Origin of the sequence: uncultured Microbacterium sp. (genome assembly GCF_945952435.1) — a bacterium.
Taxonomy (GTDB): Bacteria; Actinomycetota; Actinomycetes; order Actinomycetales; family Microbacteriaceae; genus Microbacterium.
Genome location: NZ_CAMFHZ010000005.1, coordinates 109,893 through 162,363, shown reverse-complemented (window position 1 = coordinate 162,363; position 52,471 = coordinate 109,893). Strand labels below are relative to the sequence as shown.

Below are 52,471 nucleotides of genomic sequence, written 5' to 3'. Positions count from 1 at the left end.
CGCCTATCCGGCCATCGACGCGCTCAGCCAGCTACCCGCTCATCTGCGAAGAGCCAGCAATCTCGCGCTCGTCGCGGCCGCGGGGTTCGGACTCGTCGCCGTGCTCGGCGGCGGGCGGAGACTGCGCATCGCGGTCGCGGTCACGGCGCTCGCGGGATTCGTCGTCCTCGTGACACCCCAGCCGAGTGTGATCCGGGCCGCGGCGATGGCCGGGGTGGCCATGTCGGCGATCCTGATCGGCAGACCGCGCGCCGGGTTGTCGGTGCTGCTCCTCGCGATCACCGTGCTTCTGCTCGGGGATCCGCGTCTGTCCGCTGCTCCAGGATTCGCGCTGTCCGCCGCGGCGACCGCGGGCCTCATCGTGCTCGCTCCGCCCCTGGCGCGGGGGCTCGCGCGATGGCTGCCCTCGCCGGTCGCCGTGGCCGTCTCGGTTCCGCTCGCGGCGCAGCTCGCGTGCGGGCCGATCCTCGCGCTGTTCGCCGCTCAGCAGTCGGTGGTCGGCGTCCTCGCCAACCTGATCGCCCAGCCCGCGGCGCCGCTCGCGACGATCCTGGGCCTGCTGGCGTGCCTCGCGATGCCGGTGCCTGCGCTGGCCGACCTTCTGGCGGCGACGGCATGGCTCCCCTCCGCCTGGATCGCACAAACTGCGCGGGTGACCGCGGCGTTCCCCGGCGCGACGATCGCCGCACCGGCGGGATTCGTCACGGCGGCAATCGTGGCCTTACTGAGCACGGTCGTGTACCTGGTGATCGTGCCGGGGCGGGGTGTACGTCCGGCGATGCGGATGGTGCTCGGCGGCGTGCTCGCGGCGGGTCTGGGCACGGCGGTCGGCTGGGCCGTACTGACCGGGCCGATCGCGGTTGCGGGGCGCCCGCAGGAGTGGAGCGTCGCGCTGTGCGACGTCGGGCAGGGCGACGCGATCGTGGTGCGCAGCGCGGGACGCAGCATGCTCATCGACACGGGGCCGGATCCGGGGCTGCTCCGGGGCTGCCTGAGCTCGTTGCACATCGACCGTCTCGACGTGCTCGTGCTCACCCACTTCGACCACGACCACGCCGGCTCTTCGGACGAGCTCGTCGGGCGGTCCGAGATCGTGCTGCACGGGCCGATCGACACGCCGCGCCATGAACAGCAGCTCGCACGCCTGCGTCGGGGTGGCGCGCGGATCGTCGCGGCGAGTGCGGGGATGACGGGCGATCTCGGAGACGCGCAGTGGCGAGTGCTCTGGCCGCGGCGCGACGAGAAGGTGTTCCCTGCGGGGAACGATGTCGGCATCGTGCTCGAGATCGCCGGCGGCGGTGTTCCCCGGAGCGTCTTCCTCGCCGACCTCTCCGCAACATCGCAGGGCATGCTCCGCCGCAGCGCGCATCCGCACGACGTGGCGGTGGTGAAGGTCGCCCATCACGGCAGCGCCGATCAGGATCCGCAACTCTATGCCGATCTTGCTCCGGCCCTCTCGCTCATCTCCGTCGGGAAGGACAACGACTACGGTCATCCGCGGCGGCAGACGCTCGACATGCTGCAGGCGTTGCATGCGCCGATCCTGCGCACGGACCAGCGCGGCCTCGTCCTCGTGTCCGTGCACGGCGGCGAGCTGCGGATCTGGACCGAACGCCCGGCAGGGGCCGTCGCCCCGGCCTCTGCGCCACCCCGCGGATCCCCATCGCCGAAGTCCCCGACCGCGCCCCGCCCGCGTTCGCGCGGTTCGTCGCGCGGCAGGAAGGTCCGCGGCCGCCGGTACCCTGGAAGCATGCCCGCATCGCGCTCCTCGTCCGCCCGTCGCGGAGCGAAGGCGACGAACATCCCGCAGGTCTCCTGGCGGGAACCCCGGCCCGCTCCGATCGTGCTCGTCTCGGGCCCGGAGGAGATCTGCGCCGAGCGTGCGATCGCCGGCGTGCGCGCCTACCTCCGGGCGGAGGACCCGGCCGTCGAGGTCAGCGATCTCCGGGCCGACGACTACGAAGCGGGCACCCTGCTGGCCCTGGCTTCGCCGTCGCTCTTCGGCGAGCCGCGGCTGCTGCGAGTCTCGGGGGTCGAGCGATGCACCGACGCCTTCCTCGCCGAGGCCGTCGCGTATCTTGACCACCCCCAGGAGGGCGCGACCGTCGTGCTGCGGCACACCGGCGCGAGCGTCCGCGGAAAGAAGCTCCTCGACGCGATCCGGGCCGGAACCGGAGGCGGGATCGAGATCGCCTGCCCCGCGATCAAGCGCGACGACGAGAAGGCCGACTTCGCCGCGGGGGAGTTCCGTGCGGCGAACCGGCGCATCCAGCCCCAGGCGTTGCGTGCTCTCGTCTCCGCGTTCTCGGACGACGTCACCGAGCTCGCCGCTGCGTGCCAGCAGTTGATCACCGATGTCGAGGGCGACGTGACGACCGAGATCGTCGAGCGGTACTACGGCGGGCGCGTCGAGGTGTCCGCCTTCGTGGTCGCCGACACGGCGATCGCAGGCCGGCTCGGGGATGCGCTCCTCGCCCTACGCCACGCCCTCGATTCCGGAGCGGACCCGGTGCCGATGGTCGCGGCCTTCGCGATGAAGCTGCGGTCGATGGCCAGGGTCGCCGGCAGCAGAGAGTCGAACTCCGTCCTCGCGGCGCGCCTCGGCATGAAGGACTGGCAGGTCGATCGCGCCCGGCGCGATCTCAGCGGGTGGAACGAGCGGTCGCTCGGCCTGGCCATCCAGGCGACGGCGCGCGCCGATGCCGATGTCAAGGGCGCCGCGCGCGACCCGATCTTCGCGCTCGAGCGGATGATCACCGTGATCGCGACCCGCGCCCCCTACGGCGGCTGATTCCCCGATCACAACCCGCTCCGCCTCGGACCTCGGCCCCCGCCCCGTGACGCGAAGGCCGTGCGGGAGACGCGAAACCCCGCCGCTCCGGAACGGAGGGCGGGGTTTCGTGCGACGAAACGGGCGCTCAGAGAGCGGCGACCTGCTTCGCGATGGCCGACTTGCGGTTCGCGGCCTGGTTCGAGTGGATGACGCCCTTGCTGACGGCCTTGTCGAGCTTCTTGGTGGCCGTCTTCAGCGCGGTCTCGGCCGCAGCCTTGTCGCCGGAGGCGATCGCCTTGCGGGTGTTGCGGACGGCGGTGCGCAGCTCGCTCTTGACGGCCTTGTTGCGCTCGCGGGCCTTCTCGTTGGTCTTGTTGCGCTTGATCTGCGACTTGATGTTCGCCACGGGTGGAAACCTTCGTTCGAGTGATGGATGGGTGTGCCGCGGGCGAGAGAGGGCGCCGTACGGCGGTCGTGAGGGAAGAACCCACACGCAAGCCAATCACCGATCTTATCAGGTGCGGGAGCGATCCCCGAACCGGAGCGCGCGGCCCGTGCGGCGCGTCGTGCGCCGACGGACCAGGGCACGTGGTGCATGCTGTGCTCGGAGCCGGAGGCGTCGATCGCACCCCGGAGATCGTCACTCGGCTCGTCGCTCCGCGGGCGGCGCCCGTCGTGACGGCTTCCCCGCGGGGACATCGGGCACGCATCGAGGAGGAACGTGCATGACGGAGATCGCGCGGCGGGTCGGCCCGCTCTGGATGACCCTGTTCACGCTCGCGTGGCTGGCGATCTGGACCGTCCAGCTCACACCGGTGCAGTTGCTGCTGCCGCTGCAGCTCGACACGAACGATCAGGGTAAGGACTGGATCGCCGGCGTCGTCTGGGCGGGAGTGGTGCTGTCCGCGGGCGGGCTCGTCGGGATCGTCGCGGCTCCGCTCGCCGGGCGCTGGTCGGATCGCACGCGTTCGCGCGCGGGACGTCGTCGTCCCTGGGCGATCGGCGGGTCGGTGCTGTCCGCCGTCGGGCTCGCGCTCACCGGCCTCGTCCACGGACCGCTCGCCGTCGGTGGCGCGTGGATCGTCGTCTCGGTGGGAGTCTCGGTAGCCTCCGCCGCGCTGACGGCGACGATCGCGGATCAGCTCGTCACTCGCCAGCGCGGCGCCGCCTCGGCCGCGGCCAGCAGCGCGCAGGCGCTCGGGATCGTGGTCGGCGTCGGCGCGGTCGTGCTGATCGGCCTCGACATCCTCTCCTCCTACCTGGTGCTGGCGGCGTTCATCCTCGTGATCGGCGTCGGCACGGCGCTGCTCCTGCCAGACCCGTCCTCTCTCGATCTCGTGATCGAGCGGCGCCCTGCGGACGCGCGGCGCTCGTCCTGGCGCGATCGGGACTTCCTCTGGCTTCTTGTCAGCCGGCTCGTCGTGAACATCGGCAACGCCTTCGGCACCGCGCTCCTGCTCTTCTTCCTCCTCTACGGCGTGCGAGTGCCGTCGGTCGAGTCGGAGGGCGACCTGCTCATCCTCATCGTCGTCTACACGGTGTTCGTCGTCATCGCGTCGATCGTCGCCGGGGTCCTGTCCGACCGGCCGAGCGCGGATCCGCTGCGACGGCGTCGTGCATTGACCGCCGCGTCCGCGCTCGTTCAGGCGCTCTCGGGGATCGTGATCCTGATCAGTCCGAGCCTGGTCATGAGCGCGGTCGCCGCCGCGATCATGGGCGTCGGCTACGGTGGGTACATGGCGGTGAGCCTCGCGTTCGCGACCGACCTGCTCAAGGATCCGGACGACCACGCGCGCGATCTCGGCCTCGTCAACGTCTCCGCGCAGCTGGGACAGCTTCTCGGGCCGCTGCTGGGAGCGGGTCTGGTGGCTCTCGTCGGCGGATTCTGGCTGCTGTTCGGAGCCGCCGCGCTGCTCTCGGTGGGCGGCGCCGTGATGACCTTCGCCGTCAGGACGACGTCTCCAGCGTCGCGAGAGCCAGCTCCAGCACCGCGTTGAAGACACGCGGTCGCATCGCCGTGACCAGGTGGCTCGTCCGCGGCACCACGAGGAACTCCGCGCGCGGCGCGAGACGGCGGAACAGCGTCTCGTGGGTGCGCAGCTGGTCGAACTGACCGTTCACGAACCACAGGGGTATCCGGATCCGACGCACGGCCGCCGGGAGATCGAGCGCGGCGAGGGAGCGCAGCGCGGCATCCTGTGCAGCCATCGCGAACCCTCCCGCACCGAAATCCTCGCGCGTCTCGCTCGGCAGGGTGGCCTCCAGCACCTGCCTGCTCAGCCACAGTCCGCGATCGGGCATCGCGTTGAGGGCGCCCGCGAGCACCCGGTAGGCGGCGAGCCCTGCGCCGCGGGGGAGTGCGGTGCACGAGGCTCCGATGAACCCGGCGACCGGGGGTGCCGGATCCCTCCCGACGTAGGCCGTGCTCAGCAGGCCGCCCATCGAGTGCCCGACGAGCAGCACCGGCCCCTCGAACGCGCGCACGGCGCCGTCGATCGTGCGCAGCGCCTCGGCGAGCGTGAAAGGCTCGTCCATGCGGGTGCCGTGTCCCGGCAGATCCACCGCGGTCGCAGGAGTGCCCCGCTCGGCGAGGTAGTCGAGCTGGGACCGCCACATCGTCGCCGACGTGCGGATGCCGTGCACGAACACCACGGAGACGGTCATCCTCCGAGTCTAGGAAACGCCGTCGCCGGCACGCAGAAGCGGGGCCGGTGGCGAACCACCGGCCCCGCTTGCGAACGGTCGTGCTGCCTACTTCTCCCAGCCGACGTTCTCCACGGGCTGCACTCCGAACCCGTCCAGGCCCACGTAGGGCTCGGGGGTCAGGTTGGACAGGCCCTTCTTAGCGGTGACGATCCAGGGACCGTTGTAGAGCGGGATGACGCCCCAGGTCTCCTTGATGATCTCCGGCTCGAGCTTCATCGCAGCCTTGGTCCACGCTTCGGCCGTGGTCTGGGACTCGACATCGCTCTTGATCTTCTCGTCGATCGCCTTCGTGCTCGTGCCCGAGAGGTTCAGCGAGCTGTCGGAGCAGTAGAGCTGGCAGAAGTACGCCGGGCCGAACGGGTCGCCATCGGTGAACTGGAGCGAGAACGCGTCCCAGTTCTTCGTGGTGAAGTCGGTCGAGAAGTCGGCCGACGGGCGCTGCTCGATCTTGACGTCGATGCCGATCGCCTTCTCCTGCTGCTGCAGGGCCTTCAGCATCGCGATCGAGGTCGGCGAGTCGTTGTGGTTGGGGAAGACCACCGACAGCTTCACGCCGTCCTTCTCGCGGACACCATCGCTGCCGGCCTTCCAGCCGGCGTCGTCGAGGAGCTTCTTTGCGGCGCTGGCGTCGAACTTCAGACCCGCGGTCTTGAACGAATCCTCGTAGCCGTCCTGGAAACCGTAGAGGTTCAAGGATCCGGCCGGCTCCTCCGAGTAGCCCAGCCCGTTCCAGATGACCTTCTTCAGCTCGTCGATGTTGGCACCCATGAAGAACGCCTCACGCACCTTGATGTCCTTGAACTGCGGCTTCGCCGAGTCAACGATGAGGACGGTCTTCGACGTGCGCTGTGCACGGTACGTCACGACGTCCTTCATGCCGGCGACCTGGGCGAGAGCGTCCTTGTTGGGCGTCTCCGCCGCGTCGATCTCGCCGTTCTTGAAAGCGTTGATCCGAGCGGTCGAGTCGAGGCCGGTGAAGGTCACCTTGTCGAGCATCGGCTTGTCGCCCCACCACTTCTCGTTGGGCTCGAGCGTCGCCGTCTGACCCTTGGAGTCGTACTTGGTGAGCTTGTACGGGCCGGCGCCCCACTCCGGGTGAGCGTTCTCCACGTAGGCGGTGTTGAACAGGTCGGCAGAGTTGACCTTGGGGTTCAGGATGTTCGAGAACACGGCCTCGGGCCACGCGAACTTGCCGTCGAACGTCACGATGACGTCCTTGTCGGTGTCGCCCTTGGTGACCGACTTGATGTTCTTGTAGTTGTCGGTGGAGCTGACCTTGTACGCCTCGTCGGTGCCGTTGTTCGCCTTCCACGTGGTCTCGAACGCGGTCCAATCGATCGGGGTCCCGTCGTTCCAGACGGCCTTCTCATTGATCTTCCCGGTGATGACGGTGTTCCCGTCCTTCTCGCCGATGTCCCACTTGTCGAGATACGCGGGGTTCGGCGTGACCTTGCCGTCGGGGGAGATGAGCATGACCTGCGGCGTGTACCAGCTCGCGAGACGCGTCGTATCCGCGGAGCCGTCCGCCTGGAACGGGTTCATCTGCGGTGTGATCTCGTTGATCGCGAAATGCACCTCCCCGCCCTGCTTGAGGTTCTCACGGGGCTGCGGGTTGTAGTCCGCGGTCTTGGTCTCGGCCGGCTTGTCGCTCGCGCCGTTCGCGCCGCCGCTCGCCGAACACCCGCTGATGGCGAGTGCCAGCGCGCCGCTGAGGGCGACGACGCCCCACAGCTTGTGCTGCTTCTTCATGGTTCTCCTTCTATTGCCTTGCGGCTCTTTGGGGACAGGGACAGTTAACCCGCGTGAACCCGATCTGCCGAGTCGCGCTGTCGACCGTTACTCATTCGATGTCAACGGAAGTGACAGGCGTTCCTATGGTCGGCAGGACCAGTAAGCACAGGGGCTTCGGTCTCGCAGCGCACCTTCTGCTCTTCCGGGAGCATCTGGTACAGCGGGCATCGGGTCGTGAACGCGCACCCGTCCCGGCGGTCGGCGGGGCTCGGCAGATCACCCTGGAGCACGATGCGTTCGCGGGTGCGTTCCACGTCCGGATCCGGCACCGGGATCGCGGAGAGCAGCGCCTGCGTGTAGGGGTGCTGGGGGTCGTCGAAGATGCCGTCAACGTCGCCGTACTCGACGAACTCGCCCAGATACATCACGCCGACGCGATCGGCGATGTGTCGCACCACGGACAGGTCGTGCGCGACGAAGAGGTAGGAGAGTCCGAGCTTCACCTTGAGCTCGTCGAGCAGATTGATCACCCCCGCCTGGATCGATACGTCCAGGGCCGAGACCGGTTCATCCAACACGACGATCTTCGGATTGGTCGCCAGGGCACGGGCGATGCCGATGCGCTGGCGCTGTCCGCCGGAGAACGCTCCGGGGAAGCGGCTCGCGTGCGCCGGGTCCAGACCGACCAGGTCCATGAGCTCGTCGACGCGAGCGTCGGCCTCCGCGCGGGGCGCGCCGATCGCGCGCAAGGGCTCGGCGATGACGTCCGCGACCGTCAGCCGTGGGTCGAGTGCGCCCATCGGATCCTGGAACACGATCTGCAGATCACGGCGCACTTCGCGTTCCTCACGACCTCCGTGCAGGTCGGAGACCTTCGTGCCGGCGATCGTGATCTCTCCGTCGGTCTGCGTGACCAGATCCATGATCTGCAGCAGCGTCGTCGTCTTGCCGCAGCCCGATTCGCCGACGATGGCGAGCGTTTCGCCCTCACGAATGTCGAAGGTGAGGCCCTTGACGGCATGCACCTCTCCGATCTTCCGCTTGAAGAAGGCGCCTCGCGTCAGCGGGAAGGTCTTGCGCATGTTGACGACGTCGAGAGTGACGGGGCGCCGCTCTCGCGGGATGCGGTCGAGTGCGCTCGTCGGCAGCTTCGGCACAGGGTAGACGGGCTCGCCACCGATCATGCCGTCGACGATCTCGTCCGCACGAACGCACGCAACGAGGTGCTCGCCGCCGCCGGTCGCGATCGATCGCAGGGGTGGCTCGCCGGCACGGCAGGCCGCGGTGGCGATGGGACAGCGCGCCACGAACGGGCATTCGTCGGGCAGGTTCACGAGCAGCGGCGGGTTGCCCTTGATCGGCACGAGCGGCGTCTTCTCCGCCTTGTCGACGCGCGGGATCGCGCCGAGCAGCCCGATGGAGTACGGCATCCGGGTCTCGTGGAACAGCTCGCGCACCGGCGCCTGCTCGACAGGCTTCCCGGCATACATGACCAGCACGTCGTCCGCTGTCTTGGCGACCACCCCCATGTCGTGGGTGATCATGATGACGGCGGCGCCGGTCTCTCGCTGAGCGGTAGCGATGAGCTCCAGGATCTGGGCCTGGATGGTCACGTCGAGGGCCGTTGTGGGCTCGTCAGCGATGATCAGCTTGGGGTTGTTGGCCATGGCGATGGCGATCACGACGCGCTGGCGCATCCCGCCGGAGAACTCGTGCGGGAAGGACTTCAGCCGCCGCTCAGGGCTGGGGATCCCGACGAGCCGCAGAAGCTCGATGGCACGCGTGGTGGCCTCGGCGTTCGACAGGCTCCGATGCGCGGTGATCGCCTCGATGAGCTGATCCCCGATCGTGAACACCGGAGTCAGCGAGGTGAGCGGGTCCTGGAAGATCATCGCGATCCCGTTGCCGCGCAATGCCGAGAGCTGTTTGTCGGACTTGCCGACCAGCTCCTGCCCGTCGAACATGATCGATCCGGTGACCTTGGCGTTGTCGTCCAGGAGTCCCATGATCGCGAGCGACGTCACGGACTTGCCGGACCCGGACTCGCCGACGATGCCGAGCGTGCGCCCGGGATCGAGGTCGAAGGAGACGCCGCGGACGGCGTCGACTCGACCCGCCTCGGAGGCGAAGCTGACGTGAAGGTCACGGACGGAGAGAAGAGGAGCGGTCATGCGCGGCCTCCCGCCGCCGAGGTGGGATCGAGAGCATCGCGGAGGCCGTCGGCGATGAGCGCCATCGACACGGTGAGCATGGTGAGCGCCGCGGCGGGGAAGTAGAAGGTCCAGGGCGCGCTGGACACGGAGTTCGCGCCGATCCCGATGAGGGACCCGAGCGAGACGTCGGGGATCTTCACACCGAATCCGATGAAGGACAGCCCGGTCTCCGAGATCACCGCACCGACGACGCCGAGGGTGAAGCTGATCACGAGCAGCGAGCCGATGTTCGGCAGCAGGTGCCGCAGCACGATCTTCATACCGGGCACGCCCATGTACCGTGCCGCGTGCACGTACTCGCGTTCGCGGAGCGAGAGCGCCATCGTCCAGATGATGCGGGCCGGGAAGAACCAGCCGACGAAGATCATCACGAGCGAGATCACCCGCCAGTCGCCGCCCGCATTCGACGAGATCAGCGCGAGGATCAGGAACGTGGGCACCACCATGAAGAAGTGGATGATGAGCAGGATGATCCGCTCGGTCCTGCCGCCGAAATAGGCCGCCGCCGTGCCCACGATCGCGGACAGCACGGTCGTCCCGATGGAGACGGTGAGCGCGATCATCAGCGAGCGCTGCAGGCCCACGGCGGTCTGGGCGAAGAGATCGCCGCCGTCCGCCGCGGTGCCGAACCAGTGCGTCCCATCGGGAGGCGTTCCCAGCGAAGCGAAATCGAGGTAGATCGGGGTGAACGGGGCGATCAGCGGTCCGATGACCGCGAAGAGCACGAGCAGGACGAAGATGAAGACCCCCGCGACCGCGGGACGGTTGCGCACGAAACGCCGGTAGTACAGGCGGAAGGTGCCGATGCGCTTGCGTGGGATCCGCGCGGCCGTCGTGTCGGGACCCACCGGGGGCTGGATGGTTGCAGAGGTCATGTCAGCTCACCCTCACTCGCGGATCGAGGACCACCACGGCGATGTCGGAGAGGATCGCCCCGATCGCCGTGAGCACGGCGGTGAAGGCGGCGATGGCCACCACGCCGTGCACGTCGTTCTTGCTGATGGTGTCGATGAAGTACCGGCCCATGCCGTTCCAGGCGAAGATCGTCTCGGTCAGCACCGCCCCGGTGAACACCGTCGGGATGCTGAAGGCGAGCTGCGTGGCTACCGGGATCAGCGAGGTGCGCAGAGCGTGCTTGCGGATGGCCTGCTGCTTGGTCAGCCCCTTCGCACGCGCCGTGCGCACGTAGTCGGCCTTGATGTTGTCCAGCAGCAGGGAGCGCTGCAAGAAGTGGTAGTTCGCGTAGCCGATGAAGACCAGGGCGATCGTCGGGAGGATCAGATGCTGCAGCGCGTCCACGAGCGCGGGGAAGAAGCCGCTGACCCCGTCGCTGCTCGACCCGGTCACGTAGAAGAGGCGGAAGCCCAGGGCGTTGTTGATGGCGATCGCGATGAGCACGATGCCGAGTGCCGCGACGATGATCGGCACGTTCATCGTGACGATCGAGATGCCCTGCCAGATCCGGTCGCCGACCTTGTACTGCCGCGACGCGGTGTAGACGCCGACGGCGATGCCGATGACCGCCGAGATGATGGTGGCGCCGAGCACGAGCTCGCCCGAGATCCACATCCGATAGGCGATCTGGTCGTTGACCGACTGGCCGACCGGGCTCACGCCCCAGTTCCAGTGCAGCACGATGTCGGTGAGCCAGTTCCACCAACGGTGCAGGATCGGGAGGGTGTCGTCGAGGTTCCTCGGTTCGAGCAGACGCGAGATCTGGTCGTGCGAAAGCGGCGGCTTGCGTCCGACGTAGTTGCTGCGCGGGTCCAGGAAGCCCCACGCGAGGAAGTACGTGACGTTGGTCGCCACCACGATCATGAGGAGCCAGCCGAGGAGTCGGCGTAGCAGGTACTTGATCAAGATGGTGTTCTTTCTCTTGTCGCAGACGCAACGCGGGATCTCCGACGCAACGCTGAGTCGGTGTCGTCAGGAATCCGGAAGACTTCTCGAGGCGCCGCACTTCCGCATCACGATGAGACGGAATGCGGGGCTCGTAGAGACCCGGTACCGGGGGGACGGCAACTTCGCGAGACTATCACCGCCCTCAGGAGACGTGCGATGAGGCGACCCTAAGTCGCCGTCCGGTTGAGCGCGCTCCCGTAGAATCGAACGGATCCCCGGACGACGTCCGGAGACCGCCCGTTCCGCACCCACAGGACCCCATGTCACCTCGCGCCCTCACTCCGCTGCAGCCGGCCTCGACGCCGCCGGCGCAGATCCGCAACTTCTGCATCATCGCCCACATCGACCACGGCAAGTCGACGCTGGCCGACCGCATGCTCCAGATCACCGGGGTGGTGTCCGAGCGGGACATGCGCGCGCAGTACCTCGACCGGATGGACATCGAGCGCGAGCGCGGCATCACGATCAAGAGCCAGGCCGTGCGGATGCCGTGGCAGATCGACGGCGAGACGTTCGCGCTCAACATGATCGACACCCCGGGCCACGTCGACTTCACCTACGAGGTGTCCCGCTCCCTCGCCGCGTGCGAAGGAGCGATCCTGCTGGTCGACGCCGCACAGGGCATCGAGGCGCAGACCCTCGCGAACCTCTACCTCGCGCTCGAGAACGATCTGACGATCATCCCCGTGCTGAACAAGATCGACCTCCCGGCCGCGGAGCCGGAGAAGTACGCCAAGGAGCTCGCCGACCTCATCGGCGGACGCCCCGAGGACGTGCTGCGCGTCTCGGGCAAGACGGGGGTCGGCGTCGAGGCGCTGCTCGACCGTCTCGTGCAGGAGATCCCCGCTCCGGTCGGGGACGCGGACGCGCCGGCGCGTGCCATGATCTTCGACTCCGTCTACGACGCCTACCGCGGCGTGGTCACCTACGTCCGCATGGTCGACGGCAAGCTCTCGCCGCGCGAGCGGATCCAGATGATGTCCACCGGCGCCAACCACGAGCTGCTGGAGATCGGCGTCTCAAGCCCCGAGCCGGTCCCGACGAAGGGGCTCGGGGTGGGCGAGGTCGGCTATCTCATCACCGGCGTGAAGGACGTGCGCCAGTCGAAGGTCGGCGACACCGTCACCACCGCGCGCAAGCCCGCCACCGACGCGCTGGCCGGGTACACGGATCCGAAGCCGATGGTGTTCAGCGGCATCTACCCGATCGACGGGAGCGACTACGCGGAGTTGCGCGAGGCGCTGGACAAGCTCAAACTCTCCGACGCCTCGCTGCAGTACGAGCCGGAGACCTCGGTCGCGCTCGGCTTCGGCTTCCGCTGCGGCTTCCTCGGGCTGCTGCACCTCGAGATCGTCACCGAACGCCTCAGCCGGGAGTTCGGCCTCGACCTCATCACGACCGCGCCGAGCGTGATCTACGAGGTCGTGACCAGCGACACGGGCGAGACGGTCACGGTCACCAACCCGAGCGAGTACCCGGACGGCCGGATCGGATCCGTGTCGGAGCCGATGGTGAAGACCGCGATCCTGCTGCCGAAGGACTACGTCGGCACGGTCATGGAGCTCTGCCAGTCGCGTCGCGGCACCCTGCTCGGCATGGAGTACTTCTCCGAGGAGCGCGTCGAGCTGCGCTACAACATGCCCCTCGGCGAGATCGTCTTCGACTTCTTCGACCAGCTCAAGTCGAAGACCCAGGGCTACGCCTCGCTCGACTACGAGCCGGCGGGGTCGCAGGAGGCCGACCTGGTCAAGGTCGACATCTTGCTGCAGGGGGAGAAGGTCGACGCCTTCAGCTCGATCGTGCACCGCGACAAGGCCTATGCCTACGGCACGATGATGGCCGAGCGGCTGCGCAAGCTCATCCCTCGCCAGCAGTTCGAGGTGCCCATCCAGGCGGCGATCGGTGCCCGCATCATCGCCCGCGAGACCATCCGCGCGATCCGCAAGGACGTGCTCGCCAAGTGCTACGGCGGTGACATCACCCGTAAGCGCAAGCTGCTCGAGAAGCAGAAGGAGGGCAAGAAGCGCATGAAGATGGTGGGTCGCGTCGAGGTGCCGCAGGAGGCGTTCATCGCCGCGCTGAGCGGGGACGTCGAAGGCAAGGACAAGAAGTAGCGCCGCCGCGCGTCAGCCCGTCCGTACGACGCGTCGCAGCTCCGCGGCGAGGGCGTCACGCGTCCCCGCGGGGATGCGAGCGGAGGCGACCATCGTCAGCGGAAGAGGCGGCGGCGCGGGCAGATCGAGCTCGCGCAGCCGCGACTCGTTCCGATGGAACGCCGGCAGGGCGGTGATCCCGGCGCCGGTGCGCACGGTCGCCAGCACGCTGGACAGGTCGAGGCACTCGCGGACGACGGGTCGCGTCACGCTCGCGGGGGCGGCGAGGATCGCATCCCGCAGCGTGCACGGCGGGGAGAAGACGACCAGACCGGTGTCGGTGGGGCCGTCCGCCGCGCCGAACCAGGCGAGCGGGACCGGTCCGATGTCGATGCGCTCGGTCCCGAGATCGCCGTAGCCGAGCACGACGTCGGCCGAGTGGGCGCGGACGAAGCGGCGCAGGCTGTCGGTGCGGTGGAAGCGGAAGCGGATGCGCCGTTCGGGGTGACGTTCGGAGAGCACGCGGCTCACCGTCTGCACGACCGCGGCGTTGGCCATGTCGGTCGACGCGACGACGATGTCGTCCGACGGCGTGCCGACCAGCCGGTCCACCGCCTCGTCGTGCAGGGCGACGATCCGATGCGCGTCGCGGACGAGCGACTCGCCGGCCGTCGTGAAGGCGATGCTGCGCCCCCGCCGCTCGACGAGTGGGACGCCGAGGGCGCTCTCGAGCCGGCGCAGGTGTGCGGAGACCGTCGGCTGGGCGAGGTGCAGCGCGCGGGCGGCCCGGCCGACGCCCGCGAACGCCGCGACGGCGATCAGGCTGCGCAGCTCCGCGATCTCCAGGCTCGTCATGGATCCATCCTGGGACATTCCGGCGACGAAACGGTCCTATCCATCAAGAAGGCTGATCGGATGAGGGCGTCCGTGCGGAGGTCGGCGAGCCTGACGACATGACCAGAACGACCATCGCCGCCTCCGCGATCAGCATGGTGGCGCTCTACGCGGTCAACTACGCGCTGACCTCGCTCGCCCTGCACACCATGAGCCCCTTCGTGCTCTTGCTCCTGCGCTTCGCCGTGTCCGTGCCGGTCCTCGCCGTGCTCTGCGCGATCGTCCGCGCGCCGATTCCGCGCGGAAGGGTCCTCGTCGCCGCGGCGGGTGCCGGACTGCTCGCCCAGGCGGGGCAGTTCGTCGGCACCTACTGGGCGCTCGGTCACGGTGTCGGCGCGGGCTTCACCGCACTGGTGATCGCCATGAACCCCGTCGTGACCGCCGTGCTCTCTCGGCTCCTGCTCCGCCGTCGGGCCTCCCGCCGCGCGCTGCTGTCCACCGGGCTGGGGGCAGCGGCGGTCCTCGTCGCCTGTGCGCCGATCGTGATCGCCGATCCCCGGGTCGGGCCCGTGCTGCTCGCCGTCGGCGGCTCCCTGCTCGCGGTGTCGCTCGGCGGGATCTGGCAGGGCGGTTCGCTCCGCGACGTGCATCCGGCCATGTTCACGCTGATCGGCGTCGCCGTCTCCCTTCCGGTCGTCGGTGCCCTCGCGACGACCGAGGTCGCGCGCCCGCCGCAGAGCCTCGGCTCGTGGGCGCTGCTCGGCGCGATCGTCGCCATCGGACTGGGCGGGACCGTGCTGTACTCGTCGCTCGTGCGCGCAGTCGGCGCGGACGCCGCGTCGATCCTGTTCAGCGTGGTCCCCGCCGCGACGGCCCTCGCGGCCCTGATCGTGGTGGGCGAGCCGCTCACCGTCGCCGGAGGGATCGGCCTGGCACTCGGCGCCGCCGCCTCGATCCTGAGGCTCGGGGGGAACCGCGAGGTCGCGGAGGGGCAGCGCAGGACCGAGGTGGCAGAGGGGGAGGCGCACGAGGCGGAGTGCCGTCCGGCGCGCAGCATCCCCGCCTTGGGAGAACCTGGGTGAGTCCGTCGGCACCGGCCAGTAGTCTGGATGTCATGCGTCGCGGGACATTCCGAGAAGGCACGGTGGACTATGCCGCCGTGGGTGCGACCCATGCGCCCGATCTGATGCAGTATCCGCCGGAGCGGAGCCTGCCGGCCGAGGAGTCCTGGCGGCTCGGCAGCGGCGAGGACCGCTTCCGCACCGCCGGCGACGCCCTCCTCTCCTGGACCGCACAGCGCGCGGCAGGGCTGCAGCTCACCGACGTCCGTCCGGCCTCGACGCCCGGCTATGCCGGCGTGAGCTTCGATGCGGAGGGGGCGCCGATCGCACCGGGATCGACCCAGGTCGAACCGCGCTACGACGAGGACGGCACGCCCTGGGCCGGTCCCGGCATGACGCTCAAGCTGCACGGCCGCGTGGCCGGGATGCGCGCCGATGCGGAGCTGCGCGTGATCTCCGTCACCGAGCAGACGCACCGGATCGGCGTCGTCCTGGGCACGGTCGGGGGATCGGTCGTCAGCGGCGAGGAGTCGTTCGACATCGACTGGAACGACGCCGACGAGGTGTGGTTCACCGTGCGCGCGTTCGACCGCCCGAACAGCTTCCTCTACCGCACACTGCCGTTCCTGGTGAAGCGCCGCCGTCGGGAGCTCTTCGCCCGGTACCTGCGCGCCATCTCCCCCCTCTACGCGACCCCGGTCTGATGGCTTCGTCCCTTCCGCTCGGGGATCCTGCCCCGGTCGACGGACGACTGCCGGCCGACCTGCGCATCGACCCGACCTCGGCGTTCTCGGCCTATCTGCACGTCCCCTTCTGCCGCGTCCGGTGCGGCTACTGCGACTTCAACACCTACACGGCGTCGGAGCTGCGCGGTGCGCGCCAGGACGCGTACGCCGACACGCTGATCCGAGAGATCGCGCTGGCCCGCGACGTCCTCGCCGCGGCGGGGGCGCTCCGCCCGATGGACACCGTGTTCTTCGGCGGGGGGACCCCGACGCTGCTGCCTCCGGGGGACCTGGCGCGCATGCTCGGTGCCGCGGTCGACGCGTTCGGGATCGTCGACGGCGCCGAGGTCACCGTCGAGGCGAACCCCGACACGGTGACCCCCGCGGTCGTCGCCGAGCTCGCCGCGGCGGGCGTGACCCGCCTCTCCATCGGGATGCAGTCGGCGGTGCCGCATGTCCTCGCCGCGCTCGACCGCACCCACCGTCCGGAGAACGTCCGCACCGCCGTGGAGGCGGCCCGCGGTGCCGGCCTCGCGGTCAGCGTGGACCTCATCTACGGCGCACCCGGCGAGTCGCTCGACGACTGGCGCACCTCGCTGGAGGCCGCGACCGCGCTGGATCCCGATCATGTCTCGGCCTATGCGCTCATCATCGAGGACGGCACCAAACTCGCGCGGCAGATCCGCCGCGGAGAGGTGCCGGCACCCGACGACGATCTGCAGGCCGACATGTACGAGCTCGCGGACGAACACCTCGCCCGCGCCGGATACGACTGGTACGAGGTGAGCAACTGGGCGCGCCGCGCCGACGGCGCACACCCCGCGGACCAGCGGTCGCGGCACAACATGGCGTACTGGAGGGGCACGGACTGGTGGGGCTTCGGCCCGGGCGCGCACAGCCACATCGCCGGTCTCCGGTTCTGGAACGTCAAGCACCCCGCGGCCTACGCGCAGCGCCTCGCCGCGGGGGAGTCGCCCGCCGCCGGAACCGAGCGCCCCGACGTCGCCGCGGCACAGCTGGAGCGCATCCTGCTCCGATCGAGGATGGCCGAGGGCCTCCCGATCGCCGCGCTCGAGACGGGGGCGCGGCCGCGCGTCGCGGGACTCATGGCGGACGGGCTGGTGGATCCGACCGCCGCGCTCGGCGGCACGCTCGTCCTCACGCGACGGGGCCGGCTGCTCGCGGACGCGGTCGTGCGCGCCCTGACCGACTGAGCCGCGAGGGCGCCGCCGACGCCGTCATCGGCTCGTCCGGCGCGGGGCTCGTCCTGCGCGGCGCGGGGCGCGATAGGATTGGCACTCAGGGCATCAGAGTGCCAACGGCGAGGAGGAGCGATGGTCTCGGAGCGCGGACTGCAGGTGCTGCGTGCGATCGTCGAGGACTACGTCGAGACGAACGAGCCGGTCGGGAGCCGGTCGATCGTCGAGCGGCACGCGTTCGGCGTGTCCGCGGCGACGATCCGCAACGACATGGCTCAGCTCGAGGACGAGGAACTCATCGCCGCCCCGCACACGTCCTCCGGGCGGGTGCCGACGGACAAGGGCTATCGGGTCTTCGTCGACCACCTCGCGCAGGTGCGGCCGCTCTCGGCGGCGCAGCGCAGCGCGATCACCGCGTTCCTGGCCGATCCCGCCGACCTGGACGATCTCATGGTGCGCACGGTCCGCGTGCTGACCCGCCTCACCGGTCAGGTGGCGCTGGCGCAGTACCCGTCGTTCGCGCGCGCGCACGTGACGCACGTCGAGCTGGTCGCGCTCGCACCCCATCGACTGCTCGTGATCCTGGTCACGGATGCCGGGGGAGTGTCGCAGCGGATCGTGCCGCTGCCCGTCGATCTCGACGAGTCCGAGGTGGCGGGGCTCCGCGCGACCCTCACCGAGTTGCTCACAGGCCGATCGGTGCGCCGGGGGGCGGAGCGCATCGAGGCCACGGAGGAGGCAGCGCTCGGCCCCCGCCTGGGAGCCGCACGCGCGGCCCTGCTGCGCGCGGTCGCCGAGGAGCTCGCCGAGTTCCGCCAGGACCGGCTGATCATGGCGGGCGCGGCGACGCTGGCGCGGCGCGAGCACGACTTCCGCGGCAGCATCCATCCGCTCCTCGAGGCGATCGAAGAGCAGGTCACGCTGCTGCGGCTGATGAACGAGATGCGCGTCGACGAGCAGGGTCTCGCCGCGAGCATCGGCACGGAGAACGCCGCGTTCGGGCTCGGAGAGGCCTCGATCGTGGCGAGCGACTACCTGACCCACGGGGGGTCCGCGCGCGTGGGCGTGATGGGTCCGACCCGGATGGACTACCAGAGCAATCTCGCGGCGGCGCGGGCCGTGGCCCGCTACCTGTCGCGACTGCTCGAAGACGACGAGACCGGCCGCTGAGCGCGGCGGGCATCAGACACGCCGCTGCAGAGGCGGCCCGGAAAGGCTATGGTGACGGACCACTACGAGGTTCTCGGCGTCGCACGCGATGCGAGCGAGGACGAGATCAAGAAGGCGTACCGCCGACTCGCGCGGCAGCTGCACCCTGACGTGAACCCGAGCGACGAGGCGGCGGAGCAGTTCAAGCTCGTCACGCACGCCTACGACGTGCTGAGCGATGCGGACGCGCGCCGACGCTACGACCGGGGCGGCGATGCGAACGGCAACGCCGGCTTCGGGGGATTCGGCGGCTTCGGCGACATCTTCGAGACCTTCTTCGGAGGCGGAGGGGCGCGCGCGGCGCGGCCCCGTTCGCGCAGGGAGCGCGGCCAGGACGCCCTCGTGCGGGTGACCCTCGAGCTGGGCGATGTCGTCTTCGGCGTCCACCGGGACATCGAGGTCGACACCGCCGTGCTCTGCGAGACGTGTCAGGGCTCGTGCTGCCAGGAGGGCACCTCGCCCGTCACATGCGACATCTGCGGCGGATCCGGTCACGTGCAGCAGCAGGTGCGGAGTCTGCTCGGCAACGTCGTCACCACCGCGCCCTGCGGATCCTGTGAGGGCTTCGGCACCACGATCCCCTTCCCCTGCCAGACCTGCAACGGTCAGGGCAGGGTCCGCTCCCGTCGCACGGTCGGTCTCGACATCCCCGCGGGCGTCGAGACGGGCCTCCGGCTGCAGCTGCCCGGATCCGGCGAGGTCGGCCGCGCGGGCGGTCCGAACGGTGACCTCTACATCGAGGTCACCGTGGCCCCGCATGCGCGCTTCAGCCGCGACGGCGATGACCTGCTCGCCACGCTCGAGGTCGCGATGAGCGACGCTGTCCTCGGGACCACGACCACGATCGAGTCGCTGGACGGTCCGGTGGACCTGGAGATCCGCCAGGGGCTGCAGTCCGGCGATGTCCTCACGATCAAGGGGCGCGGGATCACGCCGCTGCGCGGGTCGAACCGCGGCGACCTGAAGGTCGGCGTGCAGGTGCTGACCCCGACCAAGCTCGACCACAAGGAACGCCAGCTCATCGAGGACTTCGCCAAGCGCACCAAGGCGCCGGCCCCGAGGCTCGCGGAGTTCCACCAGGGACTGTTCTCCAAGCTCCGCGACCGCTTCCGAGGCTGATCCCGACATGGCCCTGCACTTCGTCACGCCCGACGCGACGCATGCCGCCGTGGGCGACACGGTGGCGCTCACCGGCGCCGAGGCCAAGCACGCCGCGGTCGTGCGGCGGGTGCGCATCGGCGAGCCGATCACGCTGGGAGACGGGGCAGGGGTCTGGCTCGAGGGCGAGGTCGCGGGATCCGAACCCGGGCGCGTCGACGTCGCCGTCCTGAGCCGTCGCGAGGACCCCGCCCCGGATCCGCGCATCCTGCTCGTCCAGGCGCTCGCGAAAGGCGACCGCGACGAGCTGGCCGTCCAGGCCGCGTGCGAGCTCGGCGTCGACGAGATCGTGCCCTGGCAGGCCGCGCGCAGCGTGTCCCGCTGGGAGGGAACGAAGGCGGCCAAGGGGAGGGAGCGCTGGGCGACGATCGTGCGCGAGGCGGCCAAGCAGGCGCATCGCTCCTGGATCCCCACCGTGGCCGGGATCGAGAGCACCGCGGATCTCGTCCGCCGCGCGGGCCGTCAGCGCGTTCTCGTCCTGGATCCCACGGCGCCGACCCGACTGTCCCGACTCGAGCCCGATGCGCGCGACATCGTCCTCGTGGTCGGGCCGGAGGGCGGGATCGCGCCGGAGGAGCTGGAGCGCCTCGTCGATGCGGGTGCCGAGCGCGTCCTCCTCGGCGACACCGTGCTGCGCACGTCCACGGCCGGGCCCGCCGCCATCGCCGTGCTCAACGTCGCCCGCGGGCGGTGGTGAGCCACTCCTTCGGTGTCGTCGCCGCCGATAGACTGGGCCGCATGAGCGATCCCTCGATCTTCACGCGCATCCTCACGGGCGAGATCCCGGGGGAGATCCTTCTGGAGACCGATCGCGTCTTCGCCATCCGCGACATCAACCCGCAGGCCCCGCTGCACGCGCTCGTGATCCCGAAGTCCGAGCAGTACCGGGACGTGACGGAGCTCGCGGCGGGGGATCCGGAGCTCCTGGCGGACATGGTCGCCGCGGCGAAGGAGCTCGCAGACGCCTACGCCGGCGGCGAGTACCGCCTCATCTTCAACAACGGCGCGCGCGCCGGACAGACCGTCTTCCACGTGCACGCCCATGTGCTCGGCGACATCGAGGAGAGCAAGCTCGTTGGCTTCTGACGAATCCGCAGACCGCGTCACCGCCCGCACCGAGGTGGACGGCATCGCGATGGTCCAGCTGCTCGGCCCGCAGGATCGCCTCCTGCGCATGCTCGAGAAGCAGCATCCGGACGTGGACGTGCTCGTGCGCGGCAACGAGGTGTCCCTCACGGGCGAGCCGGAGGCCGTCCGCGCCGCGCAGTCGCTCGTCGACGAGCTCATCGAGATGACGCGGTCTGGGCACTCCCTCGTCCCGAGCGACGTCGCCCAGTCGGCGCGACTGCTCGAACGCGAGGGTCCGCGGCCGAGCGAAGTGCTCGGCGAGGCGATCCTGTCCACGCGCGGCCGCGTGATCCGGCCGAAGACGCTGGGGCAGAAGGAGTACGTCGACGCGATGGATCAGAACACCATCGTGTTCGGCATCGGCCCGGCGGGCACCGGCAAGACGTACCTCGCGATGGCGAAGGCGGTGCAGGCGCTCCAGCGCAAGGAGGTCGAGCGGATCATCCTGACCCGTCCGGCCGTGGAGGCGGGCGAGCGGCTCGGCTTCCTCCCCGGAACCCTCACCGACAAGATCGATCCCTATCTGCGTCCGCTCTACGACGCGCTCAACGAGATGATGGATCCCGAGATCGTCCCTCGCCTCATGGCGAGCGGCACGATCGAGGTCGCACCGCTCGCGTACATGCGCGGCCGTACCCTCAACGACTCCTTCGTCGTGCTGGACGAGGCGCAGAACACCACGCCCGAGCAGATGAAGATGTTCCTCACCCGGCTCGGGTTCGGCACGCGCATGGTCGTCACAGGCGACATCACGCAGGTCGACCTGCCCACCGGGGCATCGGGACTCCGCCTCGTGACGCGGGTGCTGAAGGACATCGACGACATCCACTTCTCGCGTCTGACCAGCGACGACGTCGTGCGGCATTCGCTCGTCGGGCGCATCGTCGACGCGTACACCGAATACGACGAACAGCGCACCGCGGCCAGGGCGGAGCGCGATCAGGCCGCCGAATTCGCGAACCGGGCAGAACGACGCTCGGGTCAGCGACGCCCCGGTCCGCGCGACCGCATGCCGAAACGAGGACTCCAGTGATCGAGATCAACAACGAGTCGGCGATCGCCGTCGACGAGACGGTGCTTCTGCGACTCACCGAGCGCAATCTCGCCGAGCTGAACGTCAGCCCCGATGCCGACGTCGCGATCGTGCTCGTCGATGAAGGCGCGATGGAGGCCCTGCACGTGCAATGGATGGACGAACCGGGTCCGACCGACGTCCTCAGCTTCCCGATGGACGAACTGCGGCCCGGCACGCTCGACCGTCCGACCCCGCCGGGCCTGCTCGGCGACATCGTGCTGTGCCCGCAGGTCGCAGAGACCCAGGCGGCGACCGCGAAGCACACCCTGATGGACGAGCTGATCCTGCTCACCACGCATGGGCTGCTGCACCTGCTCGGCTTCGACCACGCCGAGCCCGAGGACGAGCGGGAGATGTTCGGGCTGCAGCGCGAGCTGATCGCCGGCTTCGCCGCCGACGAGCGCTCCCACGGTCGATGACTCCTTTCCTGCTCCTCGCCGGGGCCGTGCTGCTCGTCGCGTTCGGCGGTCTCATGGCGGCGATCGACGCCGCCCTGTCGGTGACCTCACGGGCCGACCTCGTCGAGATGGGTTCCGGCGGCCGCAACGCGGGAGCGCTCGCGAAGATCGCCGCCGACCCCGATCCGCACGCCAACTCCGTCGCGTTCATGCGCGTCTTCGTCGAGACGGCCGCCGCCGTGCTCGTGACGGTCGCGTTCGTGCTGCTGCTCGGCGGGCAGATCTGGTGGGCGATGCTCGCGGCCGTGGTCATCATGACCGCCACGACGTTCGTGCTCGTCGGCGCCAGCCCGCGGTTCTTCGGACGGTTGCACTCCGACGCGATGCTGCGCGTCTGCGCGCCGACGATCCGCGCGGTGCGCCTGATCCTCGGGCCGATCGCGCAGGGCCTCGCGGTGTTCGGCGGCCGCGTCACTCCGGGGGCGGGGCGTGCGGGGCGCAGCACCTTCGCGTCGGAGGACCAACTGCTCAGCATGGTCGACGAGGCAGCGTCGCACGACCTCATCGAGGCCGACGACCGTCAGCTCATCCACTCCGTGTTCGACTTCACGGATCAGTTCGTCCGGGCGGTCATGGTGCCGCGCACGGACATGGTCACGGTCGACGCGACGGCCACGACCTCGGAGGCGATGGATCTCTTCCTCGACCGGGGGATCTCCCGGGTGCCCGTCGTGGACGACGACGCCGACGACGTGGTCGGGGTCCTCTACCTCAAGGATCTCGTGCAGTTCGCCTATCGCGACGATCTCAGTTGGCGCGCGGTCTCGGTGCGCCAGCTCGCCAGGCCTGCCGTGTTCGTGCCGGAATCCATGCGCGCGGAGACCCTGCTGCAGCAGATGAAGCGGGACGCGGTGCACGTCTGCATCGTCATCGACGAGTACGGCGGGATCGCCGGTCTGGTGACCCTCGAAGACCTCATCGAAGAGCTCGTGGGGGAGATCTCGGACGAGTACGATCGGCGCAGCTCCGAGGTCGTGGAGCTCGAGCCGGGCCGGTACCGGGTCAGCGGACGGCTCAGCCTGGAGGACGTCGGGGAGTTGTTCGGCGTCGAGCTCGAAGACGACGACGTCGACTCGATCGGCGGGCTGCTGGGCAAGGAGCTCGGCCGCATCCCCACGCCCGGCGCGACGGCCGTCGTCCGAGGGCTGCTCCTCACCGGCGGCGCCTCGCGAGGACGTGGCCGCGGCATCGAATACGTCTTCGTCGAGCGGGCCGAGGAGCCGCTCGCGGAGGATCATCTGAAGGAGGACCATCATGAGCGATGAGCAGGCGGATGCGAGCGACGAACAGAGTCACCGCAGCGGCTTCGTCACGTTCGTCGGCAGGCCCAACGTCGGCAAGTCGACCCTGACGAACGCACTCGTGGGCGAGAAGATCGCGATCACGAGCGAGAAGCCGCAGACGACGCGACGTGCGATCCGCGGGATCGTGAACCGGCCGGACGGCCAGCTCGTGATCGTGGACACCCCGGGTATCCACCGCCCGCGCACGCTCCTCGGCGAGAGGCTCAACGATCTCGTCGAGCAGGTGCTGGGCGATGTCGACGTGATCGGCTTCTGCGTTCCCGCCACCGAGAAGGTCGGCCCAGGCGACCGACGCATCGCGGCGTCGCTGGACGGCTACCCGCGCGCGAAGAAGGTCGCCATCGTCACGAAGGTCGACGTCGCAGACCGCGACGAGATCACCGAGCGCCTCATGGAGGTCGACGCTCTCCGTGACGACTGGGCCGCGGTGATCCCGCTCTCCGCGCTGACACGGGTGCAGCTCGACGTGCTGGCCGACGAGGTCCTCTCGCTCATGCCCGAGGGGCCCAGCCTGTACGAGGACGACGTCGTGACGGACGAGTCCACCGAGGACCGGATCGCGGAGATGATCCGCGAGGCCGCGCTCGAAGGCGTGCGCGACGAGCTCCCGCACTCGATCGCCGTGGTCGTGGACGACATCGCACCGCGCGAGGACTCCGATCTGATCGACGTGCACGCGTCGATCGTCGTCGAACGGGACAGCCAGAAGGCGATCATCATCGGCCGGAAGGGCGCGCGCCTCCGCGACGTGGGGGCGACGGCACGCGCGGGGATCGAGGAGCTCCTCGGCGGCCGCGTGTTCCTCGGGCTGCACGTGAAGGTCGCGAAGGAGTGGCAGCGCGATCCCAAGCAGCTCGGACGCCTGGGCTTCTGACATGATCGACCGCGCTCGGCGATGGATCGCCCGGGACGCGGGAGGCACGGCCCACTGGGCGCTGGTCGACGCCGAGGTGGCCCCGCCGCGGGAGGGCGAGATCACGGTCCTGGTCCGCGCGGCGGGCATGAACCCGGCGGATCTCAAGCACGTCCTCGCGGGGCCGGCGTCGGCGTTCCCCGTTCCGCTCGGCTACGAGATCTCGGGCGACGTGGTCGCCATCGGGGAGCGCACGGCGATCGGATCCGGAGACGTGGAGATCGGCGACCGGGTCGTCGCATTCCGCGTGCAGGGCGGCTACGCGACTCGGCTCACGATCTCCGCCGCCAAGGCCTTCCGCAAGCCCGTGCCGCTCTCGCACGCCGAGGCCGCGAACCTGCTGCTGGCAGGCACGACCGCCGCCGAACTGCTCGACCGCGCGCGGGCCGTGGCGGGGGAGACGGTGCTGCTGCACGGCGCCTCCGGTGCGGTCGGAGCGATGGTCCTGCAACTGGCCATGCTGCGCGGCGTCACGGTCATCGGCACCGCCTCGCCGGCGAGCGGGGACCGGGTGAGGCGCTTCGGAGGGCTTCCGGTCGCCTACGGTCCCGGCCTCGCCGCGCGCGTCCGTGCGATCGGCGCTCCCGTGGCGGCGCTCGACGCGGTGGGGACGGACGAGGCGGTCGACGTCTCGCTCGAACTCGTCGCCGATCGGGCGCGGATCGTGACGATCGCCGCACCCGCGCGCGCCTCTCGGGACGGCTTCGTCGCCCTGGCGGGCCGTCAGCCGTCGAGTGCCGCCTTCCGCGACGGCATCCGCGGCGAACTGGTGCGTCTCGCGGACGAGGGCCTGCTCCGGGTTCCCCTCGCGCGCACGTACCGGTTGGACGAGGCGATCGCGGCGACCCGCGTTCTCGCGGAGGGGCATCCCGGCGGCAAGCTCGCCCTCATCCCCTGACGGCGGCTCCCGGGAGCAGGCGCCTCACCATCCGCCCGAGGATCCGCCCCCACCGCCGCCTCCGGAGAAACCTCCGCCGAAGGAGCCGCTGGACGAGGAGGACGTGCTCGCGGTCGGTGTCGCGCTCAAGGAGCTCCCCATGCCGGACAGCGATCCGACGAGATTTCCCGCGACGTACCCGGAGTACCACGAGGGGACGGAATCGGCCCTCTCGTACTCCACGGCGAGCACCCCGCCCCACTCGCGTTCGAGACCGAACAGCATCGCGTAGGGGAGCAGCCGCTCGTAGAGGACGACCACGTCGACCGCACCGTCGGCTCGCCGCTCGGCGCCGCGGTAGGACTGCAGCATGCGGATCCGGTCGGCCTCCGCCAGCCGGATGTACTCCTTGACGCCGAGGAGATACTCCCGCGTCTCTGCGCCCTGCGGCGTGAGCACGGCACGGCGTGGCAGGGATGCGAGGACGGCGACGAGTGCGGCCACCGACGCCACGACCGCGACGACGAAGGCGGCGATCGCCGCGGGACGCCCGACGGCCAGGCCGGGCACGGCGAGAACGACGCCGATGAGACTCGCGACGAGCCCGGCCGCGCTCAGTCCCAGAGCGAGCGCGGAACGACGGCGCTCGAGCAGGTCGCGCGCGAGGGCGTCCGCGCGTGCCGACCCGTCGAGGGCCTTGAGGCGTCCGACGAGCGCATCGTCGGGGACGTCCAGCCTGATCTCGGCGCCGACCGGCGTCGAGGGGAAGAGCGCTTCGAGCGCGCGGGCGTCGAGGGGATCGGGGGCGATCGACGGATCGAGCAGCTGAAGGACGGGCTTCTTCTCGCCGTCCGAGATCCGCAGCGCCCCGTGGACGGCGAGGTGGACGATCTCCGCCGAGTCCGCCACGGCCGAACGCCCTTCGACCTCGGCGGCGAGCAGCGGCGGCAGCGAGGGCGGAACGTCGTACTGGGCGACGACGATGCCCCGGCCGCTCCGGCGTCCCCTGCGTCGAAGCAGGGCGAGCCCGAGAAGCGGGCCGCCGATCGCGAGCACGAGCCCGGCGCCGGCCAGCGGGTAGGGCGCGATGTCGGTCGCCGGGTCGGGATGCCGTGCCGGTGCCTGCGCGAACGTGCCCGCGCGCATCGGGAACGCGACCGTGACGCCGGAGCCGGCGGGGATCCCGTCCTGCGCGACGGTGAAGCGGCCGTCCCCGGCGTCCGTGAGCGCGCACGGTGTCGTGGCGCCGGATGGCCCGAGGTAGCAGGACGGGGCACCGAGCAGGGCGGCGGTGCTCCGGGCGTCCAGGTCCAGTGCGGCGGTGAAGCGGGCGATCGGCTGCCGGGAGTTCAGCGGCAGCAGGTTCCAGTACCACTCGTCGATCTGCCGATCGGAGGGACGGTGCACGACGTCCCGCATCGTGTAGCGGATCACATACGTCATGCGTCCGTGCACGAACGCGTCGGGATCGCCGATCTTGACCTGACGCTCGCCGTCTTCGGTCTCGTCGTCGTCGAAGGGGATCGCCCCTCCGGATCCGTCCGTCACGGAGACGATGCGCAGGCCGAGGGGAGCGCCCTCGTACCAGGTGGGCAGGCCGCGGATGATCCCGTGATTCTGGTCGTCCGCGGGGAACTCCGCGACGAGCGTCTCGGTCACCGCGAGCGTCGCGCGCCCGGCGGGGTCGTGACCGAGTCGGTAGTCGACGTGCCAGGAGTCGTACGTGAAGTCGTTCGCATCCGCGTGCGCCGGCGCTGCGACGAGCACCGGGGCGCACACGACGAGGAGTGCGCCGAGCAGCACCAGCAGTCGTGTGCGCACCCGGGCCGTCATGCGCCCAGGCTATCCAACGATGCCCGCGAGCGAGCGAGCGGGCGAGCCGGCGTCGGCGCGCTCGTGGGCGATCAGTGCAGCGCGTCGGCCTCGATGATCGCGCGCAGGGCGGCTTCGTCGTTGCCGATCTCCACGACCCGCTGCGGTGCGGCGAGCAGCGCCTGCAGATCGGCGGACAGCGGCAGGGCGATGTCCAGCGCCTCGGTGATGGTCTCGCCGAACTTCTCCGGCTTCGCGGTCTCCAGGACGAGCATGGGAACACCGTCCTCGACGTACTCCGCCGCCACCTTGACGCCGTCGGCGGTGTGCGGATCGATGATCCTGCCGCTGCGCTCGTGCACCGCACGGATCGTCGCGACGCGGTCGTCGTGCGTGCTCGTCCCGCTGACGATGCCGAACTCGTCCGCGAAGCGGGCCAGGTCGGCGGTGAAGTCGAAGCTGCCGGTATCGGCGAGCAGGGTCCAGGCCGCGCGGACCCGCTGCGGGTCCCGGCCGACGAGGTCGTAGATGAAGCGCTCGAGGTTCGATGCCTTCGAGATGTCCATCGACGGGCTCGACGTCGCGAGCGTCTGGGCGGAGGTGCGGGGACGGTAGACGCCGGTGCGGAAGAACTCGTCCAGCACGTTGTTCTCATTCGCGGCGAGGACGAGCCGTCGGATCGGCAGGCCCATCCCACGGGCGAAGAAGCCGGAGAGGATGTTGCCGAAGTTGCCGCTCGGCACGGCGAAGGACACCGCGAAGCCGGGTCGCTGCGCGGCGGGGACCGCGTCCGTCGCCCGCAGCCATGCCCAGAAGTAGTAGACGACCTGGGCTGTGATGCGGGCGAGGTTGATCGAGTTCACCGCGCCGAGGTGCTGCGCGGTCTTGAACGCGATGTCGCCGGCGAGGTCCTTGACGAGGTTCTGGCAGTCGTCGAAGACGCCGTCGACCGCGATGTTGTGCACGTTCGCGTCCTGCAGCGAATACATCTGCGCACGCTGGAACGCGCTCATCCGTCCCTGCGGGGAGAGCATGAACACGCTGATCCTGTCCTTGCCCCGCAACGCGTGCTCGGCGGCGGATCCGGTGTCTCCGGAGGTGGCGCCGACGATGTTCAGCACGCCGCCGGTGCGTTCGAGGGCGTATTCGAGCGCCTGACCGAGGAACTGCATCGCCATGTCCTTGAACGCGAGAGTCGGTCCCTCCGAGAGCCCCACGAGGGTGAGACCGTCCCCGATGGGGGTGAGCGGCACCGGCTCGGCGAACACCGACGGGGCGTACGCCGCCGCGCACAGCGCAGCCAAGTCGTCTCGGGGGATGTCGGTCGCGAAGAGCCCGAGCACCTCCGTCGCGAGCTCCGGGTAGTTCAGCGCACGCCAGGACTCCAGCCTCTCCGCCGAGACGGTCGGCAGCTGCTCCGGAACGAGCAGGCCGCCGTCGATCGCGAGCCCCTCCAGCAGCGCCTCGCTGTAGGTCTTCGGCTCGCCGCCGCCGCGGGTGGAGATGTACTGCACGCGTTGCTCCTCGGGGGTCTGTGGCATCGGGGGAGGACCCGGACGCCGGATCCACGATCCGGTCGTTCGATTCTCGCAGGTCGGCGACGCCCCGGAGAGCGGGATGACGCCGTGCTAGCATGTCGGCATGCGCGCAGGCGGTCTGCTCCTTCTTAGCTGCCGCGACGAGTCCCGTTTCTGAGGGCCCCACTCGTCGCGGTGTTCGCGTTGGCCCGCTCCCGAAGAAGCGACGAGAAGAGCAAACCTCATGAAGAACAACCAGCGCCCCTCTGCGATGCCGGTCAAGAAGTACCGGCCGTTCCACGAGCAGATCCGCGTGGATCTGCCCGACCGCACCTGGCCCGACGCCCGCATCGAGAAGGCCCCGCGCTGGTGCGCGGTCGATCTCCGCGACGGCAACCAGGCCCTGATCGACCCGATGTCGCCCGAGCGCAAGCGGGTCATGTTCCAGCTGCTGGTCGACATGGGATACAAGGAGATCGAGGTCGGCTTCCCCTCGGCGAGCCAGACCGACTTCGACTTCGTGCGCCAGCTCATCGAAGAGAACCTGATCCCGGACGATGTCACCATCCAGGTCCTGACGCAGTGCCGTGAGCACCTCATCGAGCGCACCTACGAGGCCATCGCGGGCGCCAAGCAGGCGATCGTGCACTTCTACAACTCGACGAGCGTGCTGCAGCGCGAGGTCGTGTTCCGCTCCGATCGGGAAGGCGTCAAGCAGATCGCGCTCGAGGGCGCGCGCCTGTGCCGCGAGTTCGAGAAGCGCATCCCCGACACCGAGGTCTACTACGAGTACTCCCCGGAGAGCTACACCGGGACGGAGCTCGAATACGCGGTCGACGTGTGCAACGCCGTGATCGAGGTGCTGGACCCGACGCCCGACCGCAAGGTCATCATCAACCTGCCCGCGACGGTCGAGATGGCGACGCCGAACGTCTACGCCGACTCGATCGAGTGGATGAGCCGCCATCTCGCGCAGCGGGAGAACGTCATCCTGTCTCTGCACCCGCACAACGACCGGGGGACGGCCGTGGCCGCCGCCGAGCTGGGGTACATGGCGGGCGCCGACCGCATCGAGGGCTGCCTGTTCGGCAACGGCGAGCGCACCGGCAACGTCGACCTCGTCACCCTGGGCGTCAACATGTTCACGCAGGGCATCGATCCGCAGATCGACTTCAGCGACATCGACCAGGTCAAGCGCACGGTCGAGTACTGCAACCAGCTGCCCGTGCCGGAGCGCAGCCCCTGGGGCGGCGACCTCGTGTTCACGGCCTTCAGCGGATCGCACCAGGACGCCATCAAGAAAGGCTTCGAGGCGATGGCGGCGAAGGCCGAGGCGCAGGGCGTCACGGTCGACGACATCGAGTGGGGCGTGCCCTACCTGCCCGTGGACCCGAAGGACCTCGGTCGGTCGTACGAAGCGGTGATCCGCGTCAACTCGCAGTCGGGCAAGGGCGGCGTCGCCTACCTGCTCAAGACCGATCACGCGCTGGATCTGCCGCGCAAGCTGCAGATCGAGTTCTCCGGCGTCGTGCAGGCCAAGACCGACGCCGAGGGCGGCGAGGTCACGAGCGACCAGATCTGGGAGATCTTCACCGACGAGTACCTGCCGGCCTCCGCGGATGACGAGAAGTGGGGACGGTTCGAGCTGCTGGGAACGCGCACGAACAGCGACATGTCGGGTGAGGTCACGCTCGACGTCATCCTGCGCGACGACGAGGAGCGGGTCGAGACGCAGGGCCGTGGCAACGGCCCGGTCGCGGCGTTCATCGAGATCCTGGGTGCGCGCGGATTCGAGATCTCTCTCTACGACTACGTCGAGCACACGCTCTCCACGGGAGGCGACGCGCAGGCGGCCGCCTACGTCGAGCTGCAGGTCGGCGATCAGCGTCTGTGGGGGGTCGGGATCGACGGGGACATCTCGACCGCATCCCTCAAGGCGATCGTGTCGTGCGTGAACCGCTCGATCCGCGCCCGTCAGGACGCCGAGGCGCAGCTCGTCGGGGCCTGACGCCTTTCCCGGTCGTTGCGGGCGGATGCGCGGGGTCCCCTGTCCCGGTCGTTGAGCGAGGGCGTGCGGGTGCCCTTTCCTGGTCGTTGAGCGAGGACGTGCGGGTGCCCTTTCCTGGTCGTTGAGCGAGGACGCGCGGAGCGCGACCGAGACGAAACGCGGTGCCAGTGGGGCACGTTTCGTCTCGGTCGTCCGCTGCGCGGTCGTCCTCGCTCAACGTCCCCGGGTGTGTGCGGGGTCTCCTGTCCTGGTCGTTGCGGGCGGACGCGCGGGGCTCCCTGTTGCGGTCGTTGCGGGTGAACGCGCGGGGCTCCCTGTTGCGGTCGTTGAGGGTGAACGCGCGGTGTGCCCTTTCCTGGTCGTTGAGCGAGGACGCGCGGCGCGCGACCGAGACGAAACGCGGTTTCCTCCGGTCGCCCTGGGGACTCAGGGCTTGATGATCGGGATCATGCCGGTCTCCGCCGCGACCTTGCGCCGGTACAGGCGACGCTGCTCGGGGAGGGAGACGTCGAACGCCACCGAGAGCACCCGGATGACCGCGGTCACGACGATGCCGATGACCGCCGCCGGCACGATCCCCATGCCCAGGGCGTGCGCCACCACGATGAACGCGCACCCCGCTCCGGCGGCGACGGCGTACAGCGACCCCACGTGCATGATCGAGACGGGCAGCCCCATGAGCACGTCGCGGAGCACGCCTCCGCCCGCCGCCGCACAGACCCCCACGAACACCGCGGGGATCATCGGCAGTCCGAGCGCGATCGCCTTGCTCGTGCCGAACGCGCCGAACATCCCGATCACCACCGCATCCAGGGCGACGATGAGCGTGTTCACCCTGCTCAGCACGCCGGCGAGCAGCATCCCGACCAGGGCGGCGCCCGTGGCCGTGAGGATGTACCAGTTGCTCTGCAGCGACGCCGGCTGCAGGCCCAGCAGGATGTCGCGGATGAGACCGCCGCCCATGCCGATCATGATCCCGATGATCGCGACCCCGAGCAGATCCAGGCGCCGCTGGCCCTGGAATCCGCTCGCGAACAGGGCTCCCTGCACGCCGCCGAGGCCGACGCCCAGCAGATCGGCCCAGAGCGGGATGATGAAGGTCGGTTCGGTCACAGCTCCATTGTCCCGTGGAGTGGGATGATCGAGGAATGCCCACCTACCGAGACGAAGCGGTGATCCTGCGCACCCACAAGCTCGGCGAGGCGGATCGGATCGTCACGATGCTCTCCCGTGGGCACGGCAAGGTGCGGGCGGTCGCCAAAGGCGTGCGCCGCACGTCGTCGAAGTTCGGGTCGCGCCTGGAGCCGTTCATGGTGGCGGACGTCCAGTTGTACCAGGGACGCTCGCTCGACATCGTGCAGCAGGCCGAGTCGCTGGGAGCGTACGGCGCCGACATCGCGCTGCACTACGACCGCTACACCGCCGCGAACGCGATGGTCGAGACGGCCGATCGGCTGAGCGACGCCGAGGCGACGCCGGAGCAGTACCTGTTGCTCGTCGGCGGTCTGCGCGCATTGGCGCGGGGGGAACACGCCTCCCGCAGCATCCTCGACTCCTATCTTCTGCGCGTCATGGCGCTGTCCGGCTGGGCGCCCTCGTTCACCGACTGTGCCCGCTGTGCGAAGAACGGAACGCACACGGTCTTCGTCGCGCAGATGGGCGGGATCGTCTGCGACGACTGCGCGCCCGCCGGCAGCCCGCGGATCCCCTCCACGGCGCTCGACGTGCTCCGCGCGCTCCTCGCCGGGGACTGGGAGCGCGTGGAGTCCGCGACGGATCGTGACACGGCGGCGGCGTCGGGCGTGATCGCCGCCTACGCCCAGTGGCATCTCGAGCGGGGGATCCGCTCGCTCTCGCTCGTGGAGGGAAACCGGTGAGTCCCAAACCGTACACGCACAAAGACGCGGTGCCCTACCGCCCGCTGGACTGGACCGGTCTGCAGCCGCCGGCGTTCCCCGCCGTGCCGAACCACGTCGCGATCGTGATGGACGGCAACGGGCGATGGGCGAATCGCCGCGGCCTCAACCGCATCGAGGGGCACAAGGCCGGCGAGGAGGTGCTCCTCGACGTCGTGGCGGGTGCGATCCAGGCGGGCGTGAAGCACCTCAGCGTCTACGCGTTCTCCACCGAGAACTGGGCGCGGTCGCCCGAGGAGGTCCGCTTCCTCATGGGCTACAACCGCGACGTACTGCACCGTCGGCGCGATCAACTCAACGAATGGGGTGTGCGGGTGCGCTGGGCGGGACGCAAGCCGCGCCTGTGGGGATCCGTCGTCAAGGAGCTGCGGATCGCGGAGGAGCTGACCAAGGACAACGACACGCTGACGCTCACGATGTGCGTCAACTACGGCGGACGTGTGGAGCTCGTCGACGCGATGCGGGCGATCGCGGAGGACGTGAAGGCGGGCCGCACGCGACCCGGCGCGATCTCCGAGAAGACGATCCGCCGCCACCTCTCCATCCCCGACATGCCCGACGTCGATCTGTTCCTGCGCAGCTCGGGGGAGCAGCGCACGTCGAACTTCCTGCTCTGGCAGTCGGCCTATGCCGAGATGGTGTTCCTGGACACCCTCTGGCCCGACTTCTCGCGCGAAGAGCTCTGGCGCGCGATCGGCATCTACCTCGCTCGGGACCGTCGGTTCGGCGGCGCCGTGGACGCTCCGTCCGAGCCCGTGCCGTAGACTGGATCCGCGAAGGGGAGTATCCCGACTTCACGCGATCGTCATCACGAGGCCCGAGGCAGGGTCTCCGGGCGCGTGACGCCGTTCGGCGAGGGAGAGACTTTCGGCTCCGACCGACCCCTTCGAAAGGCACCTCGTGGACGTTCCCGTCTGGTTCGAGATCACGGCCCTCGCCGTGCTGCTGGTGATCCTCACCGCGGATCTGCTCATCGTGCGGTGGCGGCCGCACATCCCCTCCACCCGCGAGTCCACGCTCTGGGTGGTCTTCTACGTCGTGCTCGCGCTCGGCTTCGCGGGCCTGCTGCTCGCCGTCGCGGGCCCGGGTCATGCGGGGGAGTTCCTCACGGGGTGGGCACTCGAATACAGCCTGTCGATCGACAACCTCTTCGTCTTCGTGCTGATCATGGCGCAGTTCGCGGTGCCGCGGCGGCTGCAGCAAGAGGTGCTGATGGTGGGGATCATCATCGCGCTCGTGCTGCGCGGCATCTTCATCCTCCTGGGCGTCGCGATCATCGAGAACTTCGCGCCCGTCTTCTACCTCTTCGGGGCCTTCCTGATCTGGACCGCGATCCGCCAGGCGATGCCGGAGAAGGATCACGGCGACGACACTGCGAAGGAGAACTTCGTGGTCCGCGTGGTCCGCCGCTTCCTTCCGGTGAGCGAGGACTACGACGACGCGAAGCTGCGCACGGTCGTCGGCGGGAAGAAGGTCTGGACGCCGATGCTGATCGTGTTCGTCACGATCGGCGTGACCGACCTCATGTTCGCGATCGACTCGATCCCTGCGATCTTCAGCATCACGCACAACAGCTTCCTCGTCTTCACGGCGAACATCTTCGCCCTCATGGGGCTGCGTCAGCTGTACTTCCTGCTGGGGAACCTGCTGGACCGGCTGCGCTACCTGCACTACGGCATCGCGGTGATCCTGGGCTTCATCGGTGTGAAGCTCGTACTGCACGCGATGCACGAGAACTCGGTCCCCTTCGTGAACGGCGGCAAGCCCATCGAGTGGGCGCCGGACGTCCCGATCTGGCTCTCGCTCGCGGTCATCGTCGTCTCGATGCTCGGGGCCACGGGGGCGAGCCTGATCGCCTCGGGGCGCGACAAGCGCCGCGAGCGGCAGGCCGTGACCACGCGGTAGCCGCCGCCTCTCGCCGGGTGCTCAGAAGGCGCGCAGGTTCGCCTGCAAGCCTCCTTCGGCGTACTCGCGACGCAGGAGGCCGCGCCGGCGCAGCACAGGGACGAGCTCATCCAAGGTGCGGTGCAGGGTGACCGGGTGGAAGTCGCCCCACAGCAGGACGCCGTCATTGCCCCAGTCGCCCAGCTCCTCGACGAGGTCGGCGAACTCCTCCGCCGTTCCGACGAAGCCGGACCGGTCGGCGATCCTGCCGGCGCGCGCGAGCGCCGTGAGGTGTGCACGCAGGGGAGCGTCTTCGCCGCGATCCCCGATCAGGCGACGGATGCTTCCCTCGGAGACGTGCGCTCCGAACACCGCGAGATCCAGCGGGCGGTCGGGGTCGAGAGCCGTGAGATCGGTCTCCAGGTCGCTGGACTGCTTGCGGGCGATCTGCAGGAGCGCGGCATCGTCGGGATGGGCGGAGGCCGCGACGATGCGATCCGCCTCCTCGGCCGACGGCGTGATGACGGGCTGGATCGCGAACAGGATCTTGACGTCGGAGGGATCCCTGCCGGCGGCACGGGCGGCGTCGTGGACCTTCGCGCGATAGGCGCGCACGGAGGCCTCGTGCAGCGGTGCGAGGGCGAGCTGGACGTCCGAGTTGGCGCCGGCGAAGCCGAGGCCCCGCCCCGAGCCTCCGGGCGAGACGATGGCCGGCTCGGTCGCCTGGGGGAGCGCATTCAGGGGGCCGTCGAAGGCGTAGTACTCGCCGCGATGGCGTACGGCGCGCATGTGCGAGCCATCGGCGTACACGCCGCTCTCGCGGTCGGCGACGAGGGCGTCCGCGTCCCAGCTGCGCCACAGCGCGCGGATCCCGGCCAGCCACTCCTCGGCGCGGTCGTACGCCGCGTCGTGGCCCAGCTGGGCGGCGTCCGAGAAATGGCGCGCGCTTCCCGTGTCGGTGACGACGTTGAGCCCGAGGCGCTGGCCGCTGAGATGCTGCAGCGTCGCGAACTGGCGCGCCGCGGTGTACGGCAGCCATGCGGCGGGATTCACGGTGGGCACGACGCCGAGGTGCCTCGTGGCCTGGAACAGGTAGGGGGCGAGCAGCAGCGGATCGTGCTTGGGGCCGCCGAACGCGTGCCGCACGCGCAGGTCGATCGTGTCGGCCGATCCGAGCGAGGGCGCGTCCTCGATGATGACGAGGTCGAACCCCGCCTGCTCGAGCGTGCGGGCGGCCTCCTGGTAGATCTCGGGGCGCGTCCAGTCGTAGTCCCAGTCCACCGAGGGGTATCCCCAGCCCTGGGGGCCGAAGCCTCGCGCGAGGAACCAGCCGAAGTGCTGCGGCGTGCTCATGCGGCCACCTCCTTCGTCCTCTGCAGCACCTGGGCGAGATCCTCGATGAGGTCGTCGGGATCCTCGATGCCGATCGAGAGGCGCACGGTGCCCGGGTGGACGCCGGCGCGAGCGCGTTCCTCGTCGGAACGCGAGGCGTGGCTCGTGGATGCGGGATGCAGCACGAGCGAGCGCACGTCGCCGATGTGCGTCATGTGCGTGAAGATCCGTACGCCCTCCACGAACGCGCGGGCGGCGGGCAGGCCTCCGCGCAGGGTCACGGTGAAGATCGATCCGAACCCGCCGTCGAGGTAACGGGAGGCGGTCGCATGGTCGGGATGGGACGGCAGCCCGGCGTAGTCGACGCTCTCGACGGCATGGCTCTCCGCGAGCCACCGCGCGACGGCGAGCGCGTTGCGGGACTGCTCGCGGACCCTCAGCCGGAGTGTCTCGGCACCCTGGCCGATGAGGAACGCGTTGAGCGGGGAGGGCGTGGCGCCGAAGCGCGGGGCGACCGACTCCCTGGCGTAGGCGATCCGGGCGAGTCCTCCGTGGCGCGCCGCGACGCTCGGACCGCCGCCGCGCGCAGGGAGCACGAGGTGAGGCGCGTTGTGGCCTGCCAGCGCGGGATCGAAGCGGCCGTCGTCGACGACGACCCCACCGAGGACCGAGCCGTGACCGGCGAGGAACTTGGATGCGGAGTGCACCACGATCGCGGCGCCGTGCTCGAGCGGACGCAGCAGGGAGGGCGTCGCGAGGGTGTTGTCGACGATGAGCGGGATCGCCGCCGCATCGGCCACGGCGGCGATCGCCGACACGTCGAGGACGTCGTTGCGGGCGTTGGCGATCGACTCCGCGAACAGCGCGCGCGTGGACGGACGGATCGCGGCCCGCCACGCGTCCGGATCCGCGATGTCCTCGACGAACGTCGTCTCGATCCCCAGGCGTGCGAGGTTGTCGACGAGCAGCCCCCGGCTGCCCTCGTAGATGTGCGCCGAGGACACGATGTGGTCGCCGGCGCCCGCGACCGTGAGCAGCGCCGTGGCAACGGCCGCCTGGCCGGTCGCCACGAGCAGCGCGTCCGCGCCCGACTCGAGTGCCGCGAGCTGCCGCTCCACGGCGCGCACCGTCGGGTTCCCCGTGCGGGTGTACCCGAATCCGTTCCCGGTGCCGAAGTGGTCGGCGGCGTGGTCGAAGTCGTCGAACTCGAAGCCGGCCGTCAGGTAGATCGGCGTCGCACGGGGCGGCGCGGAGGGCTGGCTCCGCGCGGCGTGCACCGCCCGGGTGGCGAAGCGGGCGGTATCGATGGACATGCGGTGCCTCTCGGGTGAGCGTGGACGTTCAGCGTGCCACGGCGCGCGCTGGTGACGGAGGCGAGAGGTAACCGGGCGTCATGGGCCGCGGTTCGTGCGGGAGGGATGCGTCCGCGGATCCGCGCGAAGGGGGGTGGGGGACTCCCACCCACGGCGCGGGTAAACTCGTGCGCATGCAGGCGGTGCTTCTCCTTAGCAGCCGCGGCGGGACCTCGATCTAGGCCTCCCTCGCCGCGGTGTCTCGCCCTGTGCTGATGGGGCACGGCCGCATCATCAACCAGGAGAAGCGCGCATGACGAACGACCGAACCCCCCGGACGCTGGCCGAGAAGGTCTGGGACGATCACCTCGTGGTGAAGGGTGAGAACGGCGAGCCCGACCTCATCTACATCGACCTGCACCTCGTCCACGAGGTCACCAGCCCGCAGGCCTTCGACGGCCTGCGGGCCGAGGGCAGGCCGCTGCGCCGCCTCGATCTGACGATCGCGACCGAGGACCACAACACCCCGACGCTGGCGATCGACAAGCCGATCGCCGACCTGACCAGCCGCACGCAGATCGAGACGCTGCGCCGCAACGCGCAGGAGTTCGGCGTGCGGTTGCACTCCCTGGGCGATGCGGAGCAGGGCATCGTGCACGTCGTCGGCCCGCAGCTCGGCCTGACCATGCCGGGGATCACGGTCGTCTGCGGCGACTCGCACACCTCCACGCACGGCGCGTTCGGGGCGATGGCCTTCGGTATCGGCACGAGCGAGGTCGAACACGTCATGGCCACGCAGACGCTGCCGCTCAAGCCGTTCAAGACCATGGCGATCACGGTCGAGGGCACGCTGCGCCCCGGGGTGACCGCGAAGGACATCATCCTCGCGGTGATCGCCAAGATCGGCACCGGCGGAGGACAGGGGTACGTGCTCGAATTCCGCGGCAGCGCCATCCGCGCGCTCTCGATGGAGGGTCGCATGACGATCTGCAACATGTCGATCGAGGCCGGTGCCAGGGCCGGAATGGTGGCCCCGGACGAGACCACCTTCGCCTACGTGCAGGGCAGGCCGCACGCCCCCGAAGGGCAGGACTGGGAGGACGCCGTCGCCTACTGGCGCACGCTCCCGACCGACGAGGGAGCCGTGTTCGACGCGGAGGTGTTCATCGACGCGGACACGCTGGAGCCCTTCGTGACCTGGGGAACCAACCCCGGCCAGGGCAGTTCGCTGTCCTCCGCCGTGCCGGATCCGGCCGAGATCGCGGACCCGAACGAGCGCAGCGCCGCCGAGCGCGCGCTGGAGTACATGGACCTGACGCCGGGCACCCCGCTCAAGGACGTAAAGGTCGACGCGGTGTTCATGGGCTCGTGCACGAACAGCCGGATCGAGGATCTGCGGGCCTTCGCGTCGATCGTGCAGGGCAAGAAGAAGGCGGACGGCGTGCGTGTCATGGTGGTGCCAGGATCCGCCCGGGTGCGGCTGGAGGCCGAGGCCGAGGGACTGGACAAGGTCTTCACCGACTTCGGCGCGGAATGGCGTTTCGCCGGCTGCTCGATGTGCCTGGGCATGAACCCCGATCAGCTCGCCCCGGGGGAGCGTTGCGCCTCGACGTCGAACCGCAACTTCGAGGGGCGTCAGGGCAAGGGAGGGCGCACGCATCTCGTGTCGCCGCTCGTCGCCGCGGCGACGGCCGTGCGCGGCACGCTTTCCAGCCCGAGTGACCTGTCCAGCCCGAGCGACCTGTCCAGCCCGAGCGACCTGAACGGAGAGGTGTGATCATGGAGAAGTTCACGACCCACACCGGTGTCGCGGCGCCGTTGAAGCGCTCCAATGTCGACACCGACCAGATCATCCCGGCGGTCTTCCTCAAGCGCGTCACGAAGACCGGCTTCGAGGACGCGCTCTTCCACGGCTGGCGGCAGGATCCCTCGTTCGTGCTCAACCAGGAGCCCTACCGGAACGCCTCCGTCCTCGTCGCAGGCCCCGACTTCGGCACCGGATCGAGCCGCGAGCACGCCGTCTGGGCGCTGCGCGACTACGGTTTCCGCGTCGTGCTGAGCCCGCGTTTCGCCGACATCTTCCGCGGCAACTCGGGCAAGCAGGGGCTCGTCGCGGCCACCGTCGACGAGAGCGACATCGAGACGATCTGGGGCCTCATCGAAGAGCACCCGGGCCGTGAGATCACGGTCGACCTGGAGGCTCGCGTCGCCACCGTGGGCGCCGTCGACGGGGACGGATCGGAAGCGGCGGAGCCCGTCTTCCAGACCGCCATCGGGATCGACGATTACACTAGATGGCGGCTCCTCGAAGGGCTCGATGACATCGGGCTCACCCTGCGCAACGAAGACAAGATCGCGCAGTTCGAGGCCCGTCGCGAGTCGTGGCGGCCACGGACCCTTCCTGTTCGCTGAACCGGTCGCGGCCGTGAGCCCGGGCAACCCGCCCTGCGGCTCCGGCCGCGCAACCGTCCAGAAGAAGAGGCCCTGCGAATGACGACACCGCTGCACGACACCAAGCCAGGGACCACCCTGACCGGAGACGTCCTGGCGATCCGCGGCGGAAGGCCCCTGCGCGGGCGGGTGGACGTGAAGGGCGCAAAGAACCTCGCGACCAAGGCGATGGTCGCGACCCTGCTCGGTGAGACGGCGAGCACTCTGCGGGACGTGCCGGATCTCTCCGACGTCGCGGTGGTGCGTTCCCTGCTCGAGGTGCACGGCGTGCGGGTGACCGAGGGCGACGAGCCCGGAGCGCTCGTGTTCGACCCCAGCGATGTGGAGTCCGCCCACTTCGAGGAGATCGACGCCCATGCGGGCGCGTCGCGGATCCCGATCCTGTTCTGCGGCCCTCTGCTGCATCGTCTCGGTCAGGCGTTCATCCCCGACCTCGGCGGCTGCCGCATCGGCGACCGCCCGATCGACTTCCATCTCGACGCGCTGCGCAAGTTCGGCGCGATCGTCGAGAAGCTGCCCAGCGGCATCCGGCTCTCCGCCCCGCACGGCCTCAAGGGCGCGAACATCCACCTGCCGTACCCGAGCGTGGGCGCGACGGAGCAGGTGCTGCTCACCGCGGTCCGCGCCAAGGGGCAGACCGAGCTGCGCAATGCCGCGATCGAGCCCGAGATCATGGACCTCATCGCCGTCCTGCAGAAGATGGGCGCGATCATCTCCTACGAGCCCAACCGCGTGATCCTCATCGAGGGCGTGGACCGGCTGCGCGGCTACGACCACCGCTCGATCTTCGACCGCAACGAGGCGGCGTCGTGGGCGTCCGCGGCGCTCGCGACCGACGGGGAGATCTTCGTCGGGGGCGCGAAGCAGCAGGAGATGCTCACGTTCCTGAACGTCTTCCGCAAGGCGGGCGGCTGGTTCGACGTGCAGGAGGACGGCATCCTCTTCCGCCGGGAGGGCGAGCTGAAGCCCGTGATCGTCGAGACCGACGTGCACCCGGGGTTCATGACGGACTGGCAGCAGCCGCTCGTCGTCGCCCTCACCCAGGCGCATGGCCGCTCGGTCGTGCACGAGACCGTGTACGAGAACCGGATGGGCTTCACCCAGGCTCTCGTGAAGATGGGCGCCGACATCGTCGTGCACCCGCACGGGCTGCAGGACGGGCCGCGCAGGGTGGCGCGACGCGAGCTGGAGCAGGCCGCCGTCATCACGGGCCCGACCCCGCTGCACGGCGCGGACATCGTCGTGCCGGACCTGCGCGGCGGCTACAGCCACGTCATCGCGGCGCTCACGGCGAGCGGAGAGTCGCGGGTGTCGGGCATCGACATCCTGAGCCGTGGCTACGAGAAGTTCCTCGACAAGCTCACCGCGCTCGGGGCCGACTTCGACGTGATCGGCTGACATGCGCGCGACTGCCGAGAAGACCCGTCCCAGCCTCTTCTGGCTGCTCGGCGCGGTCGTCGTGCCCTTCGTCGGATACACGGCGAGGATCAGGATCCGCGGGGCGGAGCGGCTTCCGCGCGAGGGCGCGTTCGTGCTCGCCCCGAACCACTACTCGGAGTTCGATCCGCTCATCGTCGCGGTCGCCGTCTGGCGGCTGGGGCGGGCGCCGCGCTTCATGGCGAAGGAGAGCCTGTTCCGCGTCCCGGTGCTCGGTGCCGCGCTGCGCAGGACCGGCATGATCCCCGTCGCGCGGACCGCGTCGTCGGCGGCCGCCAAGCAGACTCTGCATCAGTCGGAAGAACTCGTCGAGCACGGCCGAGGGGTGATCGTGTATCCCGAGGGCACGCTCACGCGCGATCCCGGACTGTGGCCGATGCGCGGCAAGTCCGGCGCGGTGCGTCTGGCGCTCACGGGTCGGATCCCGCTCATCCCGATGGCCCACTGGGGAACCCAGGCCATCATGGGCCGCTATCAGAAGGGCCTCAGCCTCTGGCCGCCGCGCAAGCGGGTCGACGTGCTCATCGGAGACCCTGTGGATCTCTCCGATCTGTACGATCGAGCGTCGGAGAGCGCGGCGATCGCCGAGGCCAACGAGCGCCTCATGGCCGCCATCACGGCGCTGCTGGAAGACCTTCGCGGAGAGACGGCTCCAGCGACGCGATGGAACCCCTCCGAACACGGGCAGAAGGAGACGGGGCGCCTTGACTCCTAGGAACGCACCGCGCACCGCGGCGATCCCGCTCGGGCCGCGGGTGACCGTGATCGGCGCGGGAAGCTGGGGCACGACGTTCGGCAAGATCCTCGCCGACGGCGGCGCCCAGGTCACGATGTGGGCGCGCCGGCAGGAGCTGGCGCACGAGATCGCCGAGGCGAAGCGCAACTCGCAGTACCTGGCCGGCATCAACCTGCCCCGCACCATGACCGCCACGCACCTGCTCGCGGACGCCGTGCGCGGGGCGGAGCAGGTCTACCTCTCGGTGCCGAGCCAGACGCTGCGGGAGAACCTCAAGGCGCTGCGCCCGCTCCTCCAGCACTCGGACATCCCCGTGGTCAGCCTGATGAAGGGCGTGGAGAAGCGCTCCGGCCTGCGGATGAGCCAGGTCATCGAACAGGAGCTGCGCTGCGATCCGGATCGGATCGCCGTGGCGAGCGGGCCGAACCTCGCGCTCGAGATCGCCAAGGAGCAGCCGACGGCGGCGGTGATCGCCTCGAACAGCGAGGAGACGGCCGACGTCGTCGCCCGCACCGCGCGCAACGGCTACTTCCGCAGCTTCGTGAACACCGACGTCATCGGCACGGAGTTCGGCGGCGTGCTGAAGAACCTCATCGCAGTCGCCATCGGCATCGTCGACGGCGTCGGCTACGGCGAGAACACCAAGGCCTCGATCATCACGCGCGGCCTGGTGGAGATGACCGACTTCGCGGTGGCGAACGGCGCGCAGCCGGGGACCCTGCAGGGTCTCGCCGGCCTCGGCGACCTCATCGCGACGTGCCAGTCGCCGCTGAGCCGCAACAACACCGCCGGGCGCCTGCTCGGCCAGGGATACAGCTTCCAGGACGTGGTCAAGCAGATGCAGCAGACGGCCGAGGGACTCGCGTCCGTCGCGCCCGTGCTGCAGCTGGCCCGCGCCGCCGGCGTGGAGATGCCGATCGTCGAGCAGGTGAAGATGGTGCTGGACGGCGCCATGGATCCGCGCGACATCGCCCCCCATCTGACCACCGACGACGACACCCCGCAGGGGGAAGGGACGGGCAATGGACAAGCAGACGGTGGTGGTGCTCTTCGGAGGGCGCTCCAGCGAGCATTCGATCAGCTCCGCCACGGCGGGAGGGGTGCTGCGCGCCCTTGATCGCGAGCGCTACGACGTGGTCCCGGTCGGGATCACCCGTGAAGGCGCCTTCGTCCTCGAGGACGACGATCCGGACAAGTTCCCGCTCGACGCGGAGCACCTTCCGCAGGTGATCGACAACGGCACGCGGATCCAGTGGCCCGAGCCCGGCGGGGTCCGCACGCTGCGCGTCACCCGCGCCGACGGCTCGGTCGACGACCTCGGCGCGATCGACGTGGTCCTCCCGCTGCTGCACGGCCCGCACGGCGAGGACGGCACGCTGCAGGGCTACTTCGACACGCTCGAGGTGCCGTACGCCGGCGGGGGAGTGCTGGACTCGGCACTGTGCATGGACAAGCACTTCATGAAGGTCGCCCTCCAGGCCGCAGGGATCGCCGTCGCGCCGTGGATCACCGTGCGCGCACGGGACTGGACCTCCGCCCCGGCGCAGGTGCGCGACGCGGCGGCGCGCCTCGGCCTGCCGCTCTTCGTCAAGCCGGCGCGCGCAGGGTCCAGCGTCGGGGTGTCCAAGGTCGAGGACCTGGACGGACTGGACGAGGCGATGCGGATCGCGTTCGCGGAGGACGACAAGGTGCTCGTCGAGACGGGCGTCGTCGGACGCGAGATCGAGGTCGCGATCCTCGAGGGCGAGGACGCGCCACGCGCCTCCGTGCCGGGCGAGATCGTGCTGACCGATCGCGGGTTCTACGACTTCGAGGGCAAGTACCTGGGGGGCGACGGCGTGGACGTCGTGTGCCCCGCGGAGCTGACGGAGGCGGAGATCGCCGCGATCCAGGAGACCGGGATCCGTTCCTTCGAGGCTGTGGACGGCCGCGGACTCGCCCGGGTCGACATGTTCCTCACCCCGGACGGGCTCGTGGTCAACGAGCTCAACACGATGCCGGGGTTCACGCCCATCTCGATGTTCCCCAAGTGCTGGATCGCCTCGGGGCTCAGCTACCGCGACCTCATCACCGAGCTGATCGAGGCGGGCCTGCGCCGATGACGCCCGTCGGATCCCCGGACGGGCTCAGTTTGTCGGTGCGGGCGTCGGCTCGACGTCCGCACCGGGTCGCGCCGTGCACGAGTGCGTGGCGGGAATCGTCGCGATCGCGGCGGCGAGGCTCTTGTTCCCGATCACGTCGTTCGCGCTCACCCCGGTCTTCGGATCGTTGTCGATGAAGAGCTGCACCGCGGGCTTTCTGCCGTAGGTCGTGAGGGTCAGGTAGGGCTGCTTCGACTCGTCGACCAGCCAGTCGACCCCTTGGAGCGAGATGCACTGCAGGGTGCTCGTCGGCTCGGCCTCGGGCAGCCCGCAGGTCAGCAGCACGACGGCCGGATCGCCCCAGGCGGCGGTCGCCTGGGCATCGGTCCAGCGCCGTTCGTGTCCGTCGATCGACGGCACGTTCTGCAGACGCACGGTGACGTCTGCGCACCGCGGGTCGTTCGCGCCTTCCGCAGGGTCCAGGTGCACCGTCGAGCTGCAGCCCGCCAACAGTCCCGCGGCGAGGGCCAGCAGGGCAGCGGGAGCGAGTCGGCGACGCATCCTTCCAGGCTACCGTGGGAGGCATGGTCGACCTCCCAGCTCCCGGTTCCGACGGGGCGGACGGCGTGCTGCCTCCGCTGTCGTCCGACGACGACCCCACGATCGGCGAGGCCGGCGAGGGTCGCGTGCTGCGCACGATCCTCGCGCGCACTCCGGCCGGTGCGTTCTCCCTGCTCGGTCCCGGGGACGACGCCGCGGTGATCGCGACGCCCTCCGGCTCGGTGGTCGCGACCACCGACACGCTCGTCGAGGGCCCCGATTTCCGGTCGGCCTGGTCGAGCGGATACGACCTGGGCTGGAAGTCCGCGGCGGTCAACCTCGCCGACGTCGCGGCGATGGGCGCGAGGCCGACCGCGCTGCTCGTCGCGCTCGCGGTGCCGCGAGACCGGCGGCTCTCCTTCGTGTCCGCGCTCTCGGACGGGTTCCGCGACGCGTGCGCCGCTCTCGCGCCGGGATGCGCGGTGGTCGGAGGGGACCTCACCGTCTCCGCCACGCTGACCGTCGCCGTGACCGCCCTGGGAGACCTCGAAGGGCGCCGGGCGGTGACGCGCGCGGGCGCCCGGATCGGCGACGACGTCGCGATCGCGGGGGAGACGGGGCTCGCCGGTCTCGGCCTGTCGGTGCTCTTCCGACGCTTTCATCCGGGAACCGCCGCCGTCCCGGTGGATCCTTCCGTGCTGGCCGAAGGGGAGTCCGAGGCGATCGAGGCGCAGCTGCGTCCTGCCCCGCCTGTGGGCCTCGGGGTCGTCGCCGCGGTCGCCGGGGCGACGGCCATGATGGACGTGTCGGACGGTCTCGCCCTGGACGCCGGGCGCCTGGCGGGGGCCTCCGGCGTCACGCTCGCGCTCGACGCGGAGACCCTCGGTGCGGATCCCGGGCGCGCACTGGCCGGTGGTGAGGACCACGCGCTGCTCGCGACGTTCCCGGCGGGGGTTCTGCCGCCCGGATTCCGGCGCATCGGAACGGTCGTGCAGGCCGTCGAGGGCGCTCCCGTCCTCTGCGACGGCGATCCCGTGGGCCCCCGCGGCTGGGATCCCTACCGGGACGCCGGCGCCGACGCCTGAGCCGGCTCCGCCCACCACAGGGCCGTGTCGCCGTAGACCTTCTCCCGGATGAGGGCGAGACCCGCGGCGGGCAGATCGGGCGGGGTGGAGCGTTTCGCACGTTCGACGACGACGACCGCGTCCGCAGACAACAGGGGTGCGAGGGTGACGAGGTCCGCGGTCATCTCCGCATCGGACAGGTCGTAGGGGGGATCCGTGAAGACGAGGTCGAAGGGACCCGTCGCCCGATCCAGGAACGAACGGACGGAGCCTTCCTGCACGGTCGCGTCCAGCGCGCCGCCGAGAGCCTTGCGCACCGCGGCGATGTTGCGACGCACGATCGAGGCGGCGGGGCGCCCCCGCTCGACGAGAACCGCTCCCCGCGCGCCGCGACTCAGCGCCTCCAGCGCGAGCGCCCCTGATCCGGCGTAGAGGTCGAGGACCCGTGCGCCCTCGATCGCCCCCATCGACGTGAGCGCCCCGAACAGCGACTCCCGCACACGGTCGCTGGTAGGACGCGTGCCCTGACCGGGGACCTCCAGGCGGGTGCCGCCGGCCGCCCCCGCGATGATTCTCGTCACCCGTTCACCCTATGCGCCGGGGAGGCGAGACCCGCGGGGACAGCGCCGCGCCGACCCCGCGAAGGGCAAGATGGTGTGGTGACCGCCGACAGCCTCGCCGACCTGACCCGCATGCCGCATCCGCAGATCATCGAGGTCGGCGACGGCGTCGGCCTCGCCACCTACACCTGGGGGGACCCGGATGCGCCGGTCGTCGTCGCGGTCCACGGCTTCGCGTCCAGCACGCGCGACAACTGGGTGCTCACCGGGTGGGTGCGGATGCTGGAGCGCGACGGCTTCCGCATCCTCGGAATCGATCAGCGCGGTCACGGCGGGAGCGAGAAGCCGCACGACGCCGCCGGCTACGACGTGCGCACCCTGGCCTCTGACGTCGAGCAGGTCCTCGACACATATCTCGTCGACGAGGCGCGCTACCTCGGCTACTCGCTCGGTGCGCGCGTCGGCTGGCAGGTGCTCCGCGATCTCGGCGATCGCATCCCGCGTGCGGTGCTGGGCGGGGTGCCCGACGGCGTTCCTCTCGCACGGATCGATCTGGATCAGGTGCGCGGGCTCATCGAGCGCGGCATTGCGGTGACGGATCCGATCACCCAGGACTACGTCGCCCTCACGCAGCGCGTCCCGGGCAACGACCTCAGAGCCCTTTTGGGACTCGCGGAAGGGATGCGCGCCTCCGACTCGATCGACCCGGATCCGCGGCAGGCGCCGTCGCAGCCGATCCTCTTCGCCACCGGATCCGAGGACGCGGTGCTCCCCGGTTCCCTCCGCCTCGTCGACGCCGCGCCGCAGGGCTCGTTCTTCGAGATCCCTGGCCGGCACCACTTCAACGCGCCGGGCTCGAAGGCGTTCCGGGAAGCGGGATCGGCCTTCCTCCGGGGCTGAGCCGACCTCGGTGCGGAGCCGGCGTCCCGTCCGCCGCCCACGGAGCGCGTCGGTGGTCCGTCCTAGACTCGGAACCATGCCGTTGCGCCTCGACACCCCGCTGAGCGTCGCCGTGGGCGAGGGGAATGCGAAGACGCTGCACAAAGCCTTCGGGATGACGACGGTCACGGATCTGCTCTCGCACTACCCGCGCCGGTACGCGAATCGCGGTGAGCTGACGCCGATCATCGAACTCCCGCACGGCGAGACGGTGACGATCGTGGCCGAGGTGATGAAGGTCGACGTGCGGGACATGAAGAACCGGCGCGGGGCGATGATGACCGTGGACATCGGCGACGGCGTGGGGCACATGGTGCTCACGTTCTTCGCGAAGTACCGCGGCCAGCTCGAATGGCGCGAGAAGGAGCTGCGCGTCGGCCGCCGGGGCGTGTTCACGGGCAAGGTCGGCGAGTACCGCGGCGTCACGCAGTTCGCGCACCCGCAGTACGAGATGTTCGACGACGAGGTGCGGGCGCGGGCACAGGCCGACACGCTGGTCACGACCCCGCTGCCCATCTATCCCGCCACGGCCGCGCTCACCACCTGGCAGATCGAGAAGATGATCGGCGTCGTCCTGGACGACCTCGGCGCGGTGCCAGAGCCGTTGCCCGAGACCGTGCGACGCGAGGAGGGTCTGCTGCCCGCCGGGGCCGCCCTCGAACAGGTGCACCGGCCGAAGACGAAGGACGAGATCGCCCCGGCGATCCGCACCCTGCGCATGCACGAAGCGCTGACGCTGCAGACCGCCCTCGTCCAGCAGCGGCACGCGCTGCGCATGCTCGACGCCACCGCGCGCCCGGCGAAGCCCGGCGGGCTGCTCGAGCGCTTCGACGCGGCGCTGCCGTTCTCGTTGACCGCGGACCAGATCTCCGTCGGCGAGACGATCGCGGCCGATCTCGTCGCCGGCGCCCCCATGAATCGGCTCGTGCAGGGCGAGGTCGGCTCCGGAAAGACCCTCGTCGCCCTCCGTGCGATGCTGCAGGTCGCGGAATCCGGCGGACAGGCAGCGCTCATCGCCCCCACCGAGGTGCTCGCCGCGCAGCATCTCCGCTCGATCACGCGCATGCTCGGCCCCGACCTCGCCCCGCTCGTCATGCCGACCCTGCTCACCGGACAGATGTCCGCTCCCGAGCGTCGCAAGGCGGCCCTGCGCGTCGCCGCGGGTCAGGCGCTCATCGTCGTCGGCACGCATGCCCTGCTCGGCGAGAAGACCACGTTCGCCGATCTCGGACTCGTCGTGGTCGACGAGCAGCACCGCTTCGGCGTCGAGCAGCGCGAGGCGCTCCGCGCCAAGGGCACGAGTCCGCACGCTCTCGTGCTCACCGCGACCCCGATCCCGCGGACGGTCGCGATGACGGTGTTCGGCGATCTGGACACCTCGGTCATCCGCAGCACGCCGAAGGGTCGGGCGGGGATCGAGACGTTCGTCGCCCCGCTCGCCGACCATCCCGGCTGGTTCTCGCGCGTCTGGGAGCGCGCGGCCGAGGAGATCGCGCAGGGACGCCAGGTCTTCGCGGTGTGCGCGGCGATCGACACCGAGAAGGATACGGCGGAAGCCGACCAGGAGAGGTTCGAGGACGAGGCCGAGGGCGAGACCAAAGGGCCGCGCTGGGGCGTCGTCCAGCTGCTCGCGGCGCTCGCCACCCACCCCACGCTCGGCTCCCTCCGCATCGCAGGCCTGCACGGGCGCATGGCCGCGGACGAGAAGGACGCGGTCATGCAGTCGTTCTCGCGTGGGGAGATCGACCTGCTCGTCGCGACCACGGTGATCGAGGTCGGCGTGGACGTGCCCAATGCCTCGACGATGATCGTGCTCGAGGCCGATCGGTTCGGCGTGTCGCAGCTGCACCAGCTCCGCGGGCGCATCGGTCGCGGCGGCGTGCCGGGCCTGTGCCTGCTCGTCACCGAGGCCGAGCAGGGCACGCCGGCGCGCGACAGGGTGGATGCGGTCGCCTCGACGCTCGACGGGTTCGCGCTCGCGGAGGTCGACCTCGACCTGCGCGGCGAGGGCGATGTGCTCGGTGCTCGCCAGTCCGGCGCGAAGAGCTCGCTGAAGCTCCTGCGCGTCATCAAGGACGCCGATCTCATCGGCCGCGCACGCGAGATCGCGGAGCAGATCGTCGGCGAGGATCCGTCGCTGCATGACCACGAGGGTCTGCGCGAGGCGATCGCGCACCGCCTCACCGTCGAGGATCGTGCGGCCCTCGCCAAGAACTGAGCGCGGGCGGCCGGATGCGCTCGGCATTCGCGCGGCGTGGCACGGATAGGCTGGAGCCATGAGCGCCCGGATCGCCGTCGTCCCCGGTTCCTTCGACCCGCCCACCCTCGGACACCTGGATGTCATCCGTCGTGCCGCCGCGTTGTACGACGAGCTGCACGTCCTGGTGGTGCACAATCCGGACAAGCAGGCGATGCTGCCCGTCGCGCAGCGGCTGACGCTCCTGGACGAGTCCATCGCCGAGGCGGGGGTGGCGGGCAAGGTGATCGTCGGATCGTGGAGCATGGGTCTGCTCGTCGACTACGCGCGGGACGTGAACGCCGGCGTGCTCGTGAAGGGCATCCGTTCGCAGGTCGACGTGGCGTACGAGTCGCCCATGGCGATCGTCAACCGGCACCTCGCAGACATCGAGACCGTCTTCCTGCTCCCCGACCCGGCGCACGCGCTCGTGTCCAGCTCGCTCGTGCGCCAGGTCGCGGCGCTGGGCGGGGACGTCACGCCGTTCGTCCCGCCCGCGGTCGCCCGTTTCCTGGACACCGGCGCGCGCGGACTCTGACGCACGGCCTTCTCCCGGTCGCCCCTCGCTAGACTGGACGGGTGAAGACCCGACGCAATGGACCGTTCGTGCTGCCCGTGCGCGACATCGTTCGGCGACCCGGCGAGATGCGCGAGCACCGTCTCACGATCCCGCTCACGGAGCGCTGGGGCGAGGGCCTGGTGTCCGTCGAACAGGGCGAGGAGATCGATCTCGACGTCCGCCTGGAGTCGGTGCACGAGGGGATCCTCGTCACCGGTGAGGTCGATTCGACGTACCGCGGAGAGTGCGGACGCTGCCTGAATCCGATCGAAGAGCCTGTCGAAGTCGAGTTTCAGGAGCTTTTCGCCTATCCTGGAGAGGAAGCGAACGACTTCGAGGTTCAAGACGACCACGTGGATCTTGAAACTCTGGTCAGGGACGCGGTCGTACTGTCGCTCCCGTTTCAACCGGTGTGTCAGCCGGATTGCCCTGGTCTCGACCCCGAGACCGGTGAACGGCTGACCGGAAGCGCCGGGAAAGAGCAGGTCGCTCCCGTCGATCCTCGATGGGCCGCGCTCCAGCAGATCACAGACCAAGCACACGCAGCGGAATAGCTGCGCGCGCAGAACACAGAAGGTAAGCAACCATGGCCGGTAACCCCCCGAAGCGCAAGGTCTCCCGTTCCAACACCCGCTCGCGTCGCGCGCAGTGGAAGGCGGAGGCCCCCACGCTTGTCAAGACCATCGAGAACGGCAAGGTCGTCTACAGCCGCCCTCACCAGGCGAAGGTCGTCACCGACTCGCAGGGCACCGAGCTGTTCCTCGAGTACAAGGGCCGCAAGGTCGCCGACGTCTGATCGATCCGTCGATCATGGCAGCAGTCCCGCACGGGACGAGCCCCCTTTCTGAGCAGCTCGGAGTCGACATCGACCCCGAGCTGCTTCAGCGTGCGCTGACCCATCGGTCCTTTGCGTACGAGAATGGCGGCATCCCGCACAACGAGCGTCTCGAGTTCCTGGGCGACTCCGTGCTCGGCCAGGCCGTCACGGTGATGCTCTACACGACGCTTCCGGATCTCGACGAGGGATCCCTGGCCAAGCGACGCGCCAGCGTCGTGTCGACCGTGGCTCTCGCCGAGGTCGCGCGCGGCATCGGGCTCGGGGCCCACATCCTCCTCGGCAAAGGGGAGGAGCGCACCGGCGGCAGGGACAAGGACTCGATCCTCGCGGACACGATGGAGGCGGTGTTCGGCGCCACGTTCCTGTCCGCAGGACCCGACGCCGCGACCGCGCTCGTGCTGCGGCTCATCGAGCCTCTTCTCGGCGACCCCGAACGCTACGGCGCGGCGATGGATCCGAAGACCGCACTGCAGGAGATCGCCGCGCGCCGGGGGCTGAGCGCTCCCGAGTACGCCGTCGTCTCGACGGGGCCGGATCACGACCGTCGTTTCACGGCGACGGTCACGGTCGGTGCGCTCTCGACGGAGGGAACGGGCACGAGCAAGAAGACGGCGGAGATGGCCGCGGCCCTCGCCGCCTGGAACGTCCTCAACGATCGCGGCTGATCGAGGGAGCGCCCTTCATGCCTGAACTCCCTGAGGTCGAGGTCGTCCGTGCGGGGCTCGCACCTGCCCTGACCGGGGCTCGGATCGTGTCCGTGGCCGTGCACGACGAGCGCGCGCTCACGCGGCATGTTCTCGGCGCCGCGGACTTCGCGGAGCGCCTGGAAGGCGCGGCCGTGCACGGGGTCGCGCGCCGAGGCAAGTTCCTCTGGATGCCCTTGGCCGACTCCGACGCGGCCGTGGTGGGTCATCTCGGCATGTCGGGTCAGCTTCTGCTGCGCCGTCCGGACGCCGACGCGGAGCGCCACGAGCGCATCCGGATCGTCGTGGAGCACCCGGTGCACGACCGGCTCGCCGTGGTCTTCGCGGATCAGCGCACCTTCGGCTCGCTCGCGGTCGATCATCTCGTCGAGACCGCCGACGGTCGCGCCGCCGGCTGGGGGAGCGTCGATGCGCGGATCCCGTCCCAGGTCGCGCACATCGCCCGCGATCCCCTGGATCCGGCCTTCCGCGACGACGCCTTCCGGCTCGCGCTGCGCGGCCGGTCCAGCGCGATCAAGCGCGTGCTCCTCGACCAGACGCTCGTGAGCGGCATCGGCAACATCTACGCCGACGAGTCTCTCTGGGCCGCGCGCGTCCATCCCGAGACGCCCGCCTCGGCACTCTCCACCGTCGCCGTGCGGCGCCTGCTCGCGGAGGTCCGCCTCGTGCTGGAGAAGGCGCTCGCGGAGGGCGGCACGAGCTTCGACGCGCAGTACGTCAACGTCAACGGGCAGGCGGGATACTTCGCCCATTCGCTGAACGCCTACGGTCGCACCGGGCAGCCGTGCGCGCGCTGCGGGAGACCCATCGTGCGCGAGGCCTTCATGAACCGGTCGAGCCACTACTGCGCACGCTGTCAGCGACGACGCTGAGGCGGATCGCGTCGGGGAGGGATCAGTGCTCGCCCTTGATGACGAAGTACGACCCGCGGATCTCGCCCGCGAGCTTCGAACGCTGGCGGGCGAACCGGAAGGAGGACAGCTCCTCCGGCACCTCCATGCCCCGGGCGAGTTTGAAGCCGACGGCGCGCTTGCCCCCGTCCGCGAGCGTGTACATCACGTTGACCGCCAGACCGGAGGCGTAGAAGACGTAGGCCATGCGGATGCCGTCGACCTCGAAGGCGCTGACCTCGAGCGCAGGGCTCGCGATCCGGATGCCGCGCTCCTCGTCGAGGACACGGGTCACCCACGCCAGCGTCTCCGGGTC

48 protein-coding genes and 1 pseudogene (1 of these 49 running past the window's edge) are annotated in these 52,471 nt (G+C 70.0%); 34 read left to right on the top strand and 15 right to left on the bottom strand.

Features of this window, described 5'->3' with window-relative positions; all coding sequences use genetic code 11:
• Positions 1-100: 100 nt before the first annotated feature.
• Positions 101-1,066 (top strand): annotated as a pseudogene (locus tag Q0P88_RS04315) (ComEC/Rec2 family competence protein); the annotation flags it as partial.
• A 684-nt stretch (positions 1,067-1,750) separates the two neighbouring features.
• Positions 1,751-2,791, top strand: coding sequence for a DNA polymerase III subunit delta (gene holA / locus Q0P88_RS04310; protein WP_295011454.1), 1,041 nt, complete (start codon positions 1,751-1,753; stop codon positions 2,789-2,791).
• A gap of 127 nt (positions 2,792-2,918) precedes the next feature.
• On the opposite strand, the gene rpsT is transcribed toward holA, so the two are convergent.
• Positions 2,919-3,179 (bottom strand): 30S ribosomal protein S20, encoded by a 261-nt coding sequence (gene rpsT / locus Q0P88_RS04305; RefSeq protein WP_295011435.1) that lies wholly within the window; start codon positions 3,177-3,179, stop codon positions 2,919-2,921.
• Between rpsT and Q0P88_RS04300 the strand changes: the two genes are divergently transcribed.
• Positions 3,169-4,770 (top strand): MFS transporter, encoded by a 1,602-nt coding sequence (locus Q0P88_RS04300; RefSeq protein WP_363316495.1) that lies wholly within the window; start codon positions 3,169-3,171, stop codon positions 4,768-4,770. The genes rpsT and Q0P88_RS04300 overlap by 11 nt on opposite strands.
• Here Q0P88_RS04300 and Q0P88_RS04295 read toward each other — a convergent pair.
• From Q0P88_RS04295 to Q0P88_RS04275, 5 genes are all read right to left on the bottom strand, one after another.
• Entirely contained in the window at positions 4,721-5,437 is a 717-nt protein-coding gene (locus Q0P88_RS04295) for an alpha/beta fold hydrolase (RefSeq protein WP_295011431.1), read from the bottom strand. The two genes, Q0P88_RS04300 and Q0P88_RS04295, sit on opposite strands and share 50 nt — an antisense overlap.
• A gap of 87 nt (positions 5,438-5,524) precedes the next feature.
• Positions 5,525-7,228, bottom strand: coding sequence for an ABC transporter family substrate-binding protein (locus tag Q0P88_RS04290; RefSeq protein WP_295011429.1), 1,704 nt, complete (start codon positions 7,226-7,228; stop codon positions 5,525-5,527).
• A 101-nt stretch (positions 7,229-7,329) separates the two neighbouring features.
• Entirely contained in the window at positions 7,330-9,381 is a 2,052-nt protein-coding gene (locus tag Q0P88_RS04285; protein WP_295011427.1) for an ABC transporter ATP-binding protein, read from the bottom strand.
• The gene (locus tag Q0P88_RS04280) at positions 9,378-10,298 is read right to left on the bottom strand and encodes an ABC transporter permease (RefSeq protein ID WP_295011425.1); all 921 of its coding nucleotides are present in this window, start codon (positions 10,296-10,298) and stop codon (positions 9,378-9,380) included. The genes Q0P88_RS04285 and Q0P88_RS04280 overlap by 4 nt, the downstream gene beginning before the upstream one ends.
• A gap of 1 nt (position 10,299) precedes the next feature.
• On the bottom strand, positions 10,300-11,283 hold the full coding sequence (locus Q0P88_RS04275; RefSeq protein ID WP_295011423.1) for an ABC transporter permease: 984 nt from the start codon (positions 11,281-11,283) through the stop codon (positions 10,300-10,302).
• Between the two features lie 302 nt (positions 11,284-11,585).
• On the opposite strand from Q0P88_RS04275, the gene lepA reads away from it, so the two are divergent.
• Positions 11,586-13,439, top strand: coding sequence for a translation elongation factor 4 (lepA, locus tag Q0P88_RS04270; protein ID WP_295011421.1), 1,854 nt, complete (start codon positions 11,586-11,588; stop codon positions 13,437-13,439).
• Positions 13,440-13,451: 12 nt separating this feature from the next.
• On the opposite strand, the gene Q0P88_RS04265 is transcribed toward lepA, so the two are convergent.
• Entirely contained in the window at positions 13,452-14,273 is an 822-nt protein-coding gene (locus Q0P88_RS04265) for a LysR family transcriptional regulator (protein ID WP_295011419.1), read from the bottom strand.
• A gap of 98 nt (positions 14,274-14,371) precedes the next feature.
• On the opposite strand from Q0P88_RS04265, the gene Q0P88_RS04260 reads away from it, so the two are divergent.
• The 12 genes from Q0P88_RS04260 (at position 14,372) to Q0P88_RS04205 (ending at position 25,380) form a co-directional block, all read left to right on the top strand.
• The gene (locus Q0P88_RS04260) at positions 14,372-15,334 is read left to right on the top strand and encodes a DMT family transporter (protein ID WP_295011417.1); all 963 of its coding nucleotides are present in this window, start codon (positions 14,372-14,374) and stop codon (positions 15,332-15,334) included.
• A gap of 32 nt (positions 15,335-15,366) precedes the next feature.
• On the top strand, positions 15,367-16,017 hold the full coding sequence (locus Q0P88_RS04255) for a DUF1990 family protein (RefSeq protein ID WP_295011415.1): 651 nt from the start codon (positions 15,367-15,369) through the stop codon (positions 16,015-16,017).
• Positions 16,017-17,252 carry a radical SAM family heme chaperone HemW gene (gene hemW, locus Q0P88_RS04250; RefSeq protein ID WP_295011413.1) on the top strand — a complete coding sequence of 412 codons (1,236 nt, stop codon included), beginning with the start codon at positions 16,017-16,019 and terminating at the stop codon, positions 17,250-17,252. The genes Q0P88_RS04255 and hemW overlap by 1 nt, the downstream gene beginning before the upstream one ends.
• 120 nt (positions 17,253-17,372) lie before the next feature.
• Positions 17,373-18,407, top strand: coding sequence for a heat-inducible transcriptional repressor HrcA (gene hrcA / locus Q0P88_RS04245; protein ID WP_295011411.1), 1,035 nt, complete (start codon positions 17,373-17,375; stop codon positions 18,405-18,407).
• A gap of 51 nt (positions 18,408-18,458) precedes the next feature.
• Entirely contained in the window at positions 18,459-19,565 is a 1,107-nt protein-coding gene (gene dnaJ / locus Q0P88_RS04240) for a molecular chaperone DnaJ (protein ID WP_295011452.1), read from the top strand.
• A gap of 7 nt (positions 19,566-19,572) precedes the next feature.
• A complete protein-coding gene (locus tag Q0P88_RS04235; protein WP_295011409.1) occupies positions 19,573-20,301 on the top strand; it encodes a 16S rRNA (uracil(1498)-N(3))-methyltransferase in 729 nt (242 codons plus the stop codon).
• Between the two features lie 41 nt (positions 20,302-20,342).
• On the top strand, positions 20,343-20,690 hold the full coding sequence (locus tag Q0P88_RS04230; protein ID WP_295011408.1) for an HIT domain-containing protein: 348 nt from the start codon (positions 20,343-20,345) through the stop codon (positions 20,688-20,690).
• A 49-nt stretch (positions 20,691-20,739) separates the two neighbouring features.
• The gene (locus Q0P88_RS04225) at positions 20,740-21,765 is read left to right on the top strand and encodes a PhoH family protein (RefSeq protein WP_295011450.1); all 1,026 of its coding nucleotides are present in this window, start codon (positions 20,740-20,742) and stop codon (positions 21,763-21,765) included.
• Positions 21,762-22,226 carry an rRNA maturation RNase YbeY gene (ybeY, locus tag Q0P88_RS04220; RefSeq protein ID WP_295011406.1) on the top strand — a complete coding sequence of 155 codons (465 nt, stop codon included), beginning with the start codon at positions 21,762-21,764 and terminating at the stop codon, positions 22,224-22,226. Before Q0P88_RS04225 ends, ybeY begins: the two co-directional genes overlap by 4 nt.
• Positions 22,223-23,530, top strand: coding sequence for a hemolysin family protein (locus tag Q0P88_RS04215; protein WP_295011404.1), 1,308 nt, complete (start codon positions 22,223-22,225; stop codon positions 23,528-23,530). The genes ybeY and Q0P88_RS04215 overlap by 4 nt, the downstream gene beginning before the upstream one ends.
• On the top strand, positions 23,520-24,443 hold the full coding sequence (gene era, locus Q0P88_RS04210; protein WP_295011402.1) for a GTPase Era: 924 nt from the start codon (positions 23,520-23,522) through the stop codon (positions 24,441-24,443). The genes Q0P88_RS04215 and era overlap by 11 nt, the downstream gene beginning before the upstream one ends.
• A gap of 1 nt (position 24,444) precedes the next feature.
• Positions 24,445-25,380 carry an NADP-dependent oxidoreductase gene (locus Q0P88_RS04205; protein WP_295011400.1) on the top strand — a complete coding sequence of 312 codons (936 nt, stop codon included), beginning with the start codon at positions 24,445-24,447 and terminating at the stop codon, positions 25,378-25,380.
• Positions 25,381-25,404: 24 nt separating this feature from the next.
• On the opposite strand, the gene Q0P88_RS04200 is transcribed toward Q0P88_RS04205, so the two are convergent.
• Both Q0P88_RS04200 and thrC read right to left on the bottom strand, forming a co-directional pair.
• Positions 25,405-27,192 carry a DUF2207 family protein gene (locus Q0P88_RS04200; protein ID WP_295011398.1) on the bottom strand — a complete coding sequence of 596 codons (1,788 nt, stop codon included), beginning with the start codon at positions 27,190-27,192 and terminating at the stop codon, positions 25,405-25,407.
• Positions 27,193-27,263: 71 nt separating this feature from the next.
• Positions 27,264-28,685 carry a threonine synthase gene (thrC, locus tag Q0P88_RS04195; RefSeq protein ID WP_295011396.1) on the bottom strand — a complete coding sequence of 474 codons (1,422 nt, stop codon included), beginning with the start codon at positions 28,683-28,685 and terminating at the stop codon, positions 27,264-27,266.
• Between the two features lie 247 nt (positions 28,686-28,932).
• Here thrC and leuA point away from each other — a divergent pair, with 247 nt between their 5' ends.
• Entirely contained in the window at positions 28,933-30,696 is a 1,764-nt protein-coding gene (gene leuA / locus Q0P88_RS04190; RefSeq protein WP_295011394.1) for a 2-isopropylmalate synthase, read from the top strand.
• Positions 30,697-31,122: 426 nt separating this feature from the next.
• On the opposite strand, the gene Q0P88_RS04185 is transcribed toward leuA, so the two are convergent.
• Positions 31,123-31,809 carry a trimeric intracellular cation channel family protein gene (locus Q0P88_RS04185; RefSeq protein WP_295011392.1) on the bottom strand — a complete coding sequence of 229 codons (687 nt, stop codon included), beginning with the start codon at positions 31,807-31,809 and terminating at the stop codon, positions 31,123-31,125.
• 35 nt (positions 31,810-31,844) lie between these two features.
• On the opposite strand from Q0P88_RS04185, the gene recO reads away from it, so the two are divergent.
• From recO to Q0P88_RS04170, 3 genes are all read left to right on the top strand, one after another.
• The gene (gene recO / locus Q0P88_RS04180; protein ID WP_295011390.1) at positions 31,845-32,573 is read left to right on the top strand and encodes a DNA repair protein RecO; all 729 of its coding nucleotides are present in this window, start codon (positions 31,845-31,847) and stop codon (positions 32,571-32,573) included.
• Positions 32,570-33,376 carry an isoprenyl transferase gene (locus Q0P88_RS04175; protein WP_295011388.1) on the top strand — a complete coding sequence of 269 codons (807 nt, stop codon included), beginning with the start codon at positions 32,570-32,572 and terminating at the stop codon, positions 33,374-33,376. The genes recO and Q0P88_RS04175 overlap by 4 nt, the downstream gene beginning before the upstream one ends.
• A 136-nt stretch (positions 33,377-33,512) precedes the next feature.
• Positions 33,513-34,517 (top strand): TerC/Alx family metal homeostasis membrane protein, encoded by a 1,005-nt coding sequence (locus Q0P88_RS04170; protein WP_295011386.1) that lies wholly within the window; start codon positions 33,513-33,515, stop codon positions 34,515-34,517.
• Between the two features lie 21 nt (positions 34,518-34,538).
• On the opposite strand, the gene Q0P88_RS04165 is transcribed toward Q0P88_RS04170, so the two are convergent.
• Both Q0P88_RS04165 and Q0P88_RS04160 read right to left on the bottom strand, forming a co-directional pair.
• Positions 34,539-35,849, bottom strand: coding sequence for an LLM class flavin-dependent oxidoreductase (locus Q0P88_RS04165; RefSeq protein WP_295011384.1), 1,311 nt, complete (start codon positions 35,847-35,849; stop codon positions 34,539-34,541).
• On the bottom strand, positions 35,846-37,141 hold the full coding sequence (locus tag Q0P88_RS04160; RefSeq protein ID WP_295011382.1) for an O-acetylhomoserine aminocarboxypropyltransferase/cysteine synthase family protein: 1,296 nt from the start codon (positions 37,139-37,141) through the stop codon (positions 35,846-35,848). Before Q0P88_RS04160 ends, Q0P88_RS04165 begins: the two co-directional genes overlap by 4 nt.
• 292 nt (positions 37,142-37,433) lie before the next feature.
• Between Q0P88_RS04160 and leuC the strand changes: the two genes are divergently transcribed.
• The 6 genes from leuC (at position 37,434) to Q0P88_RS04130 (ending at position 43,846) form a co-directional block, all read left to right on the top strand.
• Positions 37,434-38,897 (top strand): 3-isopropylmalate dehydratase large subunit, encoded by a 1,464-nt coding sequence (gene leuC, locus Q0P88_RS04155; protein ID WP_295011380.1) that lies wholly within the window; start codon positions 37,434-37,436, stop codon positions 38,895-38,897.
• A 2-nt stretch (positions 38,898-38,899) separates the two neighbouring features.
• Entirely contained in the window at positions 38,900-39,532 is a 633-nt protein-coding gene (leuD, locus tag Q0P88_RS04150) for a 3-isopropylmalate dehydratase small subunit (RefSeq protein WP_295011378.1), read from the top strand.
• 78 nt (positions 39,533-39,610) lie between these two features.
• Positions 39,611-40,969, top strand: a complete 1,359-nt coding sequence (gene murA / locus Q0P88_RS04145) for a UDP-N-acetylglucosamine 1-carboxyvinyltransferase (RefSeq protein WP_295011376.1) — start codon at positions 39,611-39,613, stop codon at positions 40,967-40,969.
• A 1-nt stretch (position 40,970) separates the two neighbouring features.
• Entirely contained in the window at positions 40,971-41,723 is a 753-nt protein-coding gene (locus Q0P88_RS04140; protein ID WP_295011374.1) for a 1-acyl-sn-glycerol-3-phosphate acyltransferase, read from the top strand.
• Entirely contained in the window at positions 41,713-42,861 is a 1,149-nt protein-coding gene (locus Q0P88_RS04135; RefSeq protein WP_295011372.1) for an NAD(P)H-dependent glycerol-3-phosphate dehydrogenase, read from the top strand. The genes Q0P88_RS04140 and Q0P88_RS04135 overlap by 11 nt, the downstream gene beginning before the upstream one ends.
• The gene (locus Q0P88_RS04130) at positions 42,767-43,846 is read left to right on the top strand and encodes a D-alanine--D-alanine ligase family protein (RefSeq protein ID WP_295011370.1); all 1,080 of its coding nucleotides are present in this window, start codon (positions 42,767-42,769) and stop codon (positions 43,844-43,846) included. The genes Q0P88_RS04135 and Q0P88_RS04130 overlap by 95 nt, the downstream gene beginning before the upstream one ends.
• 24 nt (positions 43,847-43,870) lie before the next feature.
• Here the strand turns inward: Q0P88_RS04130 and Q0P88_RS04125 are convergent, their stop codons facing one another.
• A complete protein-coding gene (locus Q0P88_RS04125; RefSeq protein WP_295011368.1) occupies positions 43,871-44,386 on the bottom strand; it encodes a DUF3515 family protein in 516 nt (171 codons plus the stop codon).
• A gap of 23 nt (positions 44,387-44,409) precedes the next feature.
• Here Q0P88_RS04125 and thiL point away from each other — a divergent pair, with 23 nt between their 5' ends.
• The gene (gene thiL / locus Q0P88_RS04120) at positions 44,410-45,450 is read left to right on the top strand and encodes a thiamine-phosphate kinase (RefSeq protein WP_295011366.1); all 1,041 of its coding nucleotides are present in this window, start codon (positions 44,410-44,412) and stop codon (positions 45,448-45,450) included.
• Here thiL and rsmD read toward each other — a convergent pair.
• A complete protein-coding gene (gene rsmD / locus Q0P88_RS04115) occupies positions 45,423-46,010 on the bottom strand; it encodes a 16S rRNA (guanine(966)-N(2))-methyltransferase RsmD (protein ID WP_295011364.1) in 588 nt (195 codons plus the stop codon). The two genes, thiL and rsmD, sit on opposite strands and share 28 nt — an antisense overlap.
• A 111-nt stretch (positions 46,011-46,121) precedes the next feature.
• On the opposite strand from rsmD, the gene Q0P88_RS04110 reads away from it, so the two are divergent.
• From Q0P88_RS04110 to mutM, 7 genes are all read left to right on the top strand, one after another.
• Entirely contained in the window at positions 46,122-46,889 is a 768-nt protein-coding gene (locus Q0P88_RS04110; protein ID WP_295011448.1) for an alpha/beta fold hydrolase, read from the top strand.
• Positions 46,890-46,965: 76 nt separating this feature from the next.
• Complete coding sequence (locus Q0P88_RS04105) at positions 46,966-49,146, top strand: ATP-dependent DNA helicase RecG (RefSeq protein ID WP_295011362.1); 2,181 nt, start codon at positions 46,966-46,968, stop codon at positions 49,144-49,146.
• 58 nt (positions 49,147-49,204) lie between these two features.
• Positions 49,205-49,702 carry a pantetheine-phosphate adenylyltransferase gene (gene coaD / locus Q0P88_RS04100; protein ID WP_295011360.1) on the top strand — a complete coding sequence of 166 codons (498 nt, stop codon included), beginning with the start codon at positions 49,205-49,207 and terminating at the stop codon, positions 49,700-49,702.
• A gap of 107 nt (positions 49,703-49,809) precedes the next feature.
• Positions 49,810-50,277 carry a DUF177 domain-containing protein gene (locus tag Q0P88_RS04095; RefSeq protein ID WP_295011446.1) on the top strand — a complete coding sequence of 156 codons (468 nt, stop codon included), beginning with the start codon at positions 49,810-49,812 and terminating at the stop codon, positions 50,275-50,277.
• Positions 50,278-50,309: 32 nt separating this feature from the next.
• Positions 50,310-50,519, top strand: coding sequence for a 50S ribosomal protein L32 (gene rpmF / locus Q0P88_RS04090; RefSeq protein ID WP_019179169.1), 210 nt, complete (start codon positions 50,310-50,312; stop codon positions 50,517-50,519).
• A 14-nt stretch (positions 50,520-50,533) separates the two neighbouring features.
• Positions 50,534-51,226, top strand: coding sequence for a ribonuclease III (rnc, locus tag Q0P88_RS04085; RefSeq protein WP_295011357.1), 693 nt, complete (start codon positions 50,534-50,536; stop codon positions 51,224-51,226).
• A gap of 17 nt (positions 51,227-51,243) precedes the next feature.
• Entirely contained in the window at positions 51,244-52,137 is an 894-nt protein-coding gene (gene mutM / locus Q0P88_RS04080) for a bifunctional DNA-formamidopyrimidine glycosylase/DNA-(apurinic or apyrimidinic site) lyase (protein WP_295011355.1), read from the top strand.
• 22 nt (positions 52,138-52,159) lie between these two features.
• On the opposite strand, the gene Q0P88_RS04075 is transcribed toward mutM, so the two are convergent.
• Positions 52,160-52,471: the 3' portion of a phage tail protein gene (locus tag Q0P88_RS04075; protein ID WP_295011353.1), read on the bottom strand. Its footprint extends 150 nt past the window's final position; only the last 312 of its 462 coding nucleotides appear in the window; its start codon lies beyond the right edge, outside the window; it ends in the stop codon at positions 52,160-52,162.

Coding starts and splice junctions, on each gene's coding strand:
- era (WP_295011402.1), top strand. CDS start 23,520: ATGAGCGATGAGCAGGCGGATGCGAGCGACGAACAGAGTCACCGCAGC.
- hrcA (WP_295011411.1), top strand. CDS start 17,373: ATGGTCTCGGAGCGCGGACTGCAGGTGCTGCGTGCGATCGTCGAGGAC.
- leuA (WP_295011394.1), top strand. CDS start 28,933: ATGAAGAACAACCAGCGCCCCTCTGCGATGCCGGTCAAGAAGTACCGG.
- rnc (WP_295011357.1), top strand. CDS start 50,534: ATGGCAGCAGTCCCGCACGGGACGAGCCCCCTTTCTGAGCAGCTCGGA.
- holA (WP_295011454.1), top strand. CDS start 1,751: ATGCCCGCATCGCGCTCCTCGTCCGCCCGTCGCGGAGCGAAGGCGACG.
- leuC (WP_295011380.1), top strand. CDS start 37,434: ATGACGAACGACCGAACCCCCCGGACGCTGGCCGAGAAGGTCTGGGAC.
- Q0P88_RS04285 (WP_295011427.1), bottom strand. CDS start 9,381: ATGACCGCTCCTCTTCTCTCCGTCCGTGACCTTCACGTCAGCTTCGCC.
- coaD (WP_295011360.1), top strand. CDS start 49,205: ATGAGCGCCCGGATCGCCGTCGTCCCCGGTTCCTTCGACCCGCCCACC.
- Q0P88_RS04205 (WP_295011400.1), top strand. CDS start 24,445: ATGATCGACCGCGCTCGGCGATGGATCGCCCGGGACGCGGGAGGCACG.
- Q0P88_RS04110 (WP_295011448.1), top strand. CDS start 46,122: ATGCCGCATCCGCAGATCATCGAGGTCGGCGACGGCGTCGGCCTCGCC.
- recO (WP_295011390.1), top strand. CDS start 31,845: ATGCCCACCTACCGAGACGAAGCGGTGATCCTGCGCACCCACAAGCTC.
- thiL (WP_295011366.1), top strand. CDS start 44,410: ATGGTCGACCTCCCAGCTCCCGGTTCCGACGGGGCGGACGGCGTGCTG.
- Q0P88_RS04125 (WP_295011368.1), bottom strand. CDS start 44,386: ATGCGTCGCCGACTCGCTCCCGCTGCCCTGCTGGCCCTCGCCGCGGGA.
- Q0P88_RS04215 (WP_295011404.1), top strand. CDS start 22,223: ATGACTCCTTTCCTGCTCCTCGCCGGGGCCGTGCTGCTCGTCGCGTTC.
- Q0P88_RS04235 (WP_295011409.1), top strand. CDS start 19,573: ATGGCCCTGCACTTCGTCACGCCCGACGCGACGCATGCCGCCGTGGGC.
- Q0P88_RS04300 (WP_363316495.1), top strand. CDS start 3,169: ATGTTCGCCACGGGTGGAAACCTTCGTTCGAGTGATGGATGGGTGTGC.
- leuD (WP_295011378.1), top strand. CDS start 38,900: ATGGAGAAGTTCACGACCCACACCGGTGTCGCGGCGCCGTTGAAGCGC.
- Q0P88_RS04165 (WP_295011384.1), bottom strand. CDS start 35,849: ATGAGCACGCCGCAGCACTTCGGCTGGTTCCTCGCGCGAGGCTTCGGC.
- Q0P88_RS04260 (WP_295011417.1), top strand. CDS start 14,372: ATGACCAGAACGACCATCGCCGCCTCCGCGATCAGCATGGTGGCGCTC.
- murA (WP_295011376.1), top strand. CDS start 39,611: ATGACGACACCGCTGCACGACACCAAGCCAGGGACCACCCTGACCGGA.
- Q0P88_RS04160 (WP_295011382.1), bottom strand. CDS start 37,141: ATGTCCATCGATACCGCCCGCTTCGCCACCCGGGCGGTGCACGCCGCG.
- Q0P88_RS04140 (WP_295011374.1), top strand. CDS start 40,971: ATGCGCGCGACTGCCGAGAAGACCCGTCCCAGCCTCTTCTGGCTGCTC.
- Q0P88_RS04200 (WP_295011398.1), bottom strand. CDS start 27,192: ATGACGGCCCGGGTGCGCACACGACTGCTGGTGCTGCTCGGCGCACTC.
- Q0P88_RS04280 (WP_295011425.1), bottom strand. CDS start 10,298: ATGACCTCTGCAACCATCCAGCCCCCGGTGGGTCCCGACACGACGGCC.
- rpmF (WP_019179169.1), top strand. CDS start 50,310: ATGGCCGGTAACCCCCCGAAGCGCAAGGTCTCCCGTTCCAACACCCGC.
- Q0P88_RS04290 (WP_295011429.1), bottom strand. CDS start 7,228: ATGAAGAAGCAGCACAAGCTGTGGGGCGTCGTCGCCCTCAGCGGCGCG.
- Q0P88_RS04105 (WP_295011362.1), top strand. CDS start 46,966: ATGCCGTTGCGCCTCGACACCCCGCTGAGCGTCGCCGTGGGCGAGGGG.
- Q0P88_RS04255 (WP_295011415.1), top strand. CDS start 15,367: ATGCGTCGCGGGACATTCCGAGAAGGCACGGTGGACTATGCCGCCGTG.
- Q0P88_RS04130 (WP_295011370.1), top strand. CDS start 42,767: ATGGACAAGCAGACGGTGGTGGTGCTCTTCGGAGGGCGCTCCAGCGAG.
- Q0P88_RS04225 (WP_295011450.1), top strand. CDS start 20,740: ATGGTCCAGCTGCTCGGCCCGCAGGATCGCCTCCTGCGCATGCTCGAG.
- Q0P88_RS04265 (WP_295011419.1), bottom strand. CDS start 14,273: ATGACGAGCCTGGAGATCGCGGAGCTGCGCAGCCTGATCGCCGTCGCG.
- Q0P88_RS04295 (WP_295011431.1), bottom strand. CDS start 5,437: ATGACCGTCTCCGTGGTGTTCGTGCACGGCATCCGCACGTCGGCGACG.
- mutM (WP_295011355.1), top strand. CDS start 51,244: ATGCCTGAACTCCCTGAGGTCGAGGTCGTCCGTGCGGGGCTCGCACCT.
- lepA (WP_295011421.1), top strand. CDS start 11,586: ATGTCACCTCGCGCCCTCACTCCGCTGCAGCCGGCCTCGACGCCGCCG.
- hemW (WP_295011413.1), top strand. CDS start 16,017: ATGGCTTCGTCCCTTCCGCTCGGGGATCCTGCCCCGGTCGACGGACGA.
- Q0P88_RS04095 (WP_295011446.1), top strand. CDS start 49,810: ATGCGCGAGCACCGTCTCACGATCCCGCTCACGGAGCGCTGGGGCGAG.
- Q0P88_RS04230 (WP_295011408.1), top strand. CDS start 20,343: ATGAGCGATCCCTCGATCTTCACGCGCATCCTCACGGGCGAGATCCCG.